A 41,395-nucleotide genomic window follows, 5' to 3' on the forward strand; every position below is an offset into this window, starting at 1 on the left:
AGGGGCCGTAGTAGGTACGCTCCACGACATTGTGGTTGGCATCGGTGACCACCATGGCGCTTCTCAGCGCATCGGTGTGGTAGTAGTACACCGTATCGTTGGCGATGGCGGGCGCGGCGGCCAACAAACCCAGCACGGTCAGCATGGCCCGGATGCGGTTCATTGCGCACCCCCTTTGCCTTGCAGGTAGGTCGAGTTGCTGGCGTTGGCCCAGGCAGAGCAGCCATTCGCGTTGCACGCCTGGGCGGCGTACTGGAAGTCGTCATCCACCATGCCGCCAAGGGTCAAAACAACACTGGTGTTCGGCCCGCTGTAGGAAGTTCGGGTGACGTTGTGGGTGCCCGATTCGGTCCCCTGCAAATTGTAGGTAGTCGCCTCGCTTGATGCAGTCCAGCTCACCGTGAAGGCTACGTTGACCGTGGCTATCGTAGGCGCGGTGACCACGGGTGGATCCGGGATCCGCTTTACTGTCACCGCGATCTGGCTGCTGGCTGCGCTGCACCCGGCCACGTTGCAGGCGTACACCACGTAGGCGTAGGTACCACTCCCCACGCCAGCAGATGTCCAGGACTGTCCGCCGGCGTTGTAGACGGCACTCGCCGATCCGCCATTGACGCTCTGGTTGAGCTGGTAGCGGGTTGCGCCGCTCACCGCCGTCCAGCTCAGGGTGTAGGTACCGCTGGTGCTGCTCGTGGCCGAACTCGACAGGCTCGGCGCGCTGGCCGGTCGCAAGGTCACTGCCACCGTGCCGGAGGTGGTGTAGCCGCTACACCCTCCTGCTCCACACGCCTGCGATTCGGCCGGCCACGCCCCCCTTTGCTCACATCATTGCTGGAATCTTGTCCGGCTCCGTCCCATCGTGCACGCTTTGCCCGGGATGGACGATTCCGGGGGATGGATCATGAGCAGGATCTTCGTTGCCGCAATGGCGCCAGTGCTGCTGTTGACCATGTGCACGGCTCGGGCGTCGACCACGCCGGCTCCGGAACTTCACGACAGGGCTGCCAGTTCGGTAGAGGACGCCGCCCAAATGGTGCAGCAAGCCTTCGACGACCTAAGCCGCAACGACGTCCCGTCCGCGCAGGCAGAACTGGAAGAGGCCATCCAGGCCAGGGATTTCGCCGACCTTCCGGCCGACCTGCGCTACCGGGCGCTGCTGGCCGCCAGCCTGCTCGCCGAGCAGAACGGCGACAACAGGAAGGCGCACAACTTGACCTTGCAGGCGACAGCCTTCGATGAAGCCGACGACACCGCTTGGACGACCCGGCTGTCCACTGCCTTCTCCCTGGGCGACTATCACGACGCAGGACGCAGTCTGGCCGTTTCCGCCCGGCGCTGGCCCGAAAAGCTGGGCGACCTGATGCCGAGCGCCATCTGGCAGCTTCATCACCACTTGAAGCAGGCGAACGACACCGACGCCGACAGGGAAATGCTGGACGCACTGTTCGATGCCGGATGGCAGGATAACGGTGTCGAGCCAAGCGACCTTTGGCGCGATCTCGCGCTGCTGTACGTCCAACGCGATGAAATCGAACGCGCCACAACGGTGGCGCTGCGGATCGCCTCCGGCCAGACCGCGCTGAGCATGCTGGTGGACAAGCGCTTCGACCCCATCACCCTCAAGCACCCCCGGGCTTTCGACGTCGACCGTCTGGTTGCCGCGGAGATCGAGGCCGCGGAGACGCGAACGAAGGCCCATCCGGACCAACTCGCACCCATCACGGATCTGCAGGAGCTGCTCCTCATCACCGGTCGCTATCCGCGAGTGCTCTCCGTCAGCGATGAAGCGGTCGCCCATGCCGCGTATGGCGACGGCGAGAAGGCCTACACGGACTTCAGCGAGAAATACAACTGGGTGCTCGACAACCGTTTCCGCGCACTGGTGCGCGAGGGTCACTGGGACGACGCCTCGCGGGTCGAGGAATTGGCTGCCCGGCGCCCCGAACAAGGCGGCATGAACGTCAGCCAGTTGATCAACCTCGGCGAGCTGTATGCCGATCTCAACCGGCCCGGCAAGGCGGCCGACGCCATCGCCGAGCTGGGCGACGTGAGTCCGTACGGCCGCATGCAGTTGGAGAGCGTGAAACTGCGGATCGCTGCCGAGAAGAGCGATGACGCCGCCGTCGCCGCCGCCATGGCCTACCTGCGCGAGCACCGCGCCGACGCCATTGCCACCTGGGAAGATGCGTTGCTGTTCCGCGGAGAACTCGACGCCGCGGCGGCCCTACTGATCGAGCGCCTGGAGAATCCGGCCTGGCGCAACCGAGCACTCCTCGATATGCAGCGCTATGCCCAGGTCACCGAAACGCCGGTGGACAAGATGATCCATGATCGCTGGAACACGATCACCGCACGCCCCGACGTCGAGGCCGTCATGCGGAAGGTTGGCCGGGTCAAGCGGTTTGACATTACTGCGGAGTTGCGCTGATCAACCAGGCGTACCGAAGAGGACAGTCGAAGAGGACATAGTGGGCCAGACAGGATTGGGTGATATCGACGCAGGAATCGGCGTCGGTCAGCAGAAATCGATGCGGCGTAGCGGGGTCTGACGCGGAACGTCGGCCGGGCCACCGCAGCGCCTGTCAGATTCTGCAACCCCAGCCGTTCAGAATGCGTAGGCCAGCCCGAACCTGACGGCCGGCGCAGTAGCGTAGTGCTGCAGCGCGTCCTGCACGCGCTGCTGTTCGGCGGCGAGTTCGCCCTGGCTGGCGGCGTCCGATGTCGCCCACACGCGCGCGCTGGGGCCGCCCAGCGTCACGCCGACGTCGAGCGAGTAGCCGAGGCCGCGTTCCGGAACGCGGCCCCAACCGAAGCCGACGTACGGCCGCAGCCGCGGCCAGCGCGCGTCCATGGCCAGGGCCGCCCCGTCGGCATCGACGCCCGGCGCCGGATCGACGGCCATGGCCGCACCGGCGACGCGGCTGCGCCCGGCGACCGCACCGAAGGTGATGCGGAAGACGCCGGCCGACGGGAAAAAATCGAGATAGGCACGCAACTGCTCGGACTGCAAATCGGTGCTGTAGCGCGCGTCGCCGAGGTCGAAGGCGCGGTCGAAGTCGAGCAGGTCCGCGCCAAACCGCAGGGTGCCGCTGTCGAAGCGATGGAACACCCAGCCGGGCGTGGCGCCGGCTACGGCGGCGGCATCGCGGCCCTGCGCGGCGGCCGCGGACGACACCAGCAGCAGGGCGAACAGCAGCGTTCTCATGGCTCCCTCGCGGCGCCGCGCGCCGCACCTCCCGGCGGCGCGCGTCACCCACCGTCGCGCGCCGCACGCCGCACCATCTCCCGGCTCCCGTCGTCCCGATATAGCCTGTCCCGGACTCCGTGGACACAGCGTCGCGCCGGCCGGCTGTCGCATCCGGCATCCGGTTCACAATTCGACACGATTGCGGCGCGCCGGGCCGCACAAAGACGATTTCTGTGAACGGCGTCGCCGGCGATATCCGCGCCGCGTCACGCTCCGCCGTATCGCGGAATCGTTGGCACGACGCTGGACGGCGACGATTGTTGCAGGCGGCGTGGCGGCGGCCAGCGCGAGCGCACACCTTCCGGGACAGGCGGAGCGCGCGGATGCGCTCGCGCGCCGCCCGAATACGCACTTCCCGGGAATGCACGCGCAGGGGCGGTGCAGAAGCGGCAAGGGTGGTCGAGGCCATGCGCGGGCGACACTCGACACGCGCGGGCACAAAAAAAACCGCCGGCGGATGCGGCGGTTTTTCGTACTCTCTTCGTGCTGGCAGCCCGGCGTGAACCTGACATGGTGCCGGGCCGCTGGTTTTCTGGTGGGCGGTACAGGGATCGAACCTGTGACCCCTACCATGTCAAGGTAGTGCTCTACCGCTGAGCTAACCGCCCGAAAGGCCGCGAACGTTAGCACGACCCGGCGCCGCGGCTCAAGCCCGGGCGGCCGCCGCGCCGTGCTCGCGCACGCCGCGGCGAGGCTCAGCCGATCAGCGCCTGCTCGCGCACGCGCTTGATCTCGTCGCGCACGCGCGCGGCGTCCTCGAACTCGAGGTCCTGCGCGTGCCGGTACATCTGCGTCTCGAGCTTCTTGATCAGCGCCGCCGCCTGCGCCGGATCGAGCGTGTGGTAGTCCGCCGCCGGTTCGGCGAGCTTGCGCGCCGGCGCCGCCCTGCCGCGGCCGCGTCGCGCTTCCGCCGGCGCCTCGCGCGCGCCTTCCATGATGTCGGCGACCTTCTTCACCACGCTCCTCGGCGTGATGCCATGCGCGAGGTTGTACTCGACCTGCTTGCGGCGGCGGCGGTCGGTCTCGTCGATCGCCGCCTGCATCGAGCGGGTGATGGTGTCGGCGTAGAGGATCGCCTTGCCGCGCAGGTTGCGCGCGGCGCGGCCGATGGTCTGCACCAGCGATCCGGTCGAGCGCAGGAAGCCTTCCTTGTCGGCATCGAGGATGGCCACCAGCGACACCTCCGGCATGTCCAGTCCTTCGCGCAACAGGTTGATGCCGACCAGCACGTCGAACACGCCGAGGCGCAGGTCGCGGATGATCTCGACGCGCTCGACCGTCTCGATGTCGGCGTGCAGGTAGCGCACGCGCACGCCGTGCTCGCCGAGGTAGTCGGTGAGGTTCTCGGCCATGCGCTTGGTCAGCGTGGTGACCAGCACGCGGTCGCCCTGGGCGACCCGCAAGTGGATCTCGGAGAGCAGGTCGTCGACCTGGGTGCGCACCGGGCGCACCTCCACTTCCGGGTCGATCAGGCCGGTCGGACGCACCACCAGCTCGACCACGTTGCCGTGCACATGCTCTAGCTCGTACTTGCCCGGCGTCGCCGAGACGAAGATCGTGCGCGGCGCGCGGCGCTCCCACTCCTCGAAGCGCAGCGGGCGATTGTCCAGCGCGGAGGGCAGGCGGAAGCCGAACTCGACCAGGGTTTCCTTGCGCGAGCGGTCGCCTTTGTACATGCCGCCGAGCTGCGGGATGGTCACGTGCGATTCGTCGACCACCAGCAGCGCGTCGGCCGGCAGGTAGTCGAACAGGCACGGCGGCGGCTCGCCCGGCGCGCGTCCGGTGAGGTGGCGCGAGTAGTTCTCGATGCCCTGGCAGTAGCCGACCTCGGTCATCATCTCGAGATCGAACTGGGTGCGCTGCTGCAGGCGCTGCGCCTCGACCAGCTTGTTGTCGCGGTAGAGCTGCTCCAGCCGATCCTTCAGCTCGGCCTTGATCGTCTCCACCGCCTCCAGCACGGTGCGCCGCGTGGTCACGTAGTGCGAGCCGGGATAGATGGTGTAGCGCGACGCGCGGCGCAGGGTGTCGCCGGTGAGCGGGTCGAACACGGTCAGGTTCTCGATGTCGCCGTCGAACAGCTCGATGCGCAGCGCCTCGCTCTCGCTCTCCGCCGGGAACACGTCGATCACCTCGCCGCGCACGCGGTAGGTGGCGCGGCGCAGCTCCATCTCGTTGCGCGTGTACTGCAGCTCGGTCAGGCGGCGCAGCAGCTCGCGCTGGTCCAGGTGGTCGCCGCGCACCAGGTGCAGCACCATCTTGAAGTATTCGTTGGGATCGCCCAGGCCATAGATCGCCGACACGGTGGCGACGATCAGCGCGTCCTTGCGTTCGAGCAGCGCCTTGGTGGCCGACAGGCGCATCTGCTCGATGTGCTCGTTCACCGAGGCGTCCTTCTCGATGTAGGTGTCGGATGCCGGCACGTACGCTTCCGGCTGGTAGTAGTCGTAGTAGGAAACGAAGTACTCGACCGCGTTGTGCGGAAAGAACTCCTTGAACTCGCCGTAGAGCTGTGCCGCCAGCGTCTTGTTCGGCGCCAGCACCAGCGTCGGCTTCTGCGCCGCCTGCACCACGTTGGCGATGGTGAAGGTCTTGCCCGAGCCGGTGACGCCGAGCAGGGTCTGGTGGGCCAGGCCGGCCTCGAAGCCTTCGACCAGGCGCCGGATCGCCTCCGGCTGGTCGCCGGCGGGCCGGTACGGCGCGACGAGTTCGAAACGATCGGTCATGGGGCGGACGCAAAGCAGGGGAATCGATTATAGGCCGCCGCTCCTGACAGCCTCTGTCAGCATGCGCCTACGCGCGGCGGCGGCGCGCCCCGCTACGGCCGGGCGCGGCGGCCGCCTAGGCTGTTGCGGGTCAACCGGAAGGAGCCCGCCATGGATGGCACCCCGCTGCGCCAGTACGGCGTCACCCTGATCGAGATGCTGCTCGCCGTCGGCACCCTCGCGATCCTCGCCGGCGCCGCGGCGCCGGCGCTGGGCGGATTGATCGCGCGCAACGCGGCGGCGGTCGGCGACAACGCCGTGGTCGCGGCCCTGCAGCACGCGCGCGAACGCGCCGTGCGCGGCGGCGCGCACGTGATCGTCTGTCCCAGCCGCGACGGCAACGCCTGCGTGGAGGACACCCACTGGGAACACGGCTGGATGCTGGCCTGGGATCGCGATCGCGATGGCGAGCCGGACGCCGGTACGGCACCGATCGCGGTCGGCCAGGCGCTGCCGCGCGGCACCGTCGTGCTCGGCAGCATCGGCCGCAGCCGGCTGGTGTTCCGCGGCGACGGCAGCGCCGCCGGCAGCAACGTCAGCCTGACCGTCTGCCATCGCGGCGCGCCGGCGGGCTCCGCACGCAGCGTGGTCATGGCGAACTCCGGGCGCATCCGCCAGGGCCGGCCGACGCCGGATCGCCTGCGCGCCTGCATGCAGGGATAAGCGGCCGGCGCAAACGAAAGGCCGCTCACTGAACGTGGGCGCGGCTTCAGACGCGATGCGGGACAACGGGCCGGGGCCGGAGCCCCGCCCGCAATGGGCCCGGACTCGGGCCGGAGGCCCTGCCGCAAGCGCCGCGCTTCACGGCCGAAACCGCCTCTCGCGCTGGCGCAGGGCCAAAGAAAAAGGCCCGCATCGCTGCGAGCCTTCAAGCATTCGTGGCGCCCGAACTTGGACTCGAACCAAGGACCCCCAGATTAACAGTCTAGTGCTCTAACCAGCTGAGCTATTCGGGCGCGAGGGAACGGAAATGATCGCGACGGCAGGCCGGCTTGTCAAGCGCGCCCGGCCGTCGCGACGGCGTGCATGCGCGCCTCAGGCGGCGCAGGAGATGCGATAGCAGGGTGTGTAGACGCTGCCCGGCAGCTTCATGCGCTGCTGGCGCACGAAATCCTGCAGCAGCGCGTCCAGCGCGCGCATGATCTGCGGGTCGCCGTCGATCTCGAACGGCCCGCGCCGCTCGATCGCGCGCATGCCGTCTTCCTTGACGTTGCCGGCGACGATGCCGGAGAACGCCCGCCGCAGACCGGCGGCCAGCGCGTGGCGGGGCTGGTCGCGATTGATGTGCAGCTCGGCCATGGCCTCATGGGTGGGGCGGAACGGCAACTGGAAGTCGTACGGCACGTTCAGCGCCCAGTTGAAGAAGAACGCGTCCTTGGTGTCGAGACGGAAGTTGCGCACCTTGTCCACGCCCCTGACCATGGCGCGCGCCACCGCGATCGGGTCGTCGACAACGATGTGGTAGCGCTCGGCCACCGCATCGCCGAGGGCGAGGCGCAGGAAGCGATCGATCTGCTCGAAATACGCCGCCGCCACGCGCGGCCCGGTGAACACCAGCGGCACCGGCACCGCCGCGTTGTCGGGGTGCAGCAGGATGCCGAGCAGGTAGAGGATCTCCTCCGCCGTGCCGACGCCGCCCGGGAACACCACGATGCCGTGGCCGACACGCACGAACGCCTCCAGGCGCTTCTCGATGTCGGGCATGATCACCAGGTTGTTGACGATCGGGTTCGGCGACTCGGCGGCGATGATGCCGGGCTCGGTGATGCCGATGTAGCGGTTCTGCCGGCGGCGCTGCTTGGCGTGGGCGATCGTCGCGCCCTTCATCGGCCCCTTCATCGCGCCGGGGCCGCAGCCGGTGCAGATGTCCAGCCCGCGTAGGCCGAGCTGGTAGCCGACCAGCTTGGTGTAGTCGTATTCCTCGCGCGAGATCGAATGGCCGCCCCAGCACACCACCAGGTTCGGATCCTGGTGCGCGCGCAGCACGCGCGCGTTGCGCAGGATGTCGAACACGGCGTGGGTGATGCCCGAGGAGTCGTGCAGGTCGAACTGGCCGGAGCCGATCTGGGTGGACACGTAGACGATGTCGCGCACCACCGCGAACAGAAGCTCGTTGATGCCGCGGATGATCTGCCCGTCGACGAACGCCTGCGCCGGCGCGTTGGTGAGCTGCAGCCGGATGCCGCGGTCCTGCTGCAGCACCTGGATGTCGAAGTCGGGGTAGCGCTCCAGCAGCTCGCGCGCGTCGTCGCTGATGCTGCCCGAGGTCAGCACCGCCAGCGCGCAGCGGCGCAGCAGCGCCTGCAGCCCGGACTGGGTGGCGTCGCGCAGGCGCGCGACCTCGTTGCGCGAGAGCACGTCCAGCCCGTTGGCGGGCGAGATGTGCGCGCTGACCGTATCGGCGTCGCGGTTGCCGGGGCCCGATTGGGTGTCGTTCATGGCTTTGGCTTGATCAGGCATCGGTGCACGACCGGAACCCGCGTGCGGCGGAACGCGTCACGACACCATACCTCGCGCGACGGGTCAAGGCAGCAGCCAAGAAGAAAGGCCGGCATCCCGCGGACGCCGGCCCTCGATGCGCATCGAACCGATCAGAACGTGTAGCGCAGGGTCACCTGCACCGACCAGCGCGAAACCGCGTTGGTGTCGTCGCGGCTCAACTGCTCCGGCGCGTAGTTGCCGTTGACCGTCGGCAGGCTGTAGACGTACTTGCCGGTGGCCGGGTCGACGCCGGCGAACTGCGCCAGGTCGCGGCTGTAGCCGCCCTGGCTGGCGAAGACGGGCGCGTAGACATTGCCCCACTTCTTGTTGAGCATGTTGGTGAAGTTAAAGATGTCGAAGCGCACCTCGCCCTTGTTGCCCTTGAACAGCCCCGGCACCTCCTGGCGGAAGCTCAGGTCGAGCTGGTGCACCCACGGCGAGTTGGCGCCGTTGCGCTCGGCCGCCTGGCCCTGGTGATCCTTCAGGTAGCCCTGGCTCTGGATGTAGTCGTAGAACTGCTGAACCACTTTCGGGTCGGGGTTGTTGGCGAATTCCACCTCGCCCGGACGCGGGATGTAGACCAGATCGTTGTTGCTGATGCCGTCGCCGTTGGCGTCGTTGCCGAACACCCAGCTGTACGGCTGGCCGGAGTGCGAGTCGAGGAACGCCGACACGCTGGTCGCGTAGTCGCCGAAGAAGCGGTGCTGCCAGGTCAGCGAGGCGATGATGCGGTTGCGGATGTCGTAGTTGGAACGCGCCGCCTTCTCCTCGTTCGGGTTGTACGTCGCGCGCGAGGAGAAGTTGCTGGTCGCCTGGCTGGACGTGCCCGGGTTGACCTCGGTGGAACGGCCCCAGACGTAGGCGACGTTGCCGAACCAGGTGTCGGAGAACGGCTTCTGCACCTGCAGGGTGATGTAGTCGGACTTGCCGAGGTCGGTGTTGGTCAGGTAGGTCACGGTGCTGAACGCCGGATCGGCATTCACGCGCTGGCTGGCCTTCGGCTTGGACGGATTGGCGAAGTTGGCCGGGGCGGTGCTGCTCCAGTAGTTGTCGCGGCCGTCCGGCAGCGTGCCGTTCGGCGCACCGAGGTTGAGGTACTGGTAGTAGACGCCGTCCTGCACGTCGAGATGCGCCCAGTCGGCCGAGAACACCGTGCCGAACCACGGCAGCTCGCGGTCGAAGCCCAGGCTGAACTTCAGCACCGTCGGCAGCTTGAAGTTGGGGTCGACGATGTCGACCGCCTGCTGGCCGCCCGGCGCCGAGCACGGCGGCGGCGTCTGCGAGAAGGCGTCCGGATTGAACGCGCCGCAGCCGCTGGCGTCGAAGTAGGTGTTGAGGGTCAGGCCGTTGTTGGTGTACGGGTTCGACAGCCACACGCCCGGGGTCACGCCTTCCGACAGGCCGATGCCGCCGCGCAACTGGGTCATGCGCTCGGTATCGAACGCCCAGTTCCACGACATGCGCGGCTCCAGCACGCCGTTGCCGTCGATGGTGCTGTTGTTGGCGACGCCGTAGGCCTGCGCCACGGAGGGATTGGCCAGCGGCGCCTTGTTCACCACCGGCAGGTCGTAGCGCAGGCCGTACTGCAGCGACAGGTTGCCGATCTGCCAGGTGTCCTGCGCGAAGAAGCCCCACTGCTGCAGCGTCCAGTCGGCGGCGATGCAGTTGATGTCGCTGGTGCTGCCGCAGAAGGCGGGGTTCGGCTGGTACAGGTTGAACGACGAATAGTCGCCGCTCTGGAAGTCGGCGATGCTGCCGAAGTTGTACGCGCCGAACTCGGTGCGGCCGAACAGGTTGTAGAACTTGTCCTTCTGGTAGTCGAAGCCGGCCTTGACGGTGTGGTCGTTGAGGAACCAGGTGCCGGCGAAGAACGCGGTGGTCGTGTCGACCTTCAGGATGTTGTAGTGGCGGAACTGCTCTTCGCCGAGGTTGACGCGGGCGCCGGCCGCGGTGTTGATGGTGATCTGCGGCTGCTTGGCCAGCACTGTCGGCGTGGCGAAGTAGCTGCCGTAGGACACCGAGGCCTCGGTGGAGAAGCTGTCGGTCCAGTCGTCGTAGCTGTTCAGCACCGTGCTCTTGAGGTCGCGGAACTGGTTGTACCAGTAGCTCGACAGGTTGAGCGTGGTGTCGCTGTTGGCCTGGATGATCGGCTGCGTGCTCTTCGAGCGGTTCCAGCGCAGGCTCATGCGATGGCCGTCGGCGACGTTCCAGTCGAGCTTGGCCAGGTACTTCTTCTCGTCCTGGTTCACCGAGGAGGCGCTGAGGTCGCCCGGCGTCAGGCCGTAGCCGTTGGCGATGCCGATGATCTGGTCGAGCTCGGCCTGCGTCAGGCGGCCGGACGCCAGCGGGCCCCGGGTCGGGCCGGGGGCGATCTGCTCGGACTCCTCGTAGTTGACGAAGAAGAACAGCTTGTCCTTGACGATCGGGCCGCCGAGGGTGAAGCCCTTGGTGTCCTGCTTCTGGTAGCCGCTGAACTTGTTGCCGGCCTGGTCCTTGCCAATCATGTCGTTGGCGTTCTTGTACACGTAGTACACGGACCCGTGGAAATCGTTGGTGCCGCTCTTGGTGACGATGTTGACGTTGGCGCCGACCGCGCGCTTGGCGGTCACGTCGTAGTTGGCGGTCGAGATGTTGTACTCGTCGATCGCGTCCAGCGAGATCGGCTGGTTCAGCGACGGCAGGCCGTTGGCCTCGAGGCCGAACGAGTCGTTGGTCGGCACCGCGTCGATGGTGATGTTGTTGTAGCGGCTGTTCTGGCCCAGCGCGGAGAATTCGCCGCGGCTCTTGTTGGTGACGGTGATGTTCGGATCCATGCGCGCGATGTCCTGAATCGAACGCCCCGGATTCGGCAGCACCTTCAGCTCGCGCTGCGAGATGTTCGTGCTGAGCCCTTTGTTGTCGGGCTGGAACACCTGCGCCAGCGCGGTGCCGCGGACCTGCACGCCCTGCAGCTCCTGCGCGGCGACGCCGAGGCTCAGGTTGATGCTGGTGTCTTCGGCGAGCTTCAGGTAGACGTTGTCCCGCTCGTTCTTCTCCATGCCCGACTTGGTCACGGTCACGTCGAACGGGCCGCCGACGCGCAGGCCGGGCGCGTTGTAGCGTCCTTCGGCATCGGTGGTGACGATCTTCGTGGTACCCGACGGCACGTGCACGATCTGCACGGTGGCGCCGGCGACCGGCTTGCCGCCGGCGTCGACCACGCGACCGCTCATCGACGCGGCCGTGTTCTGCGCCAGCGCGGAGGACATCGCCAGCAGCGAGGCGATGGCAAACGGCAGCAACCTGACCTGGATACGCTTGTTCATCTGATTTGTCCTTGTTCCGAATTCGTCGGGTTCGCGGCAGACAGCGCGGTGCGCAACCTCGGCCCCAGCCACCGGCGCGCGGGCGTCGGGCTGTCTGCGTCAAACTTCTGCAAGACGTCGCGACCCGCAGGCCTGCCCCTGCCGATCGTTAACAAATAGTTTACCAGCACTTCACGGTGCGCCTGCAGCCGCCCGTCGGAGGCGGCATAACGACATCACGCGCCCATCCGACCGCTTCCGGGCCACGCGGACGCAGCCGCATCCGTTTGCAAAAACCTTCATTTCCGCCCAACGCCGGCCAATTTGCAGTCTTCTTGCGGCAAAGGCGACATCGCCCCCAACGGACACCCGACCGGGCGCGGCGGGTATCCGGGCCGGCACGGCGGACCCTCCGCGGCGCGCGGCCATACTCCCGGATTCGTGTTACAGCCGATGTACCCGCTCGCCGGTCAGACGCCGGCCCCCTTGAGGTAGGCGGCCACGCCGCCGAGGAACATCTGCACCGACAGCGCCACCAGCAGCATGCCCATCAGCCGCTCCAGCGCGGTCAGCACGCTCTCGCCCAGCCAGCGGAACAGGTAGGTCGACGACAGCAGGATCGCCGCGGTCGCCAGCCAGGCGATGAACAGGGCGATGCCCCACTCCACCGTGCGCCCCGGCTGGGCGTTGGTCAGCAGCAGCAGCGCCGCCATCGCCGAGGGGCCGGCCACGCCGGGGATCGCCATCGGCACGATGAACGGCTCGCCCTCGCCGATCGCGCCGAAGATGCCGCCTTCCTTCGGCGGGAACACCATCTTGATGCTGATGAGGAACAGCACGATGCCGCCGGCGATGCTGACCGACTCCTGCTTCAGCTGCAGCAGCCGCAGCATGAACTGGCCGCCGATCAGGAACGCGAACAGCACGCCGAGCGCGATCAGCAGCTCGCGCGCCAGCACGTAGCGGCGGCGCTGCGGCCGCACGTTCTTCAGCAGGCTGAGGAACAACGGAATGTTGCCCAGCGGGTCCAGGATCAGGAACAGCAGGATCCCCGCGGACAGCGTCGTCATCTGCGTTTCCATCGCCCCCCCCTGGACCGACGATCGCGCGCTCAGGCGCCGCGCAGGTCGAGCACGTGGCCGCGCGCGGCGGCGCCGTCGCGCGACAGCAGGTAGACCACCGCCGGCGCGACCGCGTCGGGCTGCGGATGCCGCTGCGTGTCCTCGCCGAAGTACGCCATGCGCCGCAGCGTCGTGCGCATCGGCGCCGGCAGCAGCGCGTGCACGCGCAACGGGCTGCTGTCGGTTTCCTCGTGCAGGATCGCGGCGAGGCGCTCCAGGCCGGCCTTGGCGACGCCGTAGGCGCCCCAGTGCGCGCGCGCCAGCCGCTGCGGATCGTCGAGCACGAACACCACCGCGCTGTCGGCGCGCGCCTTCAGCAGCGGCATGCAGGCCTGGGTCAGCAGGAACGGCGCGGTCAGGTTGACCTGCAGGCCGCGCAGCCAGTCCTCCGGCTTGTGCAGCTCCAGCGGCGTCAGCGCGTTGAAATGCGCGGCGGCGTGCACGATCGCGTCGACGCCGCCCAGCTCGCGTTCGAGCACGTCGGCGAGCGTGTCGTAGTCGCGCGGCGTGGCGCCTTCGAGGTTGACCGGGTAGATCGCCGGCTCCGGCGCGCCGCTGGCGACGATCGCGTCATACACCTTTTCCAGCGCCGGCACGCGCCGACCGAGCAGGACCACCGTCGCACCGGCCGCCGCGCAGGCGCGCGCGGCGGCCTCGCCGAGGCCGCCGGTGGCGCCGCTGACCAGCACGACGCGCTTGTCCAGCGCGCCGGGCGCGGGCGTCCAGCCGGCCGGCAGGTACGCGGTCGGCAGGCTCATTCGGACCTGTCCCTGGCGACGTCGCGCACCATGCGCTCCAGCTCGCCCGACGCCTGCAATTCCAGCGTGATGTCGCAGCCGCCGATCAGCTCGCCGTGGATGAACAGTTGCGGAAAGGTCGGCCAGTTCGAGTAGCGCGGCAGGTTGGCGCGGATCTCGGGATCCTCGAGCACGTTGACCGCGTGGAACTCGGCGCCGGCTTCCTTGAGCGCCTGCACCGTGCGGCTGGAGAAGCCGCACATCGGGAACTGCGGCGTGCCCTTCATGAACAGCACGATCGGGTGCGCCGCCAGCGTGGTCTTGATCTGCTCGATAACGTCCATGGCTTCGACGAACTACAATGCGGAATCGGCGCGGTGCGCCGGACGGCGCGGATTGTAGCAGCCGCCCCGCGCCGCCAGGCCGCGTCCCGCGCGGCCCCGCCCGCTTCCGGCCGACACGTAGCCGTTCCCTGCCAACGCTAAGGAGACCTTCATGGCGATCGAACTTCCCCCGCTGCCCTACGCGCGCGACGCGCTCGCGCCGCACATCTCGGCCGAAACCCTGGACTTCCACTACGGCAAGCACCATCAGGGCTACGTCACCAACCTCAACAACATGATCAAGGGCACCGAATTCGAGAACGCCGCGCTCGAGCAGATCGTCAGGAAATCCAGCGGCGGCATGTTCAACAATGCCGCGCAGATCTGGAACCACACGTTCTACTGGAACTCGCTCTCGCCCAAGGGCGGCGGCGAGCCGTCCGGCAAGCTGGCCGACGCGATCGTCAAGGCGTTCGGCTCGGTGGCGAAGTTCAAGGAGGAGTTCGGCAAGATCGCGGTCGGCACGTTCGGCTCCGGCTGGGCTTGGCTGGTGCAGCGCCCGGACGGCTCGCTCGGCCTGGTCAGCACCTCCAACGCCGGCACGCCGATCACCGGCAGCGACCGCCCGCTGCTGACCTGCGACGTGTGGGAACACGCCTACTACATCGACTACCGCAACGCGCGCGCGAAGTACGTCGAGGCGTACTGGAACCTGGTCAACTGGGAATTCGCCGCCGGCCAGATGGCGTAAGCGATCCGCCGTTGCGTTCGCGCCATGCGAAAGGCCGCCGCGAGGCGGCCTTTCGTTTTGGTTCGACGCGCGGCGCGCCCACCGAAACCACGGCGCACCGTCCGCCGACGAGGCCCTTCAGCCGCAGCGGAACACGGAAGGCCAACGCGCAGGAACCTGCATGCAGGCGACCGCTCGCCGCAGCGAGCGCAACGAGGCGACTCGCGTGAGCGTACGCGCAGGCGCCTTACGGCGCCGCCACCCTCGCCCCGGCCCTCTCCCGCCAAGGGCGGGAGGGGGGACAAGCAATGGATCCGCGAGGCCCGGGATTCCGCCGGAAGCCGGGATCTCCGCTAAGCGAGCGCCGCCAGCGCCGGCGCCGCCTGCGCCTCGCGGCCCAGCGCGCGCGCCACGCGTTCGACGCGCTCGCGCAGCGTGGCCGCATCGGGTGCGCACAGCGTGGCGTGGCCGACCTTGCGGCCGGGGCGCGGCAGCTTGCCGTAGTCGTGCCAGTGCGCGTCGACCCCGCCGAGCACGGCGGCCGCGTCCGGCAGGTCGCCGATCCAGTTGAACATCAGGCTGACGCCGCGCGCGCCGGTGTCGCCCAGCGGCAGGCCGAGCACGGCGCGCACGTGGTTCTCGAACTGGCTGGTGTGCGCGCCCTCGATGGTCCAGTGCCCGGAGTTGTGCACGCGCGGCGCCATCTCGTTGCCGAGCAGGCGGCCCTGGTGCACGAATAGCTCCAGCGCGAACACGCCGACGTAGCCGAGCCGCTCGGCCAGCGCGCGGGCGTGGCCGACCGCGGCCTCCCGCAGCGACGCGGCGCCCGGCGCCGGCGCCAGGCTCACCGACAGGATGCCGTCGGTGTGCCAGTTCTGGGTCAGCGGCCAGGCGCGGAAGTCGCCGTCGCGGCCGCGCACCGCCACCACCGAAACCTCGCGCTCGAACGGCACGAAGGCCTCCAGGATCAGCCCGTGCGCCTGCGCGCCGAGCGCGTCCCAGGCGGGGCCGACGTCGGCCGGCGTCCTCAGCCGGAACTGGCCCTTGCCGTCGTAGCCGAGGCGGCGCGTCTTCAGGATCGCCGGCAGGCCGACCTCGGCGACCGCGCGCTCGAGGTCGGCGCGGCTGTCCACGGCGACGAAGGCCGGCGTCGCCAGGCCGATTTCGCCGAACAGGGTCTTCTCGGCAAGACGGTCCTGCGCCACCGCCAGCGCGCGCGGCGCCGGGAACACGCGGGTGCGTTCGACCAGCCAGCGCGCGGTTTCCGCCGGCACGTTCTCGAAGTCGAAGGTGGCGACGTCGACGCGGCGGGCGAAGTCCTCCAGCGTCGCGAAATCGCGCCAGTCGGCGCGCAGCAGCGGCGCGACCTGCGACGCGCAGGCGTCCTCGACGCTGTCCACCACCAGGAAGCGCACGCCCAGCGGCGCGCCCGCCAGCGCCAGCATGCGCGCCAACTGCCCGCCTCCGAGCACCCCGAGGGTCGGCTGGATGCGGCTCACGGCTGACGCGGGTCCGGGCGGTCCAGCACCTCGCGGGTCTGCCCGGCGCGGAACGCCTCCAGCGCCGCGGCCACGACCGGATCGCGCAGGGCGACGATGGCCGCGGCCAGCAGCGCGGCGTTGACCGCGCCGGCGCGCCCGATCGCCAGCGTGCCGACCGGTACGCCGGCCGGCATCTGCGCGATGGACAGCAGCGAGTCCATGCCGTTCAGCGCCTTCGACTGCACCGGCACGCCCAGCACCGGCAGGCGCGTCTTCGCCGCCAGCATGCCGGGCAGGTGCGCGGCGCCGCCGGCGCCGGCGATGATCACCTCGAGCCCGCGGCCGAGCGCTTCCTCGGCGTAGCGGTACAGCAGGTCGGGCGTGCGGTGCGCGGAAACCACGCGCACCTCGTGGGCGACGCCGAGCCGCTGCAGCGTGAGCGCGGCGTGTTCCATCGTCTCCCAGTCGGAGCGCGACCCCATCACCACTCCGACGCGAAGCGCCGCCTGCGTTGCGTTCATGGCCGACTCGCCCAAAAAACGCTATTTTACGGGCTTGACGGCGCGCGGGAAGGCCCGCGCAGGAAATCCCCATGGACAAGCACCTGCTGGACATCCTCTGCTGCCCGGTGTCGAAGGCGCCGGTGCGGCCGCTCAACCGCGCCGAACTGGACGCGCTGAACCGCGCGATCGACGCCGGCGGGGTCGATACCGTCGCCGGCGCGCGCGTACCCGCGCCGCTGCGCGCCGGGCTGATCACCACCGACGGCAAGGTGATCTACCGCGTCGAGGACGACATCCCGGTGATGCTGCCCGAGGAAGGCATCGGCACCACCCAGCTCAGCGGTTTTCCGCACTGACCCGCCCGCGTGACCACGGTCACAATCCGTTACAATGACGCCGTCGTACGTTTGAGGCGTCGACAACCCTTCCGGGTTGTCCCGGCTTTCCGATGAACAACGCCCACGACCCCTCCAGCGGCAGCAACATCGTCGACCTGAGCCAGCGCCAGGATCCGCGCAACGAGCGGCTCGGCGACCTGCTGGCCAGCGTGCGCGGCATCTCGCTCAAGCGCCTGCAGGCGCTGGTCGGCGCGCTGTTCGACAACGTCGACGACGCGCTGTTCGACCTCGCCGAGAAGGCCGAGAACAACGCTGCGCAGACGCAGTATTTCGACGGCATGCGCGAGGTGCGCAAGAAGCGGCCGCTGGTCGAGCGCCTGTTCGTCGAGCAGGTCACCCGCAGCGTCGGCGATTTCGCCATCGGGCGTGCGCGCGGCGCGCGCGCGGAAACCGCCGGCAGCAGCACCGCCGCCTCCGCCGAACTGAGCCTGGTCGACGACAGCGAGCTGGAGGAATCGCTGGCGGTCACCAGCATGATCAGCAAGGCGGAGGGCCGCCTCGCGCGCGCCCTGTTCGCGGTCAACCAGCGCCTGTCGGTGATCAGCGGCGGCAGCAAGGTCGAGGACGCGACCAACCCGATCGGCCCCGCCGCGCTGTGCCAGGCGCTGCGCGCGGCGCTGCGCGAACTGGCCGTCGAGGTACGCGTCAAGCTGATCGTGTACAAGCTGTTCGACCGCTACGTGATGGGCGGCCTGGACGCGCTCTACGACGAGGTCAACGCCGAACTGGTGCGCAGCGGCGTGCTGCCGCAACTGCGCCACGGCACGACGCAGCGCGCGGCGACACCGGCCGGCGCCGGCCATGCCGCGGGAGCGGACGCCTACCTGCAGGACGCCGCGGAGCTGCAGGCCGAGCTGTTCCAGACCGTCACCGCCCTGCTCGCCTCGCGACGCGTGCACGCCGGCGACGGCGTGGCGACGGCCGGCTATGCCGGCGCAGCCTCGCTGAGCCCGGCCGAGCTGCTGGGCGCGCTGACCCTGCTGCAATCGCAGACCGCGACCCTGCCGCTGCCGGCAGCGCTGCCGGGCGACATCGGCCAGGCCGAACTGTCCGCCGTGCAGCACCTGAAGGACCAGTTGATGGCCCAGGTCGCGCGCCTGTCGGGCGAGGCCAAGGCACGCGTATCCGGCGCCGACGAGGACACCATCGACCTGGTCGGCATGCTGTTCGAGTACATCCTGCAGGATCGCAATCTGCCCGCGCAGATGCAGGTGATGCTGGCGCGCCTGCAGATTCCCTACCTCAAGGTCGCGATCCTCGACCGCAAGCTGTTCGCGCACAAGACCCATCCGGCGCGGCGGCTGCTGGACGCGCTCGCCGAGGCCGCCAAGGGCTGGTCGGAGGAATCCGACCGCGATCGCCGCCTGTTCGACAAGGTCAAGACCACCGTCGAGGCGCTGCTGCGCGACTTCGACGACGACCTCGACATCTTCCCGCGCCTGCTCGCCGACTTCCAGACCTTCAACGACTCGCACCGGCGTCGCGCCGAACTCGCCGAGCAGCGCGCCGCCGAGGCCACGCGCGGGCGCGAGAAGCTGCAGGAGGCGCGCCGCCGCGCCGCGCGCGAAATCCTTTCGCGCATCGAGGGCCGCGACCTGCCGGCGCTGATCCACGGCGTGCTGACCCGGCCGTGGGCCAACTACCTGGTGCTGACCCTGCTGCGCCAGGGCGATGGCTCGCAGGAATTCCGCAGCGCGCTGCAGTTCGTCGATGCCTTCGTGACGAGCGCGCAGCCGGCGGCGAACGATGCCGCACGCGAGAACCTGCGCAGCCTGCTGCCGCAGATCGAGAAGGCATTGCGCCACGGCCTCGCCACCGTCGCCTTCCACGAGAACGACGTCAAGCGCCTGATGACCGAACTGAGCGCGTTCTACCGCCGCCAGCTCGGCATCGCCGGCGACGCGCCGACGGCGGCGGGCGACGCCGCCACGGCCGACACCGCCGACGCACAGACGCGGCCGGTGCCGATCCCGGACAGCGTGGAAGCCATCACCGCGATCGAAGAGGAATCCGCCGATCTCCCCGAGCCGCGCGGCGACGCGCCCTACCTGCAGCTCGCCCGCGAACTCAAGGTCGGCACCTGGATGGAGCTGGCCGACGAGCACGGCGTGCGCGAGCGCGCCAAGCTGTCCTGGATCAGCCCGATCAGCGGCCGCTACCTGTTCGTCAACCGCCGCGGCCTGAAGGTCGCGGACCGGACCGCGCAGCAGCTCGCCGCCGAACTCGAGGCCGGCACCGCGGTCGTGCTGGAGGAAGTGCCGCTGTTCGACCGCGCGCTGGACGCGATCGTCGAGCGCCTGCGCCAGGCCCAGGCCCAGGCCCAGGCCGAGCGCCAGGTGCCGCCCGAGCTATGAGCGTGCCGCCGGCGCCGCCCGCGGCCGCCATCATCCGGGAAGACGTCCGCCGCGCGCTGGCCGAGGATTTCGGCGACGGCGACGCCACCGCCGACCTGCTGCCCGCCGACGCGCGCGCCACGGCGCGCATCGTCTGCCGCGAGGACGCGGTGATCGCCGGCATCCCCTGGGCCGAGGCGTGCTTCCGCGCGCTGGACGCGAGCGTGCGCATCGACTGGCGTTGCGCGGACGGCGAGCGCGTCGGCGCCGACGCCACGCTGTGCGAACTCGCCGGCCGCGCGCGCACGCTGGTCGGCGGCGAACGCTGCGCGCTGAATTTCCTGCAGACGCTCTCGGCCACCGCCACCGTCACCGCACGCTACGTCGCCGCGGTGGCCGGCACCCGCGCCACCATCCTCGACACCCGCAAGACCCTGCCCGGCCTGCGCCTGGCGCAGAAATACGCGGTGCGCTGCGGCGGCGGCAGCAACCACCGCATCGGCCTGTTCGACGCGATCCTGATCAAGGAAAACCACATCGCCGCGGCCGGCGGACTCGACGCCGCGGTGCGCGCCGCACGCGCGGCGCACCCGCGCCTGTTGCTCGAAGTCGAGGTGGAATCGCTGCAGGAGCTGGACGAGGCGCTGGCCGCCGGCGTCGACCGCGTCATGCTCGACGACTTCACGCCGGAGATGCTGCGCGCCGCCGTCGGCCGCGCCGGCGGGCGCGTGCCGCTGGAAGTGTCCGGCGGCGTCGACCTCGAACGCGTGCGCGCGATCGCCGAGTGCGGGGTCGACTTCATCTCGATCGGCGCGCTGACCAAGCACGTGCACGCGATCGACCTGTCGATGCGGATCGGCGCGCTCGCGCCGGCCTGACGCGCGGCGTTCAGAGCCAGCCCAGCGCGCGCGCCGCGAACAGCAGCAGCAGGGCTGCCGCCAGCAGCGCGACCAGCCCGCGCAGCCAGCCCAGCCCGCGCGACGCCGCCGGCGCTGCCGTCGCGGCCGCCTGCGGCTTCGGCGACGCTTCGTGTCCGGGCGCCAGCAGCATGAATCGCACCGCGTCCAGCGCCAGCTCGTCGCCCGGCCGCAGCGTGGCCTGGGTGACGCGCTGGCCGTTGACGAAGGTGCCGTTGGCGGAGCCCAGGTCCTCCACGGTCACGGTGTCGCTGCCGGCGCGCAGGCGCGCATGATGGCGCGAGATCTCCTCGGCCGGGATGCAGATGTCGCAGTCGCTCTGGCGGCCGATGGTCGCGCTGGCGCCCACCGCGAAGCTGCGCCCGAAGGTCGGCCCGGAGACGCCGCGCAGGACAAATCGCGGCAGCGCCGTGCGCACGCGCGTGCGGCCGTCGTCCGCCGCCGGCGCCGCATGCGCCGATGCCGGTGCGGCGACGGGCGTCGGCGCCGCCGCGCTGCGCTCGTCGCCCATCACCTGACAGCCCACGCGGGCGAACAGCAGCAGGTCGCCCGGCTTCAGCGGCGCCTCGCCGTCGAGCTGCCAGCCGTTCAGCACGGTGACCGCCGACGGTTCGCGGACGCGCACCGTCGCCTGGCCGCCGCGCAGCTCGATCTCGCAGTGGTGCAGGCCGATGCCGGCCGCCGCCAACACCAGTTGGCAGTCGGATGCCGTGCCGACCACGCTCACGCCTTCGCCGAGCCGGAATGGCGGATGTTCGCCGTTGGGAAAGACCAGCCTCATGCCTATGCCCCCTTGCATGGCCACCGCGGCCGCGGTCGCGACCATGGTAATCAAACCCGACGCGGCTGCGGCGTACCGACCGCCGTTTTGCGACTGTCCTCACGCTCGCCCGCGCGGCTTGCCGGGGCGCCGCCGCGTCGCACACACTTGCGCCGTCGCCGCGGAGTCAGCGCATGCCGGAATCCCTGATCGCCCTCGTCGCGCTGTGCCTGCTCGGCGCGCTGGCCCTGGCCTGGCGCGAACAGCTCGCCGCGCGCGAACAGGCCATCGCCTGCGCGCGCCGGCTGTGCGCCGAGGCGGGGCTGCAACTGCTGGACCAGAGCGTCGCCCTGGGCCGCCTGCGCCTGGTGCGCGACAGCGGTGGCCCGGTGCTGGAGCGCCACTACAGTTTCGAGGTGAGCCTGGACGGCAAGGATCGCCATCGTGCGGGCGTGCGCCTGCGCGGCGGCCGGCTGGCCGGGTTCAGCCTGCCGGTCGCGGCCGGCGTCACTTGATGACGCGCAGCTTCGGCGCGCCCTTCGGCGGCGGCGCCGGGGGCTCCGGTCCGGAGTCCGGCGGCGCGCCCGCGTCGGTTTCGTCGGCCGGGAACATCATGCCCTGGCCGTTTTCCTGCGCATACACGGCGACCACCGCGCTGACCGGGAAGCTGACCGTGCGGCTGACTCCGGAAAACCGCGCCAGGAAGCTGACCCGATCCTTGCCGAGATCGAGCTGGCTGACCGCCCGCGGCGCCAGGTTGAGCACGACCTTGCCGTCCTTGATCGACTGCGTCGGCGCCTCGGTGCCCGGGCGCGTCGCGTCGACCAGCACGTAGGGCGTCAATCCGTTGTCGCAGATCCACTCGTAGATCGCCCGCAGCAGGTACGGGCGATTCGAGGTCATGCGCGGTTCGTTCACGGCAAGCTCACTCGCGCAGTGCCTTCTCTTCGGAGGTCAGGCTGCGCGCGAATCCGGGGTTGCGGAAGATGCGTTCGCCGTAATCGAGGATCGGCTTGCCCTCGCGCGGCAGCTCGACGCCGAGCGTGGGCAGGCGCCAGACCAGCGGCGCGATCAGGCAGTCGGCGAGGCTCATCTCGGGATTGAGGAAGAACTTGGACGCCTTGAACAGCGGCACCGAGGCCAGCAGCGCCTCGCGCAGGCGCTTGCGTGCGGTGTCGGCCGGACGCCCGCCGGCGCGGATGGTGTCCAGCAGCGGCAGCCATTCCTGCTCGATGCGCACCATCGCCAGCCGCAGCCGCGCGCGCGACAGCGGATCGACCGGCATCAGCGGCGGATGCGGGTAGCGCTCGTCGAGGTATTCGCAGATCACCGCGGTGTCGTACAGCACCAGATCGCGGTCGACCAGGGTCGGCAGCGTGCCGGCGGCGTTGAGGTCGACGAGGTCCTCGGGCGGTTTGCCCTCGTCCACCGCCACGCGCTCGTAGCTCACGCCCTTGGCGGCAAGCACCAGCCGGACGCGGTGGCACTGCACGCTGTCGCGCGCGGTGAACAGGGTCAGAATGGTCCGCACACGCGGGCTCTGCGCCATGACGACTTCCCCCCGAGTTGTCAGCCGCGCACAGGATAGCGCGGCGGCGCAGCTCGCCGCCGCGCCGCTGCGGTCAGTGCACGTCCTTCCAGTATTCGCGCTTGAGCAGCCACGCAATGAAGGTAAAGGCGGCCAGGTAGAGCAGCACCCAGACGCCGATGCGATGGCGCTGCAGGGCGGCCGGCTCGGCGACGTACTGCAGGAACGCGGTCAGGTCGCGCGCAGCCTGGTCGAACTGCGCCGGCGCCAGGCGCCCGGGCTGGGCCAGTTCGAGCTTCTCGATGGCCGCTTCCGCGCCGGCCCCGGCCGGCGCGTACACGGCGTGCTGCACGCCCTGCAGCTCCCACAGCGGGTTCGGCATCGACGCGTTGGGGAACACCGTGTTGTTCCAGCCGACCGGCCGCGACGGGTCGAGGTAGAACGAGCGCAGGTAGTTGTAGACCCAGTCGGCGCCCTTGGCGCGCACCTCCAGCGACAGGTCGGGCGGTGCCTTGCCGAACCACGCCTGCGCGTCCTTGCCGGGCATCGACGCGACCACCGGGTCGCCGAACTTGGCGCCGGTGAAGTTGAGGTTCTGCATCACTTCCTGTTCGCTCAGGCCGAGATCCTCGGCGGTGCGCGAATAGCGCTGGTAGCGCAGCGAGTGGCAGCCCACGCAGTAGTTGAAGAACAGGCGCGCGCCGCGCTGCAGCGAGGCGGTGTCCTTGACGTTGGTGTTGGCCGCAGGCAGCTCGGCGCCGCCTTCGGAGGCGAGTGCGGCGCCGCCGCCGGCAACCAGGCCCAGCGCCAGCACGATCGAAGAAAGAGCCCGCTTAGTCATGCGTCGTCACCCGTTCCGGAACCGGCTTGGTCTTTTCCAGGCCGAAGTGCGTATAGGCCCACAGGAAGAGGAAGAAACCGAAGTACAGCAGGGTCAGCGTGCGGCCGAACGCGTTCTCGATCAGGGTAACGTCCGCGGCCGCGCCGAACAGCTCGGGAATCCACTCGCCGGTCTTGCCGGCGCCGATCGCGCCGAGCAGCACGAACACCAGCGCGAACATCGCGATCGCCAGCTTGTAGCCGAGGCCGCGGTAGCGGATCGACTTGACCTTGCCGCGATCCAGCCACGGCACCAGGAACAGCAGCACGATTGCCGAGAACATCGCGATCACGCCGCCGAGCTTGGACGGAATCACGCGCAGGATCGCGTAGAACGGCGTGAAGTACCACACCGGCTTGATGTGCGTCGGCGTGACCAGGTTGTCGGCCGGGATGAAGTTGTCGTGCTCGAGGAACCAGCCGCCGACGGTCGGCTCGAAGAAGATGATGAAGGCGGCGATCAGCAGGAACATGCCGACGCCGAACAGATCCTTCACCGTGTAGTACGGGTGGAACGGGATGCCGTCCAGCGGCCTGCCGTTCGGGCCCTTCTTCTCCTTGATCTCGACGCCGTCCGGGTTGTTCGAGCCGACTTCGTGCAGCGCGGCGAGGTGCAGCACCACCAGCAGCAGCAGCACCAGCGGCAGCGCGATCACGTGCAGCGCGAAGAAGCGGTTGAGGGTGGCGTCGGCGGGGTTGTAGTCGCCCATGATCCACTGCACCAGCGTGTCGCCGACCACCGGCACCGCGCCGAACAGCGAGATGATCACCTTCGCGCCCCAGAACGACATGTTGCCCCACGGCAGCACGTAGCCCATGAACGCCTCGGCCATCAGCGCGAGGAAGATGAACATGCCGAGCAGCCAGACCAGCTCGCGCGGCTTCTTGTAGGAGCCGTAGATCAGGCCGCGGAACATGTGCAGGTAGATGACGACGAAGAACAGCGAGGCGCCGGTGGAGTGCATGTAGCGGATCAGCCAGCCCCACTCCACGTCGCGCATGATGTACTCGACGGACGCGAAGGCCAGCGCCGCGTCCGGCTTGTAGCTCATCGTCAGGAAGATGCCGGTGACGATCTGGTTCACCAGCACCAGCATCGCCAGCGAGCCGAAGTAGTACATCACGTTGAAGTTCTTCGGCGCGTAGTACTCGCTGGTGTGCGAGGCGGTGAAGGACAGGATCGGCAGGCGCTCCTCGATCCATGCCAACACGCGGTTGCGCGGTTTGACGGTCACGTGCGCGGTCGCCATCACGCTGCTCCCTTGGCCGGGTCGACGCCGATCTGGATCTGGGTGTCGGTCACGAAGTGGTACGGCGGCACGCGCAGGTTGGCCGGCGCAGGCACGCCGTCGTAGACGCGGCCGGCCATGTCGTAGCGCGACTTGTGGCAGGGACAGTAGAAGCCGCCCTTCCAGGCCGGATCGAACGGCTCGGCCTTGAGTTCGGGATAGTAGTCGGGCACGCAGCCGAGGTGCGTGCACAGGCCCACCAGCACCAGCCACTCGGGCTTGATCGAACGGTGTTCGTTCTTCGCGTAGTCGGGCTGCTGGTCGGCGTTGTCGCTCTTCGGATCCTTCAGGCGCGCGTCCTGGCTGGCCAGCGCGTCGAGCTGCTCCTTGCTGCGGTTGACCACCCACACCGGCTGGCCGCGCCACTCGAACGTGACCATCTGGCCGGACTCGACCTTGCCGATATCGGCCATTACCGGGGCGCCGGCGGATTTCGCGCGCGCGCTCGGTTCCCACGATTTGATGAACGGCACGGCCGCTGCCACGACCCCCACGCCGCCGACCACGGCGGTGGTGGCGGTGAGGAAGCGACGGCGGCCCTGATTGACCCCTTCGTTCGCCATCAGGCTCTCCGGAACGCTGAATTCCAACGGAATACGGTTAGGGCGGACCCCAAAAATCGTGTTAGTTTAACGACTGCCCCAGCCGCGCACAATCAAGCGCGCGGCGCGACCGCAGCCTCCGATGACCCGTATCGCACGCGCGCTGAGCTTCGTGATCCGCTTCGCGATCGTCGGCCTCGCCGTCGCGTTCGTGATCACGCTCGCGTGGCCGCAGGCCGGCGCGGCGCTGCGCGCGCGCCTCGGCCTGGCCGCCGCGGCCGCGCCCGGCCTGCCCGCGGCGGCCGCCACGCCCGGCAGCGGGCCGGCTTCCTATGCCGATGCGGTCGCCCGCGCGGCGCCGGCGGTGGTCAACATCTACGCCAACAAGCTGGTCACCGAGCGCCAGCTTCGCGTGTATCCGGATCCGCTGCTGCGCCGCCTGTTCGGCGGCGTCGCGCTCGGGCCGGCCTACCAGCGCCGCGAGCAGAGCCTCGGCTCCGGCGTGATCGCCAGCGCCGACGGCTACGTGCTCACCAACAACCACGTCATCGCCGGCGCCAACGACATCCAGGTGCTGCTGTACGACGGCCGCGTGGCGCAGGCGCGCGTGATCGGCACCGATGCCGACACCGACCTCGCCGTGCTGAAGATCGACGCCCGCCACCTGCCGGCGGTGGCGGTCGCCGCGGCGAAGCCGCCGCGGGTCGGCGACGTGGTGCTGGCGATCGGCAACCCGTTCGGCATCGGCCAGACCGTGACCATGGGCATCGTCAGCGCGAACGGGCGCCAGTTGAACCTGTCCACCTACGAGGACTTCATCCAGACCGACGCGGCGATCAACTCCGGCAACTCCGGCGGCGCGCTGGTCAACGCGCATGGCGAACTGGTCGGCATCAACACCGCGATGCTCGGCCGTGCCAGCGGCGCCGAGGGCATCGGCTTCGCCATTCCGGTGCGCACGGCGAACACGGTGCTGGAGCAGATCGTCGACCACGGCGGCGTGACCCGCGGCTGGATCGGCGCCGACTACGGCCGCCTGTCGATCGCCGCCGACAGCGGCCTGCCCGCGGCCGCGCGAGGCGCCGAAGTGCTGGACGTCTACGTCGGCGGTCCGGCGGCAAAGGCCGGGCTGCGCCCCGGCGACGTGCTGCTGCGCCTCGACGAGCACGACATCCTCGATCCGTCCGACCTGCGCAACCGCGAAGCCGCGCTGAAGCCGGGTACCGAGGTGACCCTGTCCGGCCTGCGCGACGGCACGCCGTTCCGCGCCGCCGTGATGCTGGCGCAGCGCCCGCGCTATTCCTCGCTGAGCGAGGGCTGAGCGGCGCGCGAACGGTTCAGGGCAACGCCGGCGCCCGCGCCTGCCCTGCCGTGCCCGCGCCGTCGCCGGCCGTCGCCGCGCGGTAGCGCTGCGCGAGCTGGGCGACGCGCTGCACGTACACCCGCGTCTCGTCGTACGGCGGCACGCCGCCGTACTTGCGCACCGCCGCCGCGCCGGCGTTGTAGGCCGCCGCGGCGAGCCGCTCGTCGCCGTGGAAGCTCTTCAGCAATTGCGCCAGGTACTGCGCGCCGCCGCGAATGTTCTGGCCGGCGTCGAACGCGTCGGCCACGCCGAGATCGGCGGCCGTGTCCGGCATCAACTGCATCAGGCCCTGCGCGCCCTTGCGCGACACCGCGTAGGGATTGAACGCCGACTCCGCATGGATCACCGCGCGCAGCAGCGCCGCGTCCACGCCCGAACCCGCGGCGGCGCGGGCGACCTCGTCGCGGTAGGCGGTCAGGCGCAGCGGGGTGTGCGCCCAGTCGATGGTCGAATGCACGTCGCAGGCGACGCAGGTGGCGATATAGGTGAACAGCACCTTGACCTCGCCGCCGCGCGCGTGCGCGCCGATGTTGGTGTACTCGACGCTGCCGTCGGCGCGGGTGACCCGGTAGACCGCGCCGCTGAGCACCCGCGGCCGGTCCGCGGACGCCGCGGCCGGCTTGGCCGCGGGCGCGGCGGCGGGCGGCCCCGCGACGGCGGCAGGGGGTTTTGCCGGCTGTTCGCGGTACTGCCAGCGCCCGCGCGACGGCGCGGCGGGGGCGGCGCTGCCGCTTTCGCCGGCCACGCGGCGGCAGTCGCTATAGCCGTCCGGACGGCTGGCGAACACGGTCTCGCCCTGCGGGCCGCTGCAGCGGTACAGCCCGCCGGCGTGCGCGGGCAGGCCCCAGCCGCCCGCCAGCAGCGCGCACCCCAGCAGGCCGCGCGCGAGGCGCGCGCGGCGGGACGACGGCAACGGTCGGCCTTCGCGGCCGCCGCTTTCCCCCTTGCGGACGGCGGTGTGCATGGCGGGCGCAGTGTGCGCTGCCCGCCACGCCCTGCCAAGCGACGCCGTTCACGCTGGCGGCTGCGCGCTGGCGAGCGCCCACCCCACGGCGTAAAGTACGCGGTTCGCCGCCCATTCCGTTCCTTTCCATGTCCGGCAAACTGTTCATCAAGACCCACGGCTGCCAGATGAACGAGTACGACTCCGCCAAGATGGCGGACGTGCTGAAGGCGGCGCACGGCCTCGAGCTGACCGACAACGAGGCCGAGGCCGACGTCATCCTGATCAACACCTGCGCGATCCGCGAGAAGGCGCAGGAAAAGGTGTTCAGCCAGCTCGGCCGCTGGAAGCACCTGAAGGCGGGGGACAAGCCGGTGGTGATCGGCGTGGGCGGCTGCGTGGCCAGCCAGGAGGGCGAGGGCATCGTCAAGCGCGCGCCGTTCGTCGACCTGGTGTTCGGCCCGCAGACCCTGCACCGCCTGCCGCAGATGATCGATGCCCACCGCGCCAGCGGTCGCCCGCAGGTCGACATCAGCTTCCCCGAGATCGAGAAGTTCGACCGCCTGCCCGAGCCGCGCGCCGAGGGTCCGACCGCGTTCGTCTCGATCATGGAAGGCTGCTCGAAGTACTGCTCCTACTGCGTGGTGCCGTACACCCGCGGCGAGGAGATCAGCCGCCCGTTCGACGACGTGCTGGCCGAGGTCGCCACGCTCGCCGAGCAGGGCGTCAAGGAAGTGAACCTGCTGGGCCAGAACGTCAACGCCTACCGCGGGCCGATGCACGACGGCGGCACCGCCGACCTCGCCCTGCTGATCCACGCGATCGCGCAGCTCGACGGCATCGGCCGCATCCGCTTCACCACCTCGCACCCGGTCGAATTCAGCGACTGCCTGATCGCCGCCTACCGCGACGTGCCCAAGCTGGCCAACTACCTGCACCTGCCGGTGCAGGCCGGCTCCGACCGCGTGCTCGCCGCGATGAAGCGCGGCTACACCACGCTGGAATACAAGCAGCGCATCCGCAAGCTGCGCGCGGTGCGCCCGGACATCTCGGTCAGCTCGGACTTCATCGTCGGCTTCCCCGGCGAGACCGACCACGATTTCGAGCAGACCATGAAGCTGATCGAGGACGTCGGCTTCGACCAGAGCTTCTCCTTCATTTTCTCGAAGCGCCCCGGCACGCCGGCGGCCAAGCTCGCCGACGACACGCCCGACGCGGTCAAGCACGCGCGCCTGACGCGCCTGCAGGAAGCGCTCAACGCCAACGCGCGGCGCATCAGCGAGGCGATGGTCGGCAGCGTGCAGCGCGTGCTGGTCGAGGGTCCCAGCAGGAAGAACCCGGACGAGATGACCGGGCGCACCGAGAACATGCGCTACGTCAATTTCGCCGGGCACGCACGCCTGGTCGGCCAGTTCGTCGACGTGGTGATCACCGCGGCGATGTCCAATTCGCTGCGCGGCCGCGTGCGCCAGGCCGACGAGGCGGCGGCGTGACCGACGTCCTTACCCAGCGCGACCTCGCCCTCGAACCCGAGGACGTGGAGCGCCTCGCCAACCTGTGCGGGCCGTTCGACGAGCACCTGCGCCAGGTCGAGCTGCGCCTGGGCGTCGAGATCAACAACCGCGGCAACCTGTTCCGCGTGATCGGCGAGGAGCCTGCGGTGAAGGCCGCGGCCAAGGTGCTGCGCGACCTCTACGCCGCCACCGCGCGCGAAACGCTGGAAGGCCACAAGATCAACCTCTACCTCGCCGAATCCGGCATCGACGCCATCCAGGCCGACGCGGCGGAAGGCGCGCAGGAGGTGGCGATCAGGGTCAAGCGCGGCGTGATCAAGGGCCGCGGCCCCAACCAGGCGCGCTACCTGCACGCGATCGCCACCCACGACATCAACTTCGGCGTCGGCCCGGCCGGCACCGGCAAGACCTATCTCGCCGTGGCCAGCGCGGTGGAGGCGCTGACCGCCGGCCGCGCGCAGCGCCTGATCCTGGTGCGCCCGGCGGTCGAGGCCGGCGAGAAGCTCGGCTTCCTGCCCGGCGACCTCAGCCAGAAGGTCGACCCCTACCTGCGTCCGCTGTACGACGCGCTGTACGAAATGCTCGGCTTCGAGAAGGTGGCCAAGCTGATCGAGCGCAACGTGATCGAGATCGCGCCGCTGGCCTACATGCGCGGGCGCACGCTGAACGATTCGTTCGTGATCCTCGACGAGGCGCAGAACACCACCGTCGAGCAGATGAAGATGTTCCTGACCCGCATCGGCTTCGGCTCGGTGGCGGTGATCACCGGCGACGTCACCCAGGTCGACCTGCCGCGCAACGTGCGCTCCGGCCTGCGCCACGCGCTGGAGGTGCTGCGCGGTGTCGACGGCATCAGCGCCACCTTCTTCACCTCGAAGGACGTGGTGCGCCACCCGCTGGTGGCGAAGATCGTGCGCGCGTACGAGGCGTTCGAGGAGAACGGGACCGCGGAGTCCGGGACTCGGGACGCGGGACTCGGGACCCGGGAAAAACAGGGCCATGCGGACTGACGCGCCGTCCGCCCATCCCCACGCCTCCGCCATGCCACGCAAGCGCACGCCGTCCGCTCTTCCGGGCTCCGGGCCGCGGGCCCCGAGTCCCGTTGTCGTGCAAGTGGGCTACGCCCTGCCCCGTCGCGGACTGCCGGCGCCGCTCAGCCTGCGGCGCTGGGTCGAGGCGGCGCTGCGCGGCGCGCGCCGGCGGCGGCCGGCGGCGGTCGACCTGCGCATCGTCGGCGCCGCCGAGGGCCGCGCGCTGAACCGCCGCTACCGCGGCCGCGACTACGCCACCAACGTGCTGTCCTTCCCCGCCGAGCTGCCGGCCGGCGTGAACCTGCCGCTGCTGGGCGACCTGGTGATCTGCGCGCCGGTGGTCGCCCGCGAGGCCGCCGAACAGGGCAAGCCGCTCGTCCACCACTGGGCGCACCTCGCCGTGCACGGCACCCTGCACCTGCTGGGCTACGACCACGAGCGCCCCGCCGACGCCGGCCGCATGGAAGCGCTGGAGCGGCGCATCCTGGCCGGGTTGGGCATCGCCGATCCCTACGCGCCGCGCTGAGCCGGCCGCGGCTCGCGGTCGGGTCACGCACCTCTTCCGGGCCGGCGGACACGGCTTCGCCGGCCCTCCCCCTGCGCGGCCGAGTCGGCGAGTACGGCTTTTTCAATCAATGGCTTGCACCTGACGACCGCAGCCGCAGCCGCCGCCCGCCGGGTACCGTCCGCGGTTTTCGGTTAGACTCGCCAGCCCGCCCCGACAGGGGTCGTGTCGCTTTCGCTGCATGAACGAGGATCCGAGTACCACCGGCCCGGCGCACCGATCATGGTGGGACCGTCTGGGCCACATGCTTTCCGGCGAGCCGCGCAACCGCGAGGAGTTGCTCGAGGAACTGCGCGCCGCCCGGGCCAACGGCCTGCTCTCCGACGACAGCCTGGCGATGGCCGAAGGCGCCATCCGGGTGACCGACCTCAGCGTCGGCGACGTGATGGTCGCGCGCTCGCAGATGGTGATGATCCCGGCCGACGCGCCGCTGACCGACATCCTGGCGATCGTCACCGAGTCCGGCCATTCGCGCTTTCCCGTGCACGGCGAGGACAAGGACGAGATCCTCGGCATCCTGCTCGCCAAGGACCTGCTGAAGCACTTCGGCCACGACCACGACTGCGACGTGCGCGCGCTGCTGCGCCCGGCGGTGATGATCCCCGAGTCGATGCGCCTGAACGTGCTGCTCGCCGAGTTCCGCGACAGCCGCAACCACATGGCGATCGTGGTCGACGAGTACGGTGGCGTCGCCGGCCTGATCACCATCGAGGACGTGCTCGAGCAGATCGTCGGCGAGATCGACGACGAGCACGACGACGAGGAAGCGCCGACGCTGATCCAGCCCCTGCCCGACGGCGCCTTCCTGGTCAGCGCGCTGACCCCGATCGCCGACTTCAACGAGCGCTTCGGCACCGCGTACTCCGACGAGGAATTCGACACCGTCGGCGGCCTGGTCACCGCCGCCGTCGGCCACCTGCCGGAATCCGGCGAGGAGGCCGCGCTGGCCGGATTCCGCTTCCACGTCACCCAGGCGGACGACCGCCGCGTGCACCAGTTCCGCGTGCTGCCGCAGCATGCAGCGTGAGCGCATGACGCGCGCGCTGCGGCGGCTGGCTGCGCTGCTGCTCGCCTGCGCGCTGCTGGCGCCGGCGTCGCCGGCGCGCGCCGGCATCGCCGACGCGCCGGGCGAGGCGCTGGAAATCGCGCTGGTCACCTACGGGCCGGGCACGATCTACTGGGAGCGCTTCGGCCACGACGCCATCGAGGTGCGCGACACCGTCGGCGGCGAGGCGGTCGCGTTCAACTACGGCGTGTTCGACTTCGAGCAGCGCGACTTCCTGCTCAACTTCGCGCGCGGCTACATGATCTACCGCATGGACGCCGTGCCTGCGGCCGAGGACGCGGCCTACTACGCGACCGAGGGTCGCCGGGTGACGCGCCAGACGCTGGCGCTGACCCCGCCGCAGCGCGCCGCGCTGCGCGACTTCCTGCTGTGGAACGTGCAACCGGCGCACACCCAGTACCGCTACGACTACTTCACCGACAACTGCACCACGCGCGTGCGCGATGCGCTCGACCGCGCGCTCGGCGGCGCGATCCGCCGCCAGACCCAGGCGCCTTCGCACGGCTTCACCTACCGCATGCACACCGACCGCCTGCTCGCCGCGCAGCCGGCGCTGATGCTGCTGGTCGACCTCGGGCTCGGGCCGGCCGCGGATCGCCGGCTGTCGTACTGGGACGAGAGCTTCGTGCCGATGGTGCTGATGCGCGTGCTGCGCGAGGTGCAGCTGCCCGACGGCCGCGGTGGCACGCAGCCGCTGGTAGCGCACGAGGCGCAACTCGACGCCGGCCGCCTGCCGGCGCCGCCGGGCCTGCCGCCTGACCTGCGCCTGCCGTTCCTGTTGGCCGCGCTGCTGCTGGGCAGCGGTCTCGCCTGGGCCGGCCACCACGCGCCGCGCCGGCACGCCGCGCGCCTGGCGTTCGCCTGGGGCGGCGCGCTGTACGCGCTCGCCGCCGGCCTGGCCGGACTGTTCATGGCCCTGCTGTGGACGGCCACCGCGCACCGCTACGCCTGGGCCAACGAGAACCTGCTGCTGTTCAGCCCGCTGGCGCTGCTGCTGGTACCCGCGCTGCTGCGGCTCGCCCGCGCCGACGCGCGCAGCGGCCGCTTCGCGCGCGCGCTCGCCGCACTGCTCTTGCTGACGGCGGGTTTCGCGCTGTTCGCCAAGATCCTGCCCTGGTTCGTGCAGCAGAACCTGGCGTGGATCGAGCTCGGCCTGGCGCTGAACCTCGCGCTCGCCTACGGCCTCTGGCGCCACCGCTGAACGATTGCCGCGCCCGGCGGCGGCGGGCATGATGACCGCATGAACGACACCGGCGCCGCCGCACGCATGGTCATCAACTGCGTCGCCTACAGCCGCAGCGGCCAGCGCCTGCGCGACATCACCCTGGACGAGATCAGCGACGTCCTCGAGCAGCCCGACACCTTCGTCTGGGTCGGCCTGCACGAGCCGGACGCGGCGCTGCTGGCAAAGCTGCAGGAGGAATTCGGCCTGCACGACCTCGCCGTCGAGGACGCGCAGAACGCGCACCAGCGCCCCAAGATCGAGGTCTACGGCGACTCGCTGTTCATCGTCGCGCAGACCGCGCAACTGGTCGGCGGCAGCCTCGCCTTCGGCGAGACCCACGTGTTCGTCGGCCCGCGCTACCTGGTGACGGTGCGCCACGGCGCCTCGCTCAGCTACGCGCCGGCGCGGCGCAGCTGCGAGCAGAGCCCGGAACTACTGGCGTACGGCCCCAGCTACGGCCTGTACGCCGTGCTCGACTTCATCGTCGACAACTTCCTGCCGATCGTGCGCGACTTCAAGGAAGAGCTGCAGGAACTCGAGCACGACATCTTCGCCGAGACCTTCAAGCGCGAGACGATCAGGCGCCTGTACGAGATGCAGCGCGAGCTGGTCACGCTGCGCCTGGCGGTGGCGCCGTTGCAGGACATCCTCAGCCAGCTGGTGCGCCTGTATCCGCACCTGGTGCGCGACGAGGTGCGGGTCTACTTCCGCGACGTCTACGACCACGTGTTCCGCGTCAACGAGGCGATTGGCACGATGCGCGAGATGCTCTCGGCGGCGATGACGATCAACCTGTCGCTGGTCACGGTCGGCCAGAACGAGGTGGTCAAGAAGCTGGCCGGCTGGGCCGCGCTGCTGGCCGCGCCGACGCTGCTGGCGAGCTGGTACGGCATGAACTTCCACCACATGCCCGAGCTGGACAAGCCGTGGGCCTACCCCGGCATGATCCTGCTCACCGCGGTCATCTGCGGCGGCCTCTATTCGGTGCTCAAGCGCGCGAAGTGGCTGTAGGCGGCGCGCGCCGGAATCACGCCGCCGGCGCCGGCTGGCGGCGCGACAGCCACAGCAGGAACAGGCCGATCGCGATCAGCGGCAGCGACAGCACCTGGCCCATGGTCAGCCAGTGCGTGTCCAGCAGGTAGCCGAGCTGCACGTCCGGCTCGCGCACGAACTCGACCGCGAAGCGGAAGCAGCCGTACAGCAGCGCGAACAGGCCCGACACCGCGAAACGACGCCGCGGCTTGCGCGAGAACAGCCACAGCGCGGCGAACATCACCACGCCCTCCAGCGCGAATTCGTAGAGCTGCGAGGGATGCCGCGCGAAGGCGTCCAGCGCTCCGCTCGCGTACAGCGCCTTCAACTGCGCCACGTCCATGTCCTGGAAACGCGGATCGAGCTGCAGCGCGTGCGGGAAGATCATGCCCCACGGCTTGCCGGTGACGTGCCCCCACAGCTCGCCATTGATGAAGTTGCCGAGCCGGCCGAGGCCGAGCCCGATCGGCACCAGCGGCGCGACGAAGTCGATCGCGTCGAAGAAAGGCACGCGGGTGCGCCGCGACCACCACAGGCCGGCGGCGAGCACGCCGAGCAGGCCGCCGTGGAACGACATGCCGCCGTCCCAGACGCGGAACAGCGCCAGCGGATCGCGCCAGATCCAGTCCGGCGACACGTAGAACAGCATGTAACCGACGCGGCCGCCGACGATCACGCCCATCATCGCGTAGAACGCGAGATCGGCGAATGCGTCCTTGCTGACCGCCAGCCGCCCTGCGCGGCGGCGACGCTCGCCCAGCCACCAGGCGCCGAGGAAGCCGAGCAGGTACATCAGGCCGTACCAATGCACGGCGACCGGGCCGAGGTGGAAGGCGACCGGGTCGATGTCGACGAAGAACGGATGCGTCATGCGGAGCACTCGTGGGGCCGGCGCTGGGACCGCGCCAGGTCAGCGGGGTTCCCTCACGCCGGCAGCACGCGGCAGAGATAGCCCTTCAGGTAATCGGTCTCGGGAATCGCCGGATGCACCGGATGGTCCGGCGCCTGCTGCAGCTGCATCAGCGCCTGCACCTGGCGGTCGAGATGGCGCGCCGCCTGCTGCACGCCGTCCAGCAGCAGCGGCCGCGGCATATGGTACGAGCACGAGCAGGTGACCAGGATGCCGTCCTTCGCCAGCGCCTGCATGCCCAGCTCGTTGAGCCGGCGGTAGGCCAGCCGGCCTTCGGCGAGATCCTTCTTGCGCTTGACGAAGGCCGGCGGGTCGAGGATCACCACGTCGAAGTGTTCGCGGCGCTCGCGCAGCGCCTTGAGAAAGTCGAACGCGTCGGCGCGCTCCGCGCGCACGCGGTCGCCGAGCCCGTTGCGGCGGGCATTGCCGGCGATCGCCGCGACCGCCTGCGCCGAAGCATCCACGCACACGACCTCGGCCGCGCCCATCGCCGCCGCGCGCAGGCCCCAGGCGCCGAGGTAGCTGAACATGTCCAGCACGCGCGCGCCCTTGACGAACGGCGCGAGCCGGTCGCGGTTGGCGCGCTGGTCGTAGAACCAGCCGGTCTTCTGGCCACCGGTCGCGTCCGCGGCGAATTCGAGCCCGCCCTCGCGCACCGTCAGCGCGTCCGGTGGCGTGCCGAAACCGACGTCGGCATAGGCGGGCAGCCCCTCCAGCGCGCGGATCGCGGCATCGTTCTTCCACAGCAGCGCGGCCGGCTTCAGCACCTTGTCCACCGCCGCCTCGACCTCCGGCTTCAGACGCTCGATGCCGGCGGTGGTCGCCTGCGCGACCACCACCTCGCCGAAGCGGTCGAGCGTCAGGCCGGGCACGCCGTCGGATTCGCCGTACAGCAGCCGGTAGTACGGCTCGGCGTACAGGCGCTCGCGCAGGCCGAGCGCGACCTTGATGCGGTGCGTCAGCAGCGAGCGGTCCAGCGCGTGCTCGAGGCCGCGATTGACCAGGCGCGCGCAGATCAGCGAATTCGGGTTGACGTAGCCGACGCCGAGCGGCTTGTCGCGCGCATCGACGATCACGCAAGGCTCGCCCGGCGCGAATCCGGACAGCGGGGAGCGCGCCACGTCGACCTCGTTGGAGAACACCCACAGGTGCCCGGCGCGCAGGCGTGCGTCCTCGCCGCGCTTGAGGTACAGGGCCGGGTAAGCGATGCCTTCGGACACGGCGGGGTTCCACGCGCGGAAACCGTGCACGGTAAACGACCGCGCCGGTCCCGGCAACGACGGCCACCGCGCCCGGCGACCTAACACGCGGCGCCGCCTAGGAAAAAGTCGCATGCCGCGCCGAACGGCCGGCTGGCATACTCGGGCGTTCACGTCGATGGAGGGGGCTCCATGTCCGTTGCACGCATCACCCGTTTCGCTCTTGCGGGCGTCCTGTTCGCCGCCACGCTCGCCGCCCGGCCCGCCGACGCGGCGGCGCCGTCGTATGCCGACTTCGCCCGGCACCCGACGCTGGGCAGCCCCGCGCTGTCGCCCGACGGCCAGCATCTCGCGGTGTCGGTACACGAGCAGGAGAACGGCGAGAACAGCTACGCGCTGGCGGTACTGCACCTGCCGGATCTCAAGCCGGTCAGCCGCCTCAAGATGAATGCGGATTACCTGCCGCTGGACATCACCTGGGTCGACAACGAACGGCTCGTGCTGACCACCGGCAAGGAAACGGGCTTCGCCGAAGCGCCCTCGGCAACCGGCGACATCCTCGCGGTGAATATCGACGGTTCCGACAAGCGCCTGCTGTACAGCCCGAGCAAGCGCAGCTCGATCAGCGCCATGCGCACCATCCTCAGCATCCCGATCGGCTTCGGCCAGATCAGCGGCGTGCCGGACGTGCCGAACGGGCATTTCTACCTGACCGTGTATCCGTTCCCGACGCGCGGCGGCGCCGACGCGCAGGCCAACAAGACGCTGATCTACGACATCGACTCGCGCAGCGGCAGCGTCAAGGAGATCGGCTCGATCGACCGGGACGGCTACGACTTCCTGGTGCACGACGGCGTCGCGCGCTATGCCTTCGGCGAAGACAACGACTTCGTCGAGCACGTCTACTATCGCGCCGGCGCGGACCAGCCCTGGACCGAGTTGCCCGCCGCGGTGGTCGGCAAGCGCTTCCAGCCGCGCGGGATCAGCCCCGACGGGCAGCACCTGTACGCGCTCGGCAACCCGACCGGCGGGGCCGACGCGCTGACCGTCAGCAACCTCGACGGCAGCGGCCGCCGGGTGCTGGCGTCCGATCCGCGCGTCAGCATCGCCAGCGTCGCCTGGACGCCGCCGCACCAGGCCCCGTTCGCCGCGATCGCGCTGGACGGCAAGCCGACCGTCACCTATCTCGACGACAGCCGCTACGCGGCAGCCATGAAGTCGCTCAACGAGGCGTTCCCGGACCACTTCGTGTCGTTCGCCGACATGAGCAGCGACGGCTCGACCATCCTGGTGCGCGCGGTCAGCGACCGCGACCCCGGCACCTACGCGCTGTTCGACACCGCGACCGGCAAGCTGCGGCCGCTGTACCAGCTCATGCCGTGGCTCAAGGCCGACCAGCTCGGCGAGCGCCGGCCGTTCTGGTTCAAGGCCTCCAGCGGCGCCGAGCTGGGCGGTTTCATCACCCTGCCGCCGCACCGCGTCGAGAAGAACCTGCCGACCATCGTCCTGCCGCACGGCGGCCCGATCGGCGTCCAGCACATGTGGCCGATCGGCTCGTGGGACGACATGGAAACCCAGTTCCTCGCCTCGCGCGGCTACGCCGTGGTGCAGGTCAACTACCGCGGCTCCGGCGGGCGCGGCAAGAACTTCGAGGATGCCGGCAAGCTGCAGATGGGCACCGGCATGATGCAGGACATGCTGGACGCGCTGAAGTGGGCCGAGGCGCAGGGCTACAGCGATCCGGCCAGGGTTTGCGTGTACGGCGCCAGCTACGGCGGCTACTCGGCCTATTTCCTGCCCGTGTATGCGCCGCAGGGCACGCTGAAGTGCGCGGTCGCCATCGCCGGCGTCTCCGACATCCGCGTGCAGGCCGACCGCAGCGACACGCGCCGCTCGCGCGCCGGGCGCAACTTCCTGCGCGAGGCATGGGGCATGGACGATCCCGCCTACATCGCCGCCAACTCGGCGGTGGACCACATCGACAAGTTCAACGTGCCGGTGCTGATCGTTCACGGCGAGGACGACCCTCGCGTGCCGGTGCAGAACGCGCGCGAGATGCGCGACGCGCTCGAGAAGGCCGGCAAGCCGTTCGAGTACATGACCCGGCCCAAGGAAGGCCACGGCTTCTTCAAGGAGCAGAACAACGTCGACCGCTACGAGATCACCGAGAAGTTCCTGCTGAAGTATCTCGGCCCCGGCGCGCCGGTCGCGAACTGAGCCTCGCCGTCACGCAGCGCCCGGCCCCGCGCCGGGCGCTGCTTTTTTGCGTTTCCGCAAAGCAGCAGGGCGGGCGCAGCCGCGCGCCGCAGTGCCGGTGGAATTTCCTGCGCAGGGAGTCCGGCCCCGAACCGCCGGCGTTGCGCTAGGCTCGCCGCATGTCCAACCGACTCGCCCTCGAAACCAGCCCCTACCTGCGCCAGCACGCCGACAACCCGGTGGACTGGTGGCCGTGGAGCGACGCGGCGCTCGCGCACGCGCGCGCCACCGACACGCCGATCCTGCTCTCGGTCGGCTACGCCGCCTGCCACTGGTGCCACGTGATGGCGCACGAAAGCTTCGAGGACGCGGCGACCGCGGCGGCGATGAACGCTCGGTTCGTCAACATCAAGGTGGATCGCGAGGAGCGCCCCGACCTCGACCGCGTCTACCAGCTCGCCCACCAGGCGCTGACCGGGCGCGGCGGCGGCTGGCCACTGACCGTGTTCCTCGATCCGCAGGATCTCACCCCGTTCTTCGCCGGCACCTACTTCCCGCGCGAGCCGCGCTACGGCATGCCCGGCTTCGCGCAATTGCTGCAGTGGCTGCGCGAAGCCTTCGACCGGCAGCGCGACGCGCTGCGCGAACAGGCCGTCGAGCTGCGCACGTGGCTGGCCGCGATCGGCCAGGACGCGCCGGGCGCACGGCCGGACGCCGCGCCGCTGCGCGCGGCGCTCGCGCGCATCGCCGCGCGCCACGATCCCGACCACGGCGGCAGACGCGGCGCGCCCAAGTTCCCGCACGCGGGCGAACTCGAACTGCTGCTGGACGAGGCGGACGCGCCGCTCGGCGCGGCGCAGGGCGAGGTCGGCGCGGCGGACTGCGCGGCGATGGCGCGGCGCACCCTGGAGCGCATGGCCGCCGGCGGCCTGTACGACCACCTCCAGGGCGGCTTCTTCCGCTATTGCGTCGACGCGACGTGGGCGATCCCGCACTTCGAGAAGATGCTGTACGACAACGCGCTGCTGCTGCCGCTGTATGCGCGCGCGGCGCGCCTGTGGAACGACGCGGCGATGCGCGCGGCCTGCCTCGGCACCGCGGCGTGGCTGCAGGCCGACCTGCGCCTCGCCGACGGCGGCTACGCCAGCGCGCGCGACGCCGACAGCGAGGGCGAGGAAGGCCGCTACTACCTGTGGCGGCGCGACGAGGCGCGCGCGCTGCTCGACGCCGAGGCCTGGGCCGTCGCCGCGCGCGCCTGGGGGCTGGACCGGCCGCCCAACTTCGAGGAGCGCGCCTGGCACCTGCAGCAGGTGCGCGGCACCGCCGAGGTTGCCGCCGAGCTCGGCCTGGACATCGCGTCCGCCGAAGCGCGCCTGCAGCGTGCGCGCGAGCGCCTGCTCGCCGCGCGCGCGCAGCGCACGCCGCCGCTGCGCGACGACAAGCGGCTGACCGCATGGAACGCGCTGCTCGCCGCCGGGTTGGCGCGCGCGGCGCGCTGGCTGCCCGACGACGCCGCGGCGCTGGCCGCGGCGTCCGCCGGCATCCTCGACACGCTGCGCGCGGGCGCCTGGATTGACGGCCGCCTGTACGCCTGCCACGCCGGCGGCGCGGCGCGTTTTCCCGCCTATCTCGACGACCATGCCTTCCTGCTCGACGCGCTGCTGGCGCAGCTGCAATGCGCGTTCCGACCGCACGATCTCGCCTGGGCGGTCGCGCTGGCCGACACGCTGCTGGAGCGCTTCGAGGATCGCCCGCGCGGCGGCTTCTGGTTCACCGCGCACGACGCCGAGGTGCTGATCCAGCGCCCCAAGTCATGGACCGACGACAGCCTGCCGAGCGGCAGCGCCGTCGCCATCGACGCCTTGCTGACGCTCGGCCATCTGCTCGGCGAGACGCGCTACCTCGACGCCGCCGAACGCGCGCTGCGCGCCGCCGCCGCGCCGCTGGCGCAGCACCCCGACGCCTGCCCCACCCTGCTGCGCGCGCTGCGCCATGCGCTGGCGCCGCGCGCGCAGGTGATCGTGCGCTGCACAGCCGCCGAGGCCGAGGCGTGGCGCGCCGCGCTGTACGCGCTCTCGCCGGCGCGCGCCGATGTCTTCGTGATACCGGCAGCGTCGGACGCACTGCCAGGCATGCTGGGCGCGCGCGTCGCCCGAACCGGCGGCGTTGCCTATGTGTGCGAAGGCCTGAGCTGCCGTGCGCCGATCGATTCGCCCGCGGCGCTGCTCACCGCACTGCGGGACTGACCGGACCCCAAGCCTCGTAGGGCGGAATCCGCGCAGCGGCTTCCGCCACGCACCAGTCGCGGTGACCCGCCGTGGCGGAAGCGCCGCCGCGCGGCGACTCCGCCCTACAGCACCACCGGCCGGTCGGGCAGTTCGTCGGCCGCGCCCGCAGCGCGCGGCGGCAGGTGCGCGGCCAGCAGGTCGTGGGTGGCGGCGATGCCGGCCTGCGCGCCGCCGACCCAGTCGTCGGCGGCGAAGCGCTCGCGCATCGCCGCGCAGACCGCTTCCCAGGCGACCGCCGGCACGTGCCGTGCCACCTCGCGGTCGGCGACGATCTCGATCGCGTGATCGGCCAGCAGCAGGTACAGCAGCACGCCGGTGCGCTGCGCGGTGTCCCACACGCGCAGGTGGGCGAACGCCTGCTCGGCGCGCTGGCGCGGCGTGCGTTGTGCGATCAGCTCCGCCAGGGTCAGCCGCGCCTCCAGCGCGAAGCACACCTCGCCGCCGTGGCGCGCTTCGCCGGCGGCGATCGCGGCCTGGATCGCGTCCATCGCCGCGGCCGGGAAGCGCCGCCGCGCCGGCATCGCGAACAGATGCCGCAGCAGGCGCGTGCGCATCACCAGCTCCCCGACGCGCCGCCGCCGCCGGTCATGCCGCCGCCGCCGGAAAATCCGCCACCGCCGAAACCGCCGCGGCCGCCGCCGCCAAAACCGCCCGGCCAGCCGCCGCCCCAGCCGCCGCGGCGCGCGAACATGCCGCCGCCGGTGACCGGCAGCAGGCCGACCACCAGGCCGATCGCGAGGCCGGCCAA

The 41,395-nt window shown here is 70.3% G+C and carries 37 protein-coding genes and 2 tRNA genes; 16 read left to right on the top strand and 23 right to left on the bottom strand.

Annotation, left to right across the window (positions count from 1 at the left end; genetic code table 11):
• Nucleotides 1-159: 159 nt before the first annotated feature.
• On the bottom strand, nt 160-732 hold the full coding sequence (locus tag ABFC67_RS03750) for a hypothetical protein (RefSeq protein WP_346736707.1): 573 nt from the start codon (nt 730-732) through the stop codon (nt 160-162).
• 169 nt (nt 733-901) lie between these two features.
• On the opposite strand from ABFC67_RS03750, the gene ABFC67_RS03755 reads away from it, so the two are divergent.
• Nucleotides 902-2,428 (top strand): hypothetical protein, encoded by a 1,527-nt coding sequence (locus tag ABFC67_RS03755; protein WP_346736708.1) that lies wholly within the window; start codon nt 902-904, stop codon nt 2,426-2,428.
• A 177-nt stretch (nt 2,429-2,605) separates the two neighbouring features.
• Here ABFC67_RS03755 and ABFC67_RS03760 read toward each other — a convergent pair whose 3' ends face one another.
• The 3 genes from ABFC67_RS03760 to uvrB all read right to left on the bottom strand — a co-directional run bounded on the left by ABFC67_RS03760 (nt 2,606) and on the right by uvrB (nt 5,970).
• Complete coding sequence (locus ABFC67_RS03760; RefSeq protein ID WP_346736709.1) at nt 2,606-3,205, bottom strand: hypothetical protein; 600 nt, start codon at nt 3,203-3,205, stop codon at nt 2,606-2,608.
• Nucleotides 3,206-3,780: 575 nt separating this feature from the next.
• A tRNA-Val gene (locus tag ABFC67_RS03765) sits at nt 3,781-3,855 on the bottom strand.
• Between the two features lie 87 nt (nt 3,856-3,942).
• Complete coding sequence (uvrB, locus tag ABFC67_RS03770) at nt 3,943-5,970, bottom strand: excinuclease ABC subunit UvrB (RefSeq protein ID WP_346736710.1); 2,028 nt, start codon at nt 5,968-5,970, stop codon at nt 3,943-3,945.
• Between the two features lie 150 nt (nt 5,971-6,120).
• On the opposite strand from uvrB, the gene ABFC67_RS03775 reads away from it, so the two are divergent.
• The gene (locus tag ABFC67_RS03775; RefSeq protein WP_346736711.1) at nt 6,121-6,672 is read left to right on the top strand and encodes a GspH/FimT family pseudopilin; all 552 of its coding nucleotides are present in this window, start codon (nt 6,121-6,123) and stop codon (nt 6,670-6,672) included.
• 216 nt (nt 6,673-6,888) lie between these two features.
• On the opposite strand, the gene ABFC67_RS03780 is transcribed toward ABFC67_RS03775, so the two are convergent.
• From ABFC67_RS03780 to grxD, 6 genes are all read right to left on the bottom strand, one after another.
• Nucleotides 6,889-6,965: transfer RNA gene (locus ABFC67_RS03780), tRNA-Asn, on the bottom strand.
• A 79-nt stretch (nt 6,966-7,044) separates the two neighbouring features.
• Nucleotides 7,045-8,448, bottom strand: coding sequence for a nucleotide 5'-monophosphate nucleosidase PpnN (ppnN, locus tag ABFC67_RS03785; protein ID WP_346736712.1), 1,404 nt, complete (start codon nt 8,446-8,448; stop codon nt 7,045-7,047).
• Between the two features lie 152 nt (nt 8,449-8,600).
• On the bottom strand, nt 8,601-11,795 hold the full coding sequence (locus tag ABFC67_RS03790; protein WP_346736713.1) for a TonB-dependent receptor: 3,195 nt from the start codon (nt 11,793-11,795) through the stop codon (nt 8,601-8,603).
• Between the two features lie 449 nt (nt 11,796-12,244).
• Nucleotides 12,245-12,844 carry a YhgN family NAAT transporter gene (locus ABFC67_RS03795; protein WP_346736714.1) on the bottom strand — a complete coding sequence of 200 codons (600 nt, stop codon included), beginning with the start codon at nt 12,842-12,844 and terminating at the stop codon, nt 12,245-12,247.
• A gap of 41 nt (nt 12,845-12,885) precedes the next feature.
• The gene (locus ABFC67_RS03800) at nt 12,886-13,653 is read right to left on the bottom strand and encodes an SDR family NAD(P)-dependent oxidoreductase (protein ID WP_346736715.1); all 768 of its coding nucleotides are present in this window, start codon (nt 13,651-13,653) and stop codon (nt 12,886-12,888) included.
• Entirely contained in the window at nt 13,650-13,976 is a 327-nt protein-coding gene (gene grxD / locus ABFC67_RS03805) for a Grx4 family monothiol glutaredoxin (protein ID WP_346736716.1), read from the bottom strand. Before grxD ends, ABFC67_RS03800 begins: the two co-directional genes overlap by 4 nt.
• A gap of 151 nt (nt 13,977-14,127) precedes the next feature.
• Here grxD and ABFC67_RS03810 point away from each other — a divergent pair, with 151 nt between their 5' ends.
• Nucleotides 14,128-14,706 (top strand): Fe-Mn family superoxide dismutase, encoded by a 579-nt coding sequence (locus tag ABFC67_RS03810; protein ID WP_346736717.1) that lies wholly within the window; start codon nt 14,128-14,130, stop codon nt 14,704-14,706.
• Between the two features lie 332 nt (nt 14,707-15,038).
• Here the strand turns inward: ABFC67_RS03810 and ABFC67_RS03815 are convergent, their stop codons facing one another.
• Together ABFC67_RS03815 and purE are read right to left on the bottom strand one after the other, a co-directional pair.
• On the bottom strand, nt 15,039-16,184 hold the full coding sequence (locus ABFC67_RS03815) for a 5-(carboxyamino)imidazole ribonucleotide synthase (protein WP_346736718.1): 1,146 nt from the start codon (nt 16,182-16,184) through the stop codon (nt 15,039-15,041).
• Nucleotides 16,181-16,687: a 5-(carboxyamino)imidazole ribonucleotide mutase gene (gene purE / locus ABFC67_RS03820; protein WP_346736719.1), complete on the bottom strand. Its 507-nt coding sequence runs from the start codon at nt 16,685-16,687 to the stop codon at nt 16,181-16,183. The genes ABFC67_RS03815 and purE overlap by 4 nt, the downstream gene beginning before the upstream one ends.
• A gap of 71 nt (nt 16,688-16,758) precedes the next feature.
• On the opposite strand from purE, the gene ABFC67_RS03825 reads away from it, so the two are divergent.
• The 3 genes from ABFC67_RS03825 (at nt 16,759) to nadC (ending at nt 20,278) form a co-directional block, all read left to right on the top strand.
• Entirely contained in the window at nt 16,759-17,025 is a 267-nt protein-coding gene (locus ABFC67_RS03825; protein WP_346736720.1) for a Trm112 family protein, read from the top strand.
• A gap of 92 nt (nt 17,026-17,117) precedes the next feature.
• Entirely contained in the window at nt 17,118-19,421 is a 2,304-nt protein-coding gene (locus tag ABFC67_RS03830; RefSeq protein ID WP_346736721.1) for a DUF1631 domain-containing protein, read from the top strand.
• Nucleotides 19,418-20,278, top strand: coding sequence for a carboxylating nicotinate-nucleotide diphosphorylase (gene nadC / locus ABFC67_RS03835; RefSeq protein WP_346736722.1), 861 nt, complete (start codon nt 19,418-19,420; stop codon nt 20,276-20,278). Before ABFC67_RS03830 ends, nadC begins: the two co-directional genes overlap by 4 nt.
• Before the next feature lie 10 nt (nt 20,279-20,288).
• Here the strand turns inward: nadC and ABFC67_RS03840 are convergent, their stop codons facing one another.
• Nucleotides 20,289-21,098 (bottom strand): FHA domain-containing protein, encoded by an 810-nt coding sequence (locus tag ABFC67_RS03840; protein WP_346736723.1) that lies wholly within the window; start codon nt 21,096-21,098, stop codon nt 20,289-20,291.
• 173 nt (nt 21,099-21,271) lie between these two features.
• Between ABFC67_RS03840 and ABFC67_RS03845 the strand changes: the two genes are divergently transcribed.
• Nucleotides 21,272-21,592 (top strand): DUF3301 domain-containing protein, encoded by a 321-nt coding sequence (locus tag ABFC67_RS03845; protein WP_346736724.1) that lies wholly within the window; start codon nt 21,272-21,274, stop codon nt 21,590-21,592.
• On the opposite strand, the gene ABFC67_RS03850 is transcribed toward ABFC67_RS03845, so the two are convergent.
• The 5 genes from ABFC67_RS03850 to petA form a co-directional block, all read right to left on the bottom strand.
• Nucleotides 21,585-21,980 (bottom strand): ClpXP protease specificity-enhancing factor, encoded by a 396-nt coding sequence (locus tag ABFC67_RS03850; protein WP_346736725.1) that lies wholly within the window; start codon nt 21,978-21,980, stop codon nt 21,585-21,587. The genes ABFC67_RS03845 and ABFC67_RS03850 overlap by 8 nt on opposite strands.
• Nucleotides 21,981-22,002: 22 nt before the next feature.
• Complete coding sequence (locus tag ABFC67_RS03855; RefSeq protein WP_346736726.1) at nt 22,003-22,626, bottom strand: glutathione S-transferase N-terminal domain-containing protein; 624 nt, start codon at nt 22,624-22,626, stop codon at nt 22,003-22,005.
• A gap of 73 nt (nt 22,627-22,699) precedes the next feature.
• Nucleotides 22,700-23,446 (bottom strand): cytochrome c1, encoded by a 747-nt coding sequence (locus ABFC67_RS03860; RefSeq protein WP_346736727.1) that lies wholly within the window; start codon nt 23,444-23,446, stop codon nt 22,700-22,702.
• Complete coding sequence (locus tag ABFC67_RS03865; RefSeq protein WP_346736728.1) at nt 23,439-24,734, bottom strand: cytochrome bc complex cytochrome b subunit; 1,296 nt, start codon at nt 24,732-24,734, stop codon at nt 23,439-23,441. Before ABFC67_RS03865 ends, ABFC67_RS03860 begins: the two co-directional genes overlap by 8 nt.
• The gene (petA, locus tag ABFC67_RS03870; RefSeq protein ID WP_346736729.1) at nt 24,734-25,336 is read right to left on the bottom strand and encodes a ubiquinol-cytochrome c reductase iron-sulfur subunit; all 603 of its coding nucleotides are present in this window, start codon (nt 25,334-25,336) and stop codon (nt 24,734-24,736) included. The genes ABFC67_RS03865 and petA overlap by 1 nt, the downstream gene beginning before the upstream one ends.
• Before the next feature lie 121 nt (nt 25,337-25,457).
• On the opposite strand from petA, the gene ABFC67_RS03875 reads away from it, so the two are divergent.
• Entirely contained in the window at nt 25,458-26,636 is a 1,179-nt protein-coding gene (locus tag ABFC67_RS03875; protein WP_346736730.1) for a trypsin-like peptidase domain-containing protein, read from the top strand.
• Between the two features lie 16 nt (nt 26,637-26,652).
• Here the strand turns inward: ABFC67_RS03875 and ABFC67_RS03880 are convergent, their stop codons facing one another.
• The gene (locus tag ABFC67_RS03880) at nt 26,653-27,642 is read right to left on the bottom strand and encodes a lytic transglycosylase domain-containing protein (RefSeq protein ID WP_346736731.1); all 990 of its coding nucleotides are present in this window, start codon (nt 27,640-27,642) and stop codon (nt 26,653-26,655) included.
• A 128-nt stretch (nt 27,643-27,770) separates the two neighbouring features.
• On the opposite strand from ABFC67_RS03880, the gene miaB reads away from it, so the two are divergent.
• The 6 genes from miaB to ABFC67_RS03910 all read left to right on the top strand — a co-directional run bounded on the left by miaB (nt 27,771) and on the right by ABFC67_RS03910 (nt 34,033).
• The gene (gene miaB, locus ABFC67_RS03885) at nt 27,771-29,114 is read left to right on the top strand and encodes a tRNA (N6-isopentenyl adenosine(37)-C2)-methylthiotransferase MiaB (protein ID WP_346736732.1); all 1,344 of its coding nucleotides are present in this window, start codon (nt 27,771-27,773) and stop codon (nt 29,112-29,114) included.
• On the top strand, nt 29,111-30,145 hold the full coding sequence (locus ABFC67_RS03890; RefSeq protein ID WP_346736733.1) for a PhoH family protein: 1,035 nt from the start codon (nt 29,111-29,113) through the stop codon (nt 30,143-30,145). Before miaB ends, ABFC67_RS03890 begins: the two co-directional genes overlap by 4 nt.
• A 31-nt stretch (nt 30,146-30,176) precedes the next feature.
• Entirely contained in the window at nt 30,177-30,692 is a 516-nt protein-coding gene (ybeY, locus tag ABFC67_RS03895) for an rRNA maturation RNase YbeY (protein WP_346736734.1), read from the top strand.
• 220 nt (nt 30,693-30,912) lie between these two features.
• Nucleotides 30,913-31,758 carry a transporter associated domain-containing protein gene (locus ABFC67_RS03900; protein ID WP_346736735.1) on the top strand — a complete coding sequence of 282 codons (846 nt, stop codon included), beginning with the start codon at nt 30,913-30,915 and terminating at the stop codon, nt 31,756-31,758.
• Between the two features lie 4 nt (nt 31,759-31,762).
• Nucleotides 31,763-32,998, top strand: a complete 1,236-nt coding sequence (locus ABFC67_RS03905; RefSeq protein ID WP_346736736.1) for a DUF4105 domain-containing protein — start codon at nt 31,763-31,765, stop codon at nt 32,996-32,998.
• A gap of 39 nt (nt 32,999-33,037) precedes the next feature.
• A complete protein-coding gene (locus ABFC67_RS03910) occupies nt 33,038-34,033 on the top strand; it encodes a magnesium and cobalt transport protein CorA (protein ID WP_346736737.1) in 996 nt (331 codons plus the stop codon).
• Between the two features lie 16 nt (nt 34,034-34,049).
• Here ABFC67_RS03910 and lgt read toward each other — a convergent pair whose 3' ends face one another.
• Together lgt and ABFC67_RS03920 are read right to left on the bottom strand one after the other, a co-directional pair.
• A complete protein-coding gene (gene lgt, locus ABFC67_RS03915; protein WP_346736739.1) occupies nt 34,050-34,925 on the bottom strand; it encodes a prolipoprotein diacylglyceryl transferase in 876 nt (291 codons plus the stop codon).
• A 53-nt stretch (nt 34,926-34,978) separates the two neighbouring features.
• The gene (locus ABFC67_RS03920) at nt 34,979-36,172 is read right to left on the bottom strand and encodes a class I SAM-dependent rRNA methyltransferase (protein ID WP_346736744.1); all 1,194 of its coding nucleotides are present in this window, start codon (nt 36,170-36,172) and stop codon (nt 34,979-34,981) included.
• A gap of 183 nt (nt 36,173-36,355) precedes the next feature.
• Here ABFC67_RS03920 and ABFC67_RS03925 point away from each other — a divergent pair, with 183 nt between their 5' ends.
• Both ABFC67_RS03925 and ABFC67_RS03930 read left to right on the top strand, forming a co-directional pair.
• Nucleotides 36,356-38,380, top strand: a complete 2,025-nt coding sequence (locus tag ABFC67_RS03925; RefSeq protein WP_346736740.1) for a S9 family peptidase — start codon at nt 36,356-36,358, stop codon at nt 38,378-38,380.
• Between the two features lie 158 nt (nt 38,381-38,538).
• Complete coding sequence (locus tag ABFC67_RS03930) at nt 38,539-40,605, top strand: thioredoxin domain-containing protein (protein ID WP_346736741.1); 2,067 nt, start codon at nt 38,539-38,541, stop codon at nt 40,603-40,605.
• A 104-nt stretch (nt 40,606-40,709) separates the two neighbouring features.
• Here the strand turns inward: ABFC67_RS03930 and ABFC67_RS03935 are convergent, their stop codons facing one another.
• Together ABFC67_RS03935 and ABFC67_RS03940 are read right to left on the bottom strand one after the other, a co-directional pair.
• Nucleotides 40,710-41,201, bottom strand: coding sequence for a TPM domain-containing protein (locus tag ABFC67_RS03935; protein ID WP_346736742.1), 492 nt, complete (start codon nt 41,199-41,201; stop codon nt 40,710-40,712).
• Nucleotides 41,201-41,395, bottom strand: a 195-nt coding sequence (locus ABFC67_RS03940; protein WP_346736743.1) for a hypothetical protein, incomplete at its 5' end; no start/stop codon positions are given. The genes ABFC67_RS03940 and ABFC67_RS03935, both read right to left, overlap by 1 nt.

The organism is Mizugakiibacter sp. (genome assembly GCF_039680435.1).
In the GTDB taxonomy this organism is placed as follows: Bacteria; Pseudomonadota; Gammaproteobacteria; order Xanthomonadales; family Rhodanobacteraceae; genus Mizugakiibacter.

What these genes read in the sequence shown, in the direction of transcription:
- miaB (WP_346736732.1), top strand. Translation starts at nt 27,771, where the DNA reads ATGTCCGGCAAACTGTTCATCAAGACCCACGGCTGCCAGATGAACGAG.
- ABFC67_RS03930 (WP_346736741.1), top strand. Translation starts at nt 38,539, where the DNA reads ATGTCCAACCGACTCGCCCTCGAAACCAGCCCCTACCTGCGCCAGCAC.
- ABFC67_RS03830 (WP_346736721.1), top strand. Translation starts at nt 17,118, where the DNA reads ATGAACAACGCCCACGACCCCTCCAGCGGCAGCAACATCGTCGACCTG.
- ABFC67_RS03775 (WP_346736711.1), top strand. Translation starts at nt 6,121, where the DNA reads ATGGATGGCACCCCGCTGCGCCAGTACGGCGTCACCCTGATCGAGATG.
- ABFC67_RS03925 (WP_346736740.1), top strand. Translation starts at nt 36,356, where the DNA reads ATGTCCGTTGCACGCATCACCCGTTTCGCTCTTGCGGGCGTCCTGTTC.
- ABFC67_RS03825 (WP_346736720.1), top strand. Translation starts at nt 16,759, where the DNA reads ATGGACAAGCACCTGCTGGACATCCTCTGCTGCCCGGTGTCGAAGGCG.
- ABFC67_RS03800 (WP_346736715.1), bottom strand. Translation starts at nt 13,653, where the DNA reads ATGAGCCTGCCGACCGCGTACCTGCCGGCCGGCTGGACGCCCGCGCCC.
- grxD (WP_346736716.1), bottom strand. Translation starts at nt 13,976, where the DNA reads ATGGACGTTATCGAGCAGATCAAGACCACGCTGGCGGCGCACCCGATC.
- ABFC67_RS03905 (WP_346736736.1), top strand. Translation starts at nt 31,763, where the DNA reads ATGACGCGCGCGCTGCGGCGGCTGGCTGCGCTGCTGCTCGCCTGCGCG.
- ABFC67_RS03840 (WP_346736723.1), bottom strand. Translation starts at nt 21,098, where the DNA reads ATGAGGCTGGTCTTTCCCAACGGCGAACATCCGCCATTCCGGCTCGGC.
- ABFC67_RS03810 (WP_346736717.1), top strand. Translation starts at nt 14,128, where the DNA reads ATGGCGATCGAACTTCCCCCGCTGCCCTACGCGCGCGACGCGCTCGCG.
- ABFC67_RS03865 (WP_346736728.1), bottom strand. Translation starts at nt 24,734, where the DNA reads ATGGCGACCGCGCACGTGACCGTCAAACCGCGCAACCGCGTGTTGGCA.
- ABFC67_RS03935 (WP_346736742.1), bottom strand. Translation starts at nt 41,201, where the DNA reads ATGCGCACGCGCCTGCTGCGGCATCTGTTCGCGATGCCGGCGCGGCGG.
- ppnN (WP_346736712.1), bottom strand. Translation starts at nt 8,448, where the DNA reads ATGAACGACACCCAATCGGGCCCCGGCAACCGCGACGCCGATACGGTC.
- ABFC67_RS03855 (WP_346736726.1), bottom strand. Translation starts at nt 22,626, where the DNA reads ATGGCGCAGAGCCCGCGTGTGCGGACCATTCTGACCCTGTTCACCGCG.
- ABFC67_RS03875 (WP_346736730.1), top strand. Translation starts at nt 25,458, where the DNA reads ATGACCCGTATCGCACGCGCGCTGAGCTTCGTGATCCGCTTCGCGATC.
- ABFC67_RS03880 (WP_346736731.1), bottom strand. Translation starts at nt 27,642, where the DNA reads ATGCACACCGCCGTCCGCAAGGGGGAAAGCGGCGGCCGCGAAGGCCGA.
- ybeY (WP_346736734.1), top strand. Translation starts at nt 30,177, where the DNA reads ATGCCACGCAAGCGCACGCCGTCCGCTCTTCCGGGCTCCGGGCCGCGG.
- uvrB (WP_346736710.1), bottom strand. Translation starts at nt 5,970, where the DNA reads ATGACCGATCGTTTCGAACTCGTCGCGCCGTACCGGCCCGCCGGCGAC.
- ABFC67_RS03845 (WP_346736724.1), top strand. Translation starts at nt 21,272, where the DNA reads ATGCCGGAATCCCTGATCGCCCTCGTCGCGCTGTGCCTGCTCGGCGCG.
- ABFC67_RS03900 (WP_346736735.1), top strand. Translation starts at nt 30,913, where the DNA reads ATGAACGAGGATCCGAGTACCACCGGCCCGGCGCACCGATCATGGTGG.
- ABFC67_RS03760 (WP_346736709.1), bottom strand. Translation starts at nt 3,205, where the DNA reads ATGAGAACGCTGCTGTTCGCCCTGCTGCTGGTGTCGTCCGCGGCCGCC.
- purE (WP_346736719.1), bottom strand. Translation starts at nt 16,687, where the DNA reads ATGAACGCAACGCAGGCGGCGCTTCGCGTCGGAGTGGTGATGGGGTCG.
- ABFC67_RS03790 (WP_346736713.1), bottom strand. Translation starts at nt 11,795, where the DNA reads ATGAACAAGCGTATCCAGGTCAGGTTGCTGCCGTTTGCCATCGCCTCG.
- ABFC67_RS03795 (WP_346736714.1), bottom strand. Translation starts at nt 12,844, where the DNA reads ATGACGACGCTGTCCGCGGGGATCCTGCTGTTCCTGATCCTGGACCCG.
- petA (WP_346736729.1), bottom strand. Translation starts at nt 25,336, where the DNA reads ATGGCGAACGAAGGGGTCAATCAGGGCCGCCGTCGCTTCCTCACCGCC.
- nadC (WP_346736722.1), top strand. Translation starts at nt 19,418, where the DNA reads ATGAGCGTGCCGCCGGCGCCGCCCGCGGCCGCCATCATCCGGGAAGAC.
- lgt (WP_346736739.1), bottom strand. Translation starts at nt 34,925, where the DNA reads ATGACGCATCCGTTCTTCGTCGACATCGACCCGGTCGCCTTCCACCTC.
- ABFC67_RS03860 (WP_346736727.1), bottom strand. Translation starts at nt 23,446, where the DNA reads ATGACTAAGCGGGCTCTTTCTTCGATCGTGCTGGCGCTGGGCCTGGTT.
- ABFC67_RS03910 (WP_346736737.1), top strand. Translation starts at nt 33,038, where the DNA reads ATGAACGACACCGGCGCCGCCGCACGCATGGTCATCAACTGCGTCGCC.
- ABFC67_RS03755 (WP_346736708.1), top strand. Translation starts at nt 902, where the DNA reads ATGAGCAGGATCTTCGTTGCCGCAATGGCGCCAGTGCTGCTGTTGACC.
- ABFC67_RS03850 (WP_346736725.1), bottom strand. Translation starts at nt 21,980, where the DNA reads ATGACCTCGAATCGCCCGTACCTGCTGCGGGCGATCTACGAGTGGATC.